Here is a 55,131-nt window from a genome sequence, read left to right on the forward strand (position 1 = left end):
TGTGCCTGCTGACGTTGTGCGGGAGAAAGAAATCGTCGTCGATGATCGTCCACTGGAACTGTCCCTCGCGGACAAGCATCTCGGCGAGGCTGGAGCCAAGCGATCCGGCTCCGATCATGGCGACGCGGCGGGTAACCGTCACCTCTCGCCCCGACATGATCGTGGCTCTCGCCGCATTCAGCTGAAGGTGAACGGGAGCCACCGAGACTCCGATCGTCTCCAGTCCCGCCGCCTGCGGTTTCGCCGTGAAGAGACGCACATACTGCACTTCGCCCGCTTGATCGCTGTCATTGGCCGCCAGAATTCCAAGCGCCTGGCCAATTTCACCACCACTGCTGCCACACAAGAAGGCCGAGAGGTTTGTGCTGCCAACCTCCCCCGTACGGGGGTGGATCTGGGGCATATGCAGAAGAATACAGAAGCTCCAGGCCTTGTCCCTGTCTTCTCGAGCAAGGGCCAACCAATCCTCCACGGCCGACTGGAGTGCGGGCAGGAGGTCCAGATCTCGTTCTTTGAGCATTTCGACGAGCCGGCGCAGGTTCTGCGGCGCTCGTCTGATCCTCGACATCTTGTCGGGCCTGACCTCGGCATAGACAACCTGCAGGCCGGCCGTAGACACCGATGCGTCGCGTTCCCGATCGAATGGCACCACGATCAGATATTTGCGGCTGTCATCGGTCGTCCAGACATCCAGTCGTCCCCCGTCAGCCATTGCTTGCTCGGCCTGCGATGTCACGATCACTTCGTGAGCGCTGTCATAGAGAAACACCGGATCGTAAGGCTGATCGGTGCCGTGCAGTTCTCCCTGACAAGCCTTGTCGAACCAGATGACAATACGTCCCATGAGTTCTGATGGGGTGTAATTGGCCCGGGCATCCTGCCACGGACGATCATCGATGCAGAGCGCGCTCGGCTCGCCTTCAGGCATCAGGTTCTGATGGGGCGTGTCGGGGAAATCCTCCCGGGCAACGAAGACCCATGGCGCGCCCTCGTTGTCAGGGAAAAAGGCGACCGATATCGTCTCGGTTGGAAGGATCGGGTAAACGGGACGCTGCGGGACGCCGATCTTCAAATCGAGAGAGACAATCTCGCGACCTGACTTCGCATAGCGCCGACATTCCCGCAGCTGAGCGAAGTCGGCGCAACTTTCCTCGACGTACTTTGCGAACGCGATCGCCAATGGTGCCTTAAGCGACGTGCGGTCGACCTCTTCACTGCTCTTTGGGCGCCACATATTCAGCCCGCCCGAGACGATTCAGAAGTGGCGGCCCCTGAGGACGTCGGAGCGCCAGCCAAGACAACAGCGACGCCCGTCGACGTCACCTTCAGCTTGGTCGGCTTCGGCTTCGCGGTGGTGGGCGATTCCATCGTCACGATGAATTGGCCATCGGAGTCCTTGATGATCCGCTTGTAGTAATTCGCGGCCTGGCGATGCGGGGGCTGCTTGTCATCGTCCTCGGCGCTGCCCTTTGCGGGAATCGGCCAGCTCGGTGAAATGATGATCTCCTTCTGCCGAGCAAGCTCTTCGAAGAGCCACTTCACGTCCTCGACCGGCTCGGTGACATCGTCGCCCTTCTCGCTGGACAGTGCGAGATAAGAGCAGTGATGGAACAGCTTGAGGACGTCCCATTCCAGGCGATCAGAGTTCCCGTACTTCCGTGACGTCCTGACGATCTCCGACAGGGTTTCGTGCTCGATGTCGGCACCGAGGAGGATGTGGCTGTCTTCCCCTCCATCCCGGAGAGTCATCTGCATGACGATTGCGTTCTGGTTCCGGTCTACGAGACCGTCGTCCTGGCGCCAGGCGAAAGGACTGTGAACGAAAAACTCGGCTTGCTCGTCGCCATCGAGATCGAAGCCCGGCACCGTCTGGCCGGCATCGACGAAACAGTCCTCCCGGTCCTCGACCGTGAGTCCCCACTCAGCGAGAAGACCGGCGAGTGCCTGAGGACGTGAGAAGACCTTGATGCCCCTACCATTCTTCAGGCGGTATCGCGCCTCCTTCCAGATGCTACGCGCATCGTCCTGGAGCTTCTTCTCCGTCAGTGCAGCTGCCGGAACCCACAGCTCGTCCATCTTGACCCGGTCCGATGACTGTTTGGCGCTGGTATGCTCGAACCAGAAGAAGTCGCCGGCTCCGTCGACGTGATCCTCATCCAGATGGGTGAAAACGGCGACGCGGAAACTATCGCGATCCGCGTCCTCGAGTTCACCCTTGAGGGCTTCGGCCAGATCAATCCGCTTATCGTAGCGATCGTTCGGATCTCGCCGGTCGGCGTAGTCAACGACCATGAGGTCGTTGTTCGCAAAACGGGTCAGGTTCGTATCGGCGTTCCCGAGGGGATAGACGGTGAAGTAGGCTGGCATCGATCTCTTCCCTGCATCTCGTCGTGACTGGTTTTCCGGTGCTCTTGAATGAGGTGCCCTCAGAACGATCAGAGTCGGTTAACCATAAAATAAAATTCGGCGTACCGAACGTGATATGGGCTATCAACTATCGCTATGCAACCCCATAATTTCCGATATACCGAACTTAATGCAATGGACGGTCAATGTCCGATTCTGGAGGTGTGCGATGCCGGAAGCTCTGAACGAACGTGTTCGGCGGTTACGGAAGGCGAAGAAGATGACCTTGGAAGCGCTGGCGGAAGCGAGTGGGTCGAGCCGGAGCTATATCTGGGAAATCGAGAATCGCCCGGAGACGAAGCCATCGGCCGAGAAGCTGGCGCGGATAGCGGAAGCGCTGGACACGACTGTCGAGTTCCTGATGGCGGTGGACGAATCGTCGGTCTCGGAGGAAGATGCCACTGATCGTGCTTTCTTCAGGAAGTACCGGTCACTGGACAACGACGCGAAGTCCAAAATCAGGAAGATGATCGACCTCTGGGACGACTGACGAGATGCCATGACGCCGGAACGATGGGCTTTCGACCTGACCAAAGTTCTCAGGGCATTCAACGCTGACTGCTATCCTATAGACGTCGCGAAACTGGCTCGGGAATATTCGGCGCAACGGTTTCCGGGCGACGCAGTCACTGCCATCAGGGGCGGAGACATCGAAGGTTTCGAGGGGATGTTGAAGCCCGCGCCCCGGGGGCGATCGGGGTGGGGAATTTTCTACAACGACACGACAACCGAGGGCAGGCAGCGCTTCACGATCGCCCATGAATTCGGACATTACCTCCTGCATCGCCTTGATTTCCCCGATGGGATCGAGTGCTCCACCGAAGACATGTTTGGCCAAGGTGCGGAGTACCGGGAAGTCGAGCGGCAAGCCAATGTGTTTGCCGCGACACTCCTTATGCCACTCGATCATTTTCGGGAGCGGATCGATGCGAACAGCCAGCCAGACTGGAACGATCTGGCGAAGGTCGCGCAGCTGTACGGGGTATCGCTGCTCGCATGTTGCCACCGGTGGATGGAATACACTTCTTCAAGGTCATGCCTGGTGACGTCTCGTGACGGCTACATTTTAACGTCCAGGTCCACCGACGCGGCATTCCGGTCAGGCCTCTACTTCAAAACGAAAAATGTCGTACCCGTGGCGGTCCCGTCCGGGACACTGACGGCTATGGACTTGGCGCCTGGGGTGAAGCATTCCGTGAGCCATCGGGCCGGCGTGTGGCTCTCTGAATCTTGCGTGGAGTGCACGGTCAGTGCCAGCGCATACGACACGACGTATACGCTGCTCCATTACCCACAACGGTCAAACGTTTCGCTCGCCGTCGATGCGGTAGAGGACATGGTCGATCGTTTCCGATCGTCCTAGTCGCACGCTCTCAACCGGATCTCCAGCATGTCGGCTAATCGCACGCTACATACCGTATGCAATCACGCGAAGTTCTCACGCTTATACATTTCAAGATTGCCGCTATTTTGGTTTGACTGAAACCATTTCCCCGCATCGGCAACGTAGTTCCAGACATTCATCGTTTTGTAGTAATCTACGATTTCCGCGCTGAAGTCGTTTATCATGAGATGCGCGTATAAATTATGTGCGTTTAATTGCTCAATATACCTGTTACCGCGATTTTCTAATATATCAGCTATCATTATCCTCATTGCCAGCGGCTCATCCTTTTCAACTACAATTCCGTTGTAGATAAAAAACGATATCTTGGCGTTGGCGTACAGATTCCCCTGATCGCTAGCCACTTTGAATGACCGGAGACTCATCTCCAAATCGTATACCGGTGTTTGCTTATTCTGGAAAAGGTCTCCAAGCAGATAAGATGCTTCGCCGCTACCTCTTTCCGATGCCGTGAGGAGGCGGTCTAATCCTTTATGGAAAACGGATTCGTCAGCGGCTCCAGTGGCATATTGATAGGTCTGAGCCTTCCCCGCCAGATAAAAGGCTTCTGGGTCCCCAGAGAACAGAGCGGCCTCGGCTGCCTTCAGGCACCGCTGAGCGCTCTTGAAGGGAGGCGGACAATCTACGTAAAGCCTAGCCAGTGCGATAGCGGCGCGATGATTCCCTGTGGTCACATACAGCCACCAAGCTCGGTAGATTCGCCATGCGTCTTTGAACATCGCTACGCACCCCATGATAAATGCGTGCGAAAGGTAACAAATTTTTTGATTCGCTCGATGTTGCGATCCGTTTCTTAGCCCAGGGATGGATGCGGGCGGCGCAGAGTCCACTGAATGGGCTTATCTGGCTGACTTGGCGTCCGCTGCAGCCTTCGGCTAGGCCGGATGCTCTGTCACGCTGGCGGCGATCGTCTGATTTCACGATGCCTACAGGATCGCTTAAGCTTTTCAGGTCGCAGTTCCTAAAAGCGATCAAATCCAATTTCTGAGACAGAAAGACGCGACCACGCTTCGAATTTCAACCGAAGGCGCCGGGTTCGTGTGCGCCGATGAGATCGCCCGGCGCTCTCTTTCGAGAACCCCAGGCACGTATCCCTGAACCGAAGCCCACTCGCTCAGAGGTAGGGCCAGCTGACGGTCCCAAAAAAATGCACCCTGTTGTGTCGCGAGAACCGATCTATGTGTCGCAAGCCTCCGCAGAAGCCCGGTTCTCCTGCCCTTCTGGATCGGGTCGAATGCAAACTATGTGTCGCGCTACACCACTTCTTTCTCAAGGAGTTGGTGCCTGTTTCAGGACTTCTGGGGGCCTTGTCCCACAGTCCTTTCCCACACAGCAAGTCCGAAGGCGGTCTCAAGCGTTGACGTCTCATGAGAGGCGAGGAATGCTGTGCGTACCGATTCTGCGGAGGCGGTCGTACTACGTGCCATTTCCTTCAATTGCGTCGCCTTCTGCTCTGCGTGCCAAGTTGCGCATTGTGAGCCGTGAGGCGTCTCTTCTCGCAACGCTGTCATCTTGAGAAACTTACTTCATGAAATTGATGACGGCGCGAAGGAAGGCTTGGCATCTGCACCGGGCTCGCTCTGAGTCGGCAAAGCGGAAAGACCCGACGAGGAAGCGGTCAAATCGCGGCGGGTGGATATACGGGTCGAACGGACGGCAGTCAGTGCTGCTGCCTTCGCCGATTATGGCTACGCCGGCACAATTTTGTATCCGCGAAAATGCTGACGCCGTGGTCAGCTTTCTCAACTCGCTGCGGCGACGACTTTTGCGGATATCGCCCTCGGCGTTGCGAGCCTTACGTCGCCGAGTGAACCCATACGGTCAGTCGACGGGGGCCCCGCGGTGGATCAATAGGTTCATCGATTTTCGTCCAATGACAGAGGTTACACCAGCAGCCGCTCTGGTGCTTGCGGCGGAGTACGATAGGGCTCGACGCTTGGTGACGGAAGATGCTGATCGGCTGGGAACCCTCTTCCTCGTCGCGCTAGAGCAGTGGCGGCCGGAAGTCGTAGGCGTTTTGCGCGATAACGGGTTTTTTCACCTTCTCGGAATCGAGGCCGAGCCTGAATTTGATTCCAACGCAGATCGAATAATTCTTCCGTTCATCAGTGATACCACCGACGTCCAGCAGGAGAAGGTAGGTCTGCAGCTTCAGAAACTCATACGCATCGCTCAGGAGCGTGGGGTCGAAACATCGGACTCGATGTTCGATTTCGCGGGGCCTATTGGTGAAGCGATGGAGAACGTCGTTCACGCTGCGTATACGGACAAGGTCCAGTTCCAGTACCCCCACGTCGGTCGATGGTGGATGTCATCCTCGATCGATTTCGCCAAGCGGCAAATGCAGGCTGCGGTCTACGATCAAGGCGCAACGATTGCGGGCACTTTGAAAGACTGGCGCTTCTTTCCAACTTTTTCATCGCACTTCTGGCGCGTTTTCGGCGTTGAGTTCGACGAAAGGAATCCCAGTTATGACTCCCAAGTGATCGCGCACGCAATCGAGCACTCCGCCTCGATGACCGGCCTCAGTCATCGCGGAAAAGGCCTCGGGATGATGAAAAGGTTCGTGGATGAAAGTGGCGACGGGAGATTGACTATTTTAAGCCGACGAGGCTTTTACGAATTTAGACCCAACGAGGACCCTAGAATTCGGCAACTTCCCGAAAGCGTCGGCGGTACGCTTGTCGAGTGGATAATTCGGTTCTGAAGGTTCGGAAATGACCGACAAATTTATGATCGATATCGGCAAGGACTTCTCTCCTTTCCCGGGCCCTCGGCACCGGAGACACGGCCGTTTCAGTGGCGAGGAGTTCCGCCAGGAATTCCTAGTTGAACGCTTGCGTTCGGCTCTGGCGGCGGGCGAGCCGCTTGTTGTCGTCTTGGACACGGTGGCCTTAGCCTACCTTAATAGCTTCCTTGAAGAGGCTTTTGGTGGGCTGGTTCGTGACGAAGGATTTTCGGCTGAGACAGTGCTCCGGACCATCGAATTCCGTGTAACGAAGCCCCGGTTCAATAAATATAAATTGATGGCGGAAAGAGCCATCAAGGAGGAGGGGCAGCGATCTCCGACAATGCAGCCTGCTCCGAGGCAGCTAGCTGTCTAGCTATCTGCCTCTCTGCATCAAAGGGCTTCAAGTGCCGATGGGTTCAGGGATGAGCGCCCCGTGGTGGTTTGCACTTTTCGGTGGGCTCGCCGGTGCTATCCTGAACCAAATCGTCAGTTGGCTTCTCACGCGAGCAAAACAGCGGTCCGACGAACGCGATCGCAACATAAACGAACTCATCTCGCAAATCCGGTCTGTCGCCAAACTCTCCGCTGAAACGTGGGCGCTAGACGGCAACACCCTTCCGACTTGGCTCGGCGCAGATGCTGGTACGGGTGAACGGCAAAAAGTCCGCAACCGGATCAGGTCGAACGAAGCCGAAATTTACGGGATGCAGATTCAGATCGAACGGCGTCTCGAGACCATTGCAAAGCGTGGTGCCAAGGACGTTGCGCCTGATGAGCTCTGGGCTGAGCTACTGGAAAGCGTGACGGGTGGAGAGTTCAGCAATCCGGAGCGAGATGCCGATCCCAACCGGGTAAGGGATGTCCACGCTAATGCGGCGATCCTCATCGGAGACATTGAAGCACGGCGGTAATGACTTGCCCGTATCGGTGACGCAGGCGATTTCAGCAGGCCCTTGTTCGCGTCAGATTAGTGAGCGTCGTCACTTATCCCCCATGATCGTATCGAGAAGTAGCGTGTAGGGTAGGGCGGTATTCAGCGGCACGTCGGCCGTACCCCGCCGGAAGTCGCCGCGGCTCATCAGGCTGTCAGCCGTCGCGAGGTTTCGCCCAGCACGCTGCCGATTGATCGCCCCGCCGAAGATGGCGTCGATCAGTTCGGCGCTGGCATCCCCTAGTCTCAGGTTCGCCGCCGATCGGACGACGCCCGGCCGCTTCGCCGGCCCGTCGATCTCCTTCTGCGCGGCCTGGAGCGAGGCAGTCTTCGATCCGGTAAGTGCCCGATTTTCCGTGTCCGCCATCGCCCGCTCGTTCTCCAGGATCCTATAGAGCCGATCGGTGCGCTCGGCGCCAAACAGCGTCGTCAGCCGCTGGCGGTTCCAATCGCTGTTGCCCTTCAGCAGGCTGTTCAGCGCCGCACGGTCGTTCAGGTTCGTCCCTACGATGCGGTCGATCTCGGCCCGGGCTCCCTGGCGCAGACGGAAGGCAACTCCGGACGGCCCGATGATCTCGCCGGACGGGACCGCGCCGGCCGCTGCCTCGTCGGCCAATTCGGCCGGCCGTGGATCGTTGCGGCCGCTGCCGAGCACGGTCTGTCCACGGTCGACCGCATCGCCTTGCCTCGCCAGTTCCGAATAGCGGGCGTCGACCTGCTTGATGCCGGGCGCCGCGTCGGCCAGCAGTCCGTCCACCTGCGCCCGAACGTCGCCGAGCACTCGCCTCACATTGCTGTCGGCCTCGTCCTTGAGCATTCCGTCGATCGCCCGGCGGACCTGGAACAGCGTTGCAGGCGAGGGATCAAGGTCGCCCGTCCCGGTGGCATTCAACATGCCCCGCACGCTCTGGAGCGCCGTCTGGGCCTTGCCGCGGAGGTTCGGCACCATCGCGTCGATGCCGCCGGCCAGCGCCGACGTATCGACCGCCTGGGCACCGGCGAGGGCATCTTCGTAAGCGGGGCCGAGCGCCCGCTGATCGTCGCGAATGCTGCGCTGGACGTAGGACGGGATCGGCGCGGCGCCGAGCGTCTCGTCAAGCGCGCCCGTCAGCCGGTCGGGCGCGGCAAGCTGGCGCTCGCGGAGCCGATCGGTAATGACGCGTTGGCCCTTGCCGGGCGCCGTGGCGATCGCGGCCGTCTTGTCGCGCAGATTGGCGCCGAGATCGGCGACCACGCCGTCAGGGCCAAGTTCCCGGATGCGCCGGCCGGCGTCGGCGGCCGGGATGCCATCGTCGCGAAGACCACGCACCACAGCCTTCGGCACGGCGCGACCGGCCTCATCGATCAGCTTTCGAGTGGGCGTGGTCAGGGCGCCACCGGTGGCGATGCCAGCGAGATTCAGCGTCCGCGACATCCCTTCATCCGACAGGGGATCGACGTTGCCCTGGTAGACATCGCCCGGCAGCATGATCGCGTCCACGATGTCGAGCGCGACTTGCGGCGCGGCCCATTCGACGCCGCCCGTCTGGGTGTTCTTCGCGAGCGGCAGAAGAGTGCTGCGGCGCAGGTGGTGACCCTCGGCGGCCTGTGGCGTTGCCGTGGGCGGCGTCTGGAGTTGGAAGCCGGCCGGCAGACGCGGGGTCTTGTCCGGTGCTGTCTTGGCTGCCCGGCGTTCAATCTCAAATCCTTGGGGGAGTGCTGGCGTATTACTCACGTGAGGGGGCTCCACTGTCCGTTCTGAAGGATAAGCCGCTCGCCGGTGGAAGGATTAACGGCGATGTCGCCCTCCCTCGGCGCCCCCGGCTCGCCGACATTGTCCTCAGGCTCGGCGGGTTCTGCGGTGCCGCCCATGATGGCCCGCAACTCGGGCGAGACGATCGACTGCGAATTGATTTCCGACAGACGCTGCCGAGCCTCGGCGGCGTCGATCTCGCCCGTCTGGTAGGCGTTCACGATCTCGCCGCGGCGGATGTTGATGTCGGCCTTGGCTTGCATCATCCCGACAATCAGCCGGTTTGCTTCCGGCCGGTTGCGGAGGCGCGGCAGCGATTTCATCATGCCGGCATATTCGATGTCGGAGGTGGAACCGGAGCCTTCCACGCGAAGCCCGGGCGCCGCCCGGCTCACGACAGACTGGAACGCCGCGCCGGCCGTCGTCGCCTCCGGGAAATACTCCGACAAGCGCCCGGTGATCGGACCCTGCGGCGCTTGGTCGATCAGTTCCGACAACAGCGTCATGTCCTGTTGCAGGCCCGAAGCCGTGACGGCGGCGGCCTGGAGATCGGACCACCGCTTGCCCTCACTCTCGTCCAGCTTCTTGCGGAGATCGCCGTCAGCGGGCTCGGCAGTGTTCACCTGAACCAACGGCTTGGAGGGCGTCGGTTCGGCGCCCGTCCGAATGGCGGCGCCCGGCGACAGGTAGATCGGTCGGCCGTCCGGCCCGATCGCCTCCACCGGCGACCGCTCGCCGAGGATCGTGTCGAGCAACGCCTGATCGTCCAGGGTGCCGTCGGCGGCGAGGCGGCGGCGCTCCTGACCTTGTACCTGCGTCTCGCTGGGCGCGAACCTGTCAGTGACGAACTGATCCTGTGTCCCTGCGTCCTGCCGCATGATGATCTCGGCCAGCGCCTCGCTTTCCGACAGCGGCTTCGGCGTCCCGGCAAGCGTCGGCGCAAGCCCGGTCGCGCCTGCGGTCTGCTCCGGAAGGAAAGCCGTCTCGCCCTGGCCGAGCTTGACCGGCTCGGCGAACTGGCGCTCCAGCAGGCCGGCTTCCTGCATCTGGCGCTCGGCAAGGGCGCGGGCATTGTCGGCCGCGTTGTTCGTCCGCGAAGTCGTGGCGCCGACATCGACGCCATAGCGGGCGTCGGAACTGTCGAGATCCTGCCCGCGCATGGTGACGCCCACTCCCTGATTGGGCGTCCAAAGTCCCAGGGCAGGGCCGGCGCGGTCATATGCCGCCGCGTCCATGTTCGGCGCCCCGGCGTAAAAATCGGCGAGGCGCTTGGCTTCGGCGTTCTTCGCATTGGCGTTGGCCCAGCCGGCGGCCTCGGCACCAGACGGCGGCGCGAAGAGGTTTGCTATGCTCTCTGCGGCACGTCCGAGCGCGGGGTTGTTGTAGATGGCCACGGTGGTTCTCCTCAGTGCAGGGCGGTGCCGACCGGCTCGGCGTTCAGGGCGCGGCGGATGGCGAGCGATCGGCGCAGTACGTCACCGCGGGCCTCGATCCGCTGACGGCGGAAATAGGCGTCCAACTCGTCGGCCAGGATCGCCGCATGGTCGATGCGGTCGGCGGCGAGCGGCAGGTCGGCCGTTGCTGCAACTTCGGCGGGGGTTTGGCCGAACAGCCGCGCAAAGCTGCTGGCGGCCGACATGCCGAGATAAACTGCTTCAGGCGCGATCCGTCGCTCTGCCGCGTCAGCGATAGCCGGTGCAGCGGCCGCGATGGCTGCGGCCAATTCTGAAACGAGGCGCTCAGGCATGGCGTCCCGGTTTGGCATCTCGGCGGCAGCGAGCATCGATCGGAGCGCCAGTATTCCGGTCGGCAGGGCGTCCGGGCCTCCTTCCGACGCCAGGCGGAAGCCGTCGGCGATGACTTCAAGGACTTCGATCAAGGAACGCGTGCCGCTCAATTTTCGCGCTCCCTCAGTCGAACACTGTGTGCGCGGAGGGCGCCCGCGCTTCGGGGTAAAAGGGCTCGCCGAACTCGGCGAGACCGTCGACCACCGCCTGCCGCCGGGCCGCAAGGCGGTGACTGATCGTCTCCGACAGGACGACGTTGTGCAGGCAGTTCCTCAAGATGCGCGCCTGGTCTCGGCGGTCGGCCAGAATGTCGGACCACGTCGACCGCTGTGCCGCCGTCTGGTTCCAAGCTCGTAAAAGGGCACCGATGGCGCGAAAGCCGAGGAGAATTTCGCCCCGCGTGAATGTCACGGGAAGCTCCTCCATTGCGACGGCCTGAGCCGCGCGAAGCGCCGTCATAAGGTCGGCGAGGTCTGCGTCGTCAAGGTGCGGCTCGTGGCGCGCCGCGCCTTCCTCTGCGTTCCCTGCGGCCGCCATAAGCATCTCGGCGAGGTGCTCGCCAGTCGCCAGTCGCAGGTGCGCCCGGACGTCGCCGACCAGGTCGTTGTGCTCTGAGGTGGGCGCCTGAATTTCCGACACGGTTTGACCTTCAAGGTTTCGCTGTAAGTATACCTCAGCGAAAGCTTCAGAACAAGCACATAGAACGGCGCGAGCGTTGTGGTTTAACGCTGGGATAGCGTGCGGTTCCGCCGTTTTCTTCTGTCGAAATAAGAGGTGTGGCGGACATATTGTCCGAAGTTATTTGGGGCAGAATTTTGGTGTGGGCGCCGGACAACGCCGGGAGATCGCCGTTCCGACTGCCCCGGGGGGCGGTGGCGCGGTCCCGGCAGGCCGGGGATGTGTCTGCGGCGTCCGCACTCACGGCTGATAGCAAGTGGATTGACCGACGCTTGCGCCCCGCCGCAGGCTGCAACTCTTACTCTGGCAAGGAGCCTTCTATGATCGATCACCAGCCAAGCCGCGAAACTGACGCCCGATGCTACTGGTGCATCGCGAAGGCGCTGAGCACAGCCAAAAGACGAGGGCGTCGTGGGGAGATCGAAACGTGCCTCACTGACGCCGAGGATATCTGGATCCATTCTGACGCAGCCATGCGGGAACGCTACGCCCGTCTGCTGGACGCGAACCGGCCCGGGTGGCGCGGCGCTCTCCTGGCGGACTTGCGGGAGGCAGGGTGGCAGGAATTCAACCTTGCGGGGCTTCACCACGATTGATCGGTCCTCGACTGCGGAATTGAGCCCGGCCCTCGCGCGGGGCTTTCCTTTTGGGTGGAGAGGCAGTTGACCACGGCACCGGACAGTGTATCAATGTGTGCAACGGACGTAGCATAGAACGGTACAGGCGGATGACATGGCAAACGGGCGCTTCGTTTCATACCTTCGGGTCTCGACACAGCGGCAGGGTAAGTCCGGCCTCGGCATCGAAGCCCAGCGCGCCGCGGTCGCCTCCTACCTGAACGGCGGCGACTGGAAGCTGATCAGCGAGTTTGTGGAAACCGAGAGCGGGCGCCGGGACGATCGGCCGGCGCTCGCCGAGGCGCTGGCCCTCTGCAAGGCGCACCGCGCCACGCTCGTGGTCGCGAAGGTCGATCGGCTCGCCCGGTCGCAAGGCTTTCTGTCTCGGCTCCTCGACGCAGGCGTTGACGTTCGGTTCTGCGATCTGCCGCAGCTAGAAGGTCCGACCGGCCGTTTCATGCTTCAACAGATGATGGCGGTTGCCGAGCTTGAGGCCGGGCTGATCTCGGCGCGGACCAAAGCAGCATTGCAGGCGGCGAAGGAGCGGGGCCAGAAGCTTGGCGGTTTCCGTGGGCGCGCTGGCACTGCCGACGATACGGCGCGAGCACGGGCGGTCCGTTCGGCGAAGGCGCAGGACCATGCGGCGGCGTTGGCGCCGATCGTGGCCCGGCTGGACCCGGAAGGAAGCGCCTCGCTCCGCACCGTCGCGGCGGCGCTCGAAGCCGAGGGCGTTCCGACGCCATCGGGGCGCGGCCGGTGGACGGCTGCGGCCGTCTCCCGTGTCCGCGATGGCATTCGGAAGGAACGGGAACTTCAGGAACGTCGTTCGGCGGCTATGGCGGGCGTCTTCGCGTAGAGGATTACGCCGGCGTCGGCAGCGTTCGACGGGGATCGTCGCCGCGGCGGAACCACTTCCGGTTTGGAAGCGGTTCACTTGGTCGATGCGGGAAATCCCATATCGAGTTCGTGCAGAATTTGCACAGACTGGCCGAAGCCGGAATTCCGGCAACGATCGATCCGTCTTGGCGTAGGCGATCAAGTCGGCCGTGCAGGCGGGAATATGGCTGCAGGCGAATGCGCCGCGCCTTCCATCTCAATCGAAAACGCCAGCCCCTGCCGCGGGCTTCGGACTGTCCGGCACATGCTCGATCACGACGCGGGTCCGTTCCGCTGCCTCCTGGCGCAGCCGGTGCAATGCGCGTTGAAGCTCGTCACCGGTCATCTCGTGCAATTCTTTCCCTTCGGCGCCGTCGGGAGACGCCAGCCCGTATTTGTAGGCGAGTTCGATGCCGCGAATGAGAACCTGCCCGGTCACCGTGTCGTCGTTCAGCAATGCGAGGTGCCGGCGCGATGCGGCCGGCAACGTTTGCGTTGCGAGTTGGTCCGCGACGAGGCGGCGGCACTCGGCGGCGATCGCTGGGTTGCTCGCATTGGTCGTGTCCCCATAGGTGGTGTAGCTCGGCGATAGCGTCGCCAATCTCGTCCGCGCCTTTCATCGCGCTGTAGGACGAGATTGGCGGCGCGGTGGTCACCAGCGGTTTCCGGTTAGGCTTGGGTTGCGAGACCTAACTGCAACCGGAGATCCCCTGATGACCAATGACATGATGGGCCTGCGCAGCCTTCTGGAGAAGACCCCTGATGCCGATCTGCTGCGCGAGATGATCGGCTTTGCCGCCGAGCGGCTGATGGAACTGGAGGTCGGTGCCGCGACTGGCGCCGGCTATGGCGAGAAGAGTGCCGAGCGCCTCGCCCAGCGCAATGGCTACCGCGACAGGGACTGGCAGACGAGAGCCGGCACAGTCGAGTTGCGCATCCCAAAGCTGCGCAGGGGCAGCTACTTTCCCGGCTTTCTGGAGCCGCGGCGCATGGCCGAGAAGGCCCTGACGGCCGTCATTCAAGAGGCCTATGTCCAGGGCATCTCGACGCGCTCGGTCGACGACCTGGTCAAGGCGATGGGCATGACCGGCATCTCCAAGAGCCAGGTGTCGAGGCTGTGTGAAGAGATCGACGGCAAGGTAAAAGCCTTTCTGGAGCGGCCGATCGAAGGCGACTGGCCCTATCTCTGGATCGACGCCACCTACCTCAAGGTCCGCCGCGGCGGCCGCATCGTCTCGGTTGCCGTGATCATCGCCGTCGGCGTCAACGCCGATGGCCGGCGTGAGGTTCTCGGCATGGAGATCGGCACCTCGGAAGCCGAGCCGATCTGGACCGAGTTCCTGAGAAAGCTGACCCGACGCGGCCTTCGCGGCGTGAAGCTCGTCGTGTCCGACGCTCACGAGGGCATCAAAGCCGCGGTCACCAAGGTGCTAACGGCGACATGGCAGCGCTGCCGCGTGCACTTCATGCGCAACGTCCTGGCCCATGCTGGCAAGAGCGGCCGTCGTGTCGTCTCCGCCTTCATCGCCACCGCCTTTGCCCAAGAGACGCCAGAGGCCGCCAGCCAGCAATGGCGCTCCGTCGCCGACCAGATCCGGCCAAAGGTGCCGAAGCTCGCTGCCATCCTCGACGAGGCCGAGCCCGACGTGCTGGCCTACATGACCTTCCCTAGGGAGCATCGGGCCAAATTGCACAGCACGAATCCGATCGAGCGGCTGAACGGCGAGATCAAGCGGCGCACCGACGTCGTCGGCATCTTTCCCAACGATGAGGCCATCCAGCGCCTCGTCGGCGCGCTGCTGCTCGAGCAAAATGATGAGTGGGCGGTTCAGCGGGCCAGGTACATGACACTGGAATCCGTCGCTCCCCTGAGCGATGATCCGTTCGTTAGCCTGCCAGCCGTGGCACGCTGATCAATCCGGCTTGGCCGGAACCGCACGGCCATCGCCGTCAGCTACACCACATGGTGGGACACTATCCTCGCATTCTGTGATGCGGCCTGCCGCGGAGAGGAGTAGCCGGCCTTTTCTGCCGCGTAGACAGCATCGCCAGTCGCCGCGAACCGCTCGGCGAACATCGTTTCGCGGGGTGTGAAACGGCCCGTCTTCGACGGCATCGGTGCAATCCTCACAAGTTGATACGTTATAACGGTATCCTGATACCCGTTGTCCGCGCAACTTGCCCGGCCGGCGTCAGTCGAAAACGGTCAGATAGCCCGCATTGAAGAACCGGCCGGCGACCTTCACGTTCGCCAGCACCCATGCGTCATGCGCGGCTTGCTCTGTCGGGAAGGTGCCGAGATGGCGATGCTTGCCACCAACCCATACACGCGAATGCCATTTGCCGTTCTTGGTGCGGTAGGCACCCTTCAAGCCGGGCTTCCGTCGTTTGCTGTCGCGTGCCGTCTGCGACCGTGTCGACTGCCTGAGATTGTCAGGGGTGCTTGATCCCGTCCGCGGATCCCACCGCGTGATGTCGCCGATCGGCGATCTATCGTGAACGAGCGCCCAAGCGAGCCGGTTGGTGAGGATCCTGTAAGTCGTTCGGCGAACCGTGAACGTAACCTGCCGGTGACCATAGCGGCTGCAAAGCGAACCTTGCGCCTCTCTGCCCGCCCACCGGCGGTTCCACCACTCAGCGCGGGCCTGCGATTGAAAGTGCGCCACCGGTCGGACGCGCCAGGTCAGCGCGCCGGTGAACGGATCGTAATCGAAGCATTCGCGCAGGATCGCGGCTGGCGGCATGGTCGCGCTCCTACGCATAGTCGCGCCTCCCGGCGTTTTGCTGCGCTCTCGATCCAGCTTTTCCGGCAGTCCAAATAGTCCAAACAGTCCAAATCCGGTCCAAGGTGCGTGGACGTTCTATCCCTTTGAAAAACATCGGGAAATGTCCTTCGTCCAAACAGTCTAAGGAAATCGAGCCGATTTTCTTTTCAGGCCCTATCCCTTGCGTTAGGGGACGATCCCTTTCTCTTCCGGTATCTCGTATCTCCAGCTTTTTAGAACCTTGGACTGTTTGGACTGTTTGGACGGCCCCTGTGTTACAAGGCTTCCAGCATCCCGCGGGCGTCCACACAGTCCACGCAAGCGCCCCGCTCATGCGTCCCACCGGACGTTTTGTCCGATCCAGTTGTCAAAGCTGGCCCGGCAAGTTTCTAGATCCGGGACCTCGTACACCCACGGGCGGGGGCCGGTGCTGTGCGGCCGCTTCTTCGAAAGGGAAGGAAAAATCTGGTGCAGCGCTTTCCCGAACTGCTCCGCGCCCAACTGTCGCGCGTAGCGGTCGCTGGCGGTGGCTTGTCGGTAAAGGTCGTACAGTCTCCTACAACTGATCTCTGCAGGCCAGTCCGCGGAGGCGTCGAAGGCACCCTCCCGCAGGCAAGCGTGCAGCCATTTCGGCATCGATGGAAGCGAGTTCAGCTTTTGCTCGAGCAACGCCGTCGTGACAGGGGGTGATCGCGCGTCCACCGAAGAAAGGTCGAAACTCAGGAGGACGGCGAGCAAACCGGCCAATCCCCCGTTCGCCATCTCGGCCGCCAGCGCACCGAAATAATCGTGGTCCTGCTTGTTGCCGTCTCCGACATCGAAAACCGCCCAGCGGCGCTCGTCCTGCCCCGCCGGCACTACCCAGTCTTCATTGGAGGTAACCAGGAGCCTCGCGCAATCCTTCACGGGGAAGGGATCCACCCCTTTGGGTTCGACCATGCGTGTATCGCTGGTCACCAGGTTCTTCAGGGCGCCCTCGGAAGCCTTGTCGCCGGCCCAGAATGCTTCTTCGACCTGGATCAGCAGCGCGCGGCTGAGGTGCGCATTGAAATTGCCCACCAGTTGCCGGGGCTGTGCGACGGTGACGTAGTTGGCGGGAAACAGGGCGCCCACGTATTGCCCGACGATCGTTTTTCCCACGCCCCGCCCGCCGCCAAGTACGACAGCTACCCCGGGCTTCACGCCAGGCTGCTGAACCAACTGCGCGAACCAGCCCAGCAACCAGCGGAAGTTGTCCTCGTCGCCTCGGCAGACGTTGTCTCGTAAGTGAGCGAGGAAGCGGTCACAGCGGGCGGTCGGGTCGGGCTGCACCGAAAAGCCCTGCCAAAGATTGTAACTATCTGCGGGACAGCCGCCGGGTTCGAAGGCGACATTGGTGAACTGGCGCCGCTCAGGGCTACTCAGCCATAGGTCGAAGACGGGGGCGGATTTTTCGTTGATCACAACGCGGTCATTCGCGTGCCAGTCTCGGCGATCGCGCACACGGGCAAAATTGACGATCATGCGCCCGTCGCGCCCGCGCTCTTCTGTGAGCACCAGCGTTTTTCCCCCCACGGTGACGACCGCCTGCGACTGGTTCAGACGCTCCACGGCGGAGAGGGCTGCATCCGGTTCTGGCAGCAGATAGACCGGGTCCGTAAGATCCGCTATTTCGAGCCAACCATCCGCGAGCATTTGCCGGACGAACGCCGCCCGGTCCCGGCCGTCGCAGTGCGCGTGCCGACAGTGGATCGTGAAGCCTTCGGCCTTCCCTTGACCTGCGTTGGTCACGAAGGTCGCACCGTCCATGCCCGGTTCAGTGTGTTCGTGCTCGAAGGGGCACAAAATGTGGTGGCGTACCTCCGAGACCCTGTTTGCGAACACGTCGGGGCGGCGCGCGTGGAGGGCTTCCACGACAAGAAAACGCCGGCCGTAGCATCGGGACCATTCGATGATGTCCAGGACTTCCCCTGTCCGCGGATCGACATATTCAATGGCGGCAACGCGATCTGGACGCGGTCTGCGAAGAAGCCGTGGAGCGTGACACGGCCTCGCCCGGCGGCAGGGTGCCCGCAAGAGCGTGTGCGTCACACGGCGCGCCGTGAAGGACGCGAGAGACCGGCTTCCGGCTCACGGGGAACCGGGGCAGGAGGAAGAGCCGTCCGGTGTTCGAGCAACTGACGTCGAACGGGATCCCAATAGCGTTCCCGACAGCGTGGTAGAGCCGGGTCCATTCCAACTCGGCTTCAGAGTGGCTGGGGTATTCAGCGGCCTTCCAAGGACGTGCAAGGCGAATGAAGACACGGAACTTCGGCAACGGTTGGTGCCGAAGAATGACTTCTGATCCCTCCGCACGATCGAACGCGGCGCCCTCGCAAGCGGCCGGCGCGCGAGCCTTCTTGCTGATGAGAAACTCTTCGGCACCGACGTTCGGGTGTTCCGCGCACCAACTTTCCCACGCGCTCTTCTTAACGCGTGTCTCGGTCGTGAGGTGCGAATGGGTCGACGCGATGGCTGCCGTCCAGCCCTGGCGCGTAATAGCGTCTACGATGGCTTCGAGATTGGCGCCGCTATCAAAGTCCAAGGCCAGCACGTCGATGCTTTCGGCGTCCGCGTCGTCCCGTCTCGAGCCGGCGAAGATCGCGGGCGTGATGTACGCCCCGTCTTTTTCGCCGTGCTGGTGTCGCGTGACCATCCGGCAGAACTGCGCCCACGTCATTGTCTGCGGCGAGGCTGTGTTGTCGCGTAGGTGCCCACCGAATGAAACGCTCACTGACGCATCGCCACCCGCTGGGGCGTCAGGGACGACGTCAAACAACGTGACTTGCGCGAGCCAGGTGGCAAGCTTTCCAGTTGGTGCCGCCTGCCTCGAAAAGACGGCGTTGCTCTCGGAGTGCCCTGCGCCGAGCGCCCACAGAATATCGGCATCGGCCCTATCCTTCGACAGGCCGGCATTCACCAGGCGCTCTTTTTCGCGGCGAATGGCTTCCAGCGCTACTTTGGTCACAGCTCCCGGTGCCGCGCCTGGAACCACGGCCGTCAGCGGCTTCGAGCACGCGGCCGCGCCCGTAGAGGAATTGGCGTCTGCTTGCGCAGGACGAATTTCTGTCGCAGAAAGACCCATCACAAAAGCCTATTTTTGCGGCGCCGTCGGATTGCCCCCGATGGCGTCGTTTTTGTTTCGGTTGACGACGGCTGCCCGGTTCCAGGCTGTGCGCGTCGTCGCTATGCTCGTGAGGGTCGGGTCGGGTGTTTGAAGTGGTCAGGCGCCGGTGCCGGGAAGTCAGGAGACGTTGGCCCAGCTAGAACGGGCTTCCTCGACGCGCTTGGCAACAGCCTGCCGGGTTCGGCCAGAAGGCGTCCAGGCTTCGGCATCCTGCATGAAGGAAATGAGGCTCGCGGTTTCGATCAGTGTCCGACCGCGCAAACGCTTCAAGGCGAGACGACCTTCAGCCGCTGCACCGTAAAGGGCCGCAATCGACACGCCGGTCAGCTTGGATCCATTCTGCATTGTCTGAAATGGCCGGTCGGACCAGGGAATGTCGGTAGTGCCGACGGTGGCCGCCAGCCACTTCGCTTTCGCCTCGGTGTTCTGCGCCTTCGCTGCGGTGCTCATGTTCTTCCGTCCTCGCTGACGTTCTTGCGAGGCCGATCATGCCCGTGATGCCGCTGACTGTCTGTCGTTGTTCAGAACGGATTTCGTGACCATTATCTCCGTTTGAGGCGCCGGGCCTTCCGCCGAAATGCGGCGAGCGCATTGGCTGCGGCCCGACGTTTCCGTGCGGCTTCCTTCTGCTTCTCTATAGCCGCGGCGAATTCGTCTCCGCTTAGACACTCGCGTATGCGCTGCCGCCGACTCTCGAACGCTTCGGTCGTTTCCTCAGGATCTGGCCAGCGACCGGGCATCCGCGACCGGCTTGGATCGCGAAGCCAAGCGCGAACGCGGTTCGCATCGTGTTCCTCAACCTTCCTCTGCGTGTAGCGAAACAGCTCGACGGCGAGGTCATATGCGAGGGTATAGGTGACGCCGGTCCACACAATTTTCGGCGAGTGCCCCGCCTCGCGATCAGTCGGTATTGCTGGTCCGCCGTTCTGAGCCAAAAGCTCCGGAGCGTGGCGCCTTGCAAGTTCATCGCGGCGAAGCAGGTTCATTACAATGTCGACTGCGGACGTACCGGCCTTCGTTCGCTGCGGCGGAGACGGTATATCTTCAATGCCGTCGTCATCGCGAGTTGGCTCTGTATCGACTGGTCCAGTCATTCGGCCGCCTCGGCAAACGCCGGCCCGCTCCCCATCGTCAGCATTGCCCGGCGCGCCAGTTCCTCGCTGGCATCGACAATGTAGGCGCTGTAGTGCGCCTCGATCATTGCCACGCTGGTATCGTGGAGGCTGGCGACAAGCCGCACAGGCAGTCCGGCACGCAGTCCTCTCAGGATGGATGTGTGGCGAAGGGAGTAGGGGACGACGCTGGCCGACAAGCCGGCAGCCTTTCTCGTTGCGGCCCAGGGCCGGGCCATCTCGCTATCTTTCCACGAGCGCCGGCCGACGCGCTCCCATTCCGCGCCCGCGACTTGCTTCATATGCCGGCGGGTAAGAAGCGCCTCATCGAGGGGCCTACCGTCCAAGGCGGGGCGGAGCCGTGCGATCGTCTCCGAGGATAGCGGAACCGCAATCCTGCCGACCGTCGCGGCCTTCTTTCCCTTCTTCGATCGCGGGACCATTACGCGGCCGTTCGTGACCTGGAGATCGGCGACACGAATATCGGCAACCTGAGAGTATCGGGCGCCGGTTGCCGCCAGCATGAGAACGAGCCGGCCGAAGTCGCCATCTTCGTCCACGGCGAACGCCGCATCGATCAGTGCGGCAACTTCGTCGTCGGTGAGGAATTGCTTTCGGGCATTCGACTGCGCCGGCATCGCCTTCGTTCCGACCCGGATCTCGCCGGGCAAATGGGCGGGCAGTTCGCGCCGGTGCTTTTCGGCTGCAGCGTTCAGGGCCGCACGGAAGTCGTTCAGGAGCCGGTTGACCGTCGAAGGGCTGATAGACGGCCGGCTGTCGCTGCTGATTTTCTCGGCGTCCGGCTCGGCGATGGGAAGACGGTCGCGCCAGGCTTCGATCGTTGAAGCGCGCAGCTTCTGCAAGGGCAAGTCGGCGAGCCTCTTGTCTGAAAGAACATGCCGCGCCAGCCTGCGCTGTGCGCCGGTGCCATCCTTCGCGTTGCGTCGGATCCGCGCCGCTGTATACGCCGCGATCGCCGATCTGACCGTCGGTGCCGTGTGTGAACCGCCGGCATCTGTGGCGGCGGCGATGGCTTCGTATTGCTGGCGGCTCCAGGCTAGGGTCTCGGCGACAGCGGCGCGGAACGTCATTCCCGCATCGGCGCCTTTGTCGTCGCCCGGGCCAATACGGCCTTCAACGCGCCGGCCGTCGATCACAACCTTTCCGATCCAAACGCCGGGACCGGATGCCGATTTGCGATAGCCCAGGCTGACGCCGCCGCGTCCGCCACCGACGCCGGTCCAGTATGGGTTCTTGCGGGGTGCGAGGCGCGCCCGCTTGGCGGGTGTGTCAGTTTCTGCAGAAGGCATCGCTTGTCCCTATCATCCCACAGACCGTCCCACAGAGACGCGGGTGAGGTGTCTGACGATGATAGCACCGGCGGCGGCCTGAAGCCATGCATAACAGGGTGTTATGCACGTCACCTGCGTCAGCCGGGGAAGGCCTGCGCCGCAGGGTTTGCCCTCTCACGGCGCAAACAGGGGTTCGATTCCCCTTGGGCGTACCACTCCCCCTGTCGGGTGGTTGCAGTGTTTGCCGGTTTCCAATCTACAAACATTTTCCTTGCAGCATTATCGGTGGCCGAGCGGCGTTTGACGTTTCCGGGTGCTGACCGGCGCCTTGCTTGTTCAGGGCTTGATCGATCTGGCCGGCGCTTCCCGCTCTCGTGTCCGGGCGCGCCAGTTCGTCGCTCGCTGACGTGGGCGGCGGCGTGGTAGGACGCTGTCTGTATCGTCATCGCAACGGGGAAAACCGATTGTCCGCAGCCATGGGCCGGAAGATTCTCACACTGGCACTCGCCCTGTGCCTCACCACGACGGTCGCCTCGGCCCAGAAGCCGGTCGCCAGCATCGAGGCGCAGGTGAAGCGGTGCTGGACCTCGCCGTCGGCACAGAAGGCCACCTCGGTCCGGCCCATCACCTTCGTCCTGCAACTCGCGCCCGACGCAGATCTCGTGAAGGCCAGCACCGACTACGTGCCGGCGAATGCCGTCGAACGGACGCTGCGGGACGCGGCGGTCAGGGCGATGAAGCGCTGCCTGCCGTTGCGTGCCCCGGACGCGCCCTATGAGGAGTGGAAGGAAACGCGGGTGACCTTTGAGATGGAGAAGGCCTCGGGCACATCGCAGTTCGAACTGCCGGACTGATGCCGGCGATGCGGCCTGCCGGTTTGCCCGATGCGGCGAACGGCGATACGCCATCCGCCCCGGGCGCTGTTGCGCTCCTTTCCGACTGGTCAGACGCCTCCCATGCCGGTTTCGCTTTCCACCATCGCCATCGACGACCCGTCCGATCCGCGGGTCGAGCCGTTTCGCAATGTGCGCGACCGCGATCTCGTCGGCCGTGAGGGCTTCATCGCCGAGGGCACGGTGGTGCTCGACCAGCTTCTGGTGTCGCGGCGCTTCCGGCCGACATCGCTGCTGATCCTGCGCAACAGGCTGGCCGGACTGGCCGAGCGGCTGGCGCGGTTTCCGGGCGATGCGCCCATCCATGTGGCGGACCAGGCGGTGTTCGACGGCATTGCCGGCTTTGCCGTGCATCGCGGCGTGCTGGCCCATGGGGCGGAGCGCGGAGCACGGCCGTCGGCGGCGGACACCATCGCCGCGGCCGGGGGGCGGCCGATCATCATCGCCGTCGGCCTCTCCAACCACGACAATCTCGGTGCGATCTTCCGCAATGCGGCGGCGTTCGGCGCCGGTGCGGTGCTCTGCGACACGACCAGTTGCCATCCGCTCTACCGCAAGGCGCTGCGGGTGTCGGTGGGCACGGCCCTGACGGTGCCCTGGTGCCGGGAGGGGACGGGCGAAAGCCTCGTCGCGGCGTGCCGGGCGGCGGGCTACCGCGTCCTCGCGCTGTCGCCGGCCGGCGAGACGCCGCTGGCCGGGCTGGTGACGGCGGGGCGCACGGCGCTGTGCCTCGGCGCCGAAGGGCAGGGGCTGTCGCCGGACCTGATGCGCGCGGTCGAGACCGTGCGGATCGAGATGGCGCCGGGGCTCGACAGCCTGAATGTCGCGACCTCGGCGGCGATCGTCCTGCACCGGTTGTTTGCCGGAGAGGGCACGGCGGCTTAGCGGGGCGCCAAGGGCCAAGGGCCGAGATGCCGGATGGTGGATCGGCGGCGCGCGGGGCGGCTGGTCTTTCAGGCGGTGATGCGCTTGCAGGCGCGAGCTACTCGGCGGCCTGTCCGCTGGTCTTCGATTCCTCGGCGCGCAGGCGCCGGACCCGACCGGCCAGCGTCGGGCGCCCGCTCTCGGCGGTGCCGGTCTGGCCGGAATCGTCGGCAGCCAGAATGCGCTCGATGACGGAATCGGGGCCTTCGGCCTTGCCGGTCAGGTGGATCACCCGTGCGGCGATGTCGCTGATGCGTTCGCGCAGGGCTTCCTCGTCGTCGTCCTCGCCCAGCGGATGGGCCGGCAGGTCGAGATGTTCTTCCAGCTGGCGGCGCACGGCCTCGGCGCTGACCGGGGCAGCGGCAGCCACGACCGAAGCCCGGTCGATGTCGTCCGGGGATGTGTCGTGCGACCGGGTCGCCTGCGGCAGAACGGTGTCAGCCGCGTCGTCGAGACTGTCCGGCCGCCGGCGTGCAGCGACAGGCGCTCGTCCTGGTCGGCAAGGCGCGCGGTGAGGCGGATGATCTTTTCCTCGAGCTTGCGGGCGGTCGCCTTTTCTTCTGCAGCTGCGTCGAGGACCGACCTGGCTGCGCAGGCGGTCGATCGCATTGTCGCGCTCGCGGCCGATGCGCTCCTGCGAGCGGACCTCGTCCTGGGCTTCTTCCAGCCGGGTCTCCAGCGACACGATGCTCAGCTTGCGGTCCTCGGCGATGCCGGTCAGGTCGCGGAAGCGATCGGAAAGGGCGTTCATCTCCTCGGTGCGCAGGTCGAGGTCGTGAATTGTCTCGCGCAGCTCTTCCTCGAGCTTGCGATAGTCCTGCTCGCGGGCCTCCAGGGCCGCGGAGAGCTCCTTCAGATCGGCGACGTTCTGGGCGACTGTCTCGGTGAGGACGCGGTTGCGACCGCGCAGATCGGCGTTCTCGACCGCGACGCGGCCGGCCTCGGCGCGCTCCAGCGCGGCCTTCTCGCGGACGGCATGCGCCTCCATCTCGCGGCGCCGGGATTCCATGGCGGCCTGGGCGCGGACATGGTCGTAGCTGGCGCGAATCTCGTTGGCGCTGACGGGAATCGTCGCCTCGAACTCGCGACGGGCCAGTCGCTTGGCGCGGCGCCAGACGATCGGCGACACGAGCAGGGCGATCAGGGCAGCGGCCAAAAAGCCGAACAGGAATATCAGGCCGGAGGCGATCATGGGGACCTACGCTGGGGGCTTTCGGATACCCTTATAACGCACGAAGCGACAATAGGGGCCGAGGCCCGGGCTTTTCGGTGCGCGATTCACGGTCCGGTATGGTCATCGGGCAACGCTTGCGGCGGCCGGGCTGACCGGCCGCCGCGCGGTGATGGGCTCAGAAGGGATTCCAGGTCGGCATCGGGGTCAGCTTGAGATAGCCGAGATTGACGCCGAGACGGGCGCCGACGCCGGTCTTGATCGGCACCAGCACGATGTTGTCGCGGGTCAGCACCGTCATGCCGAGGCCGCCGACCAGATAGGCACTGCCCGACACGCCGCCGAAGCGGCCATAGACGGCTTCCACCGAGGGCAGGTCGTAGACCAGCATCATGGTGCGGGCGCCATCGCCGCCGACATCGAAGCCGAGCGAGGGGCCCTGCCAGAAGATGCGGTGCTCGCCGGCATTCTTGGTGAAGAGCGTGCCCTCGCCGAAGCGCAGGCCGCCGAAGAAGGCGCCGGCGGCTTCCTCGCCGAGGATGTAGCCGTTCGGCAGGCCGAACTTCTTGAAGGCCTGCTCGACGACCTGGGCGAGGCTGCCGGAGGTGGTGCCGAAGAATTTATGGCCGGTGGCGATGACCTCGTCGGTGTTGTAGCCGCTGGTGCCGGCCTGGGCGTGAGCGGGAGATGCAGCGCCGAAGCCTGCGACGAGGAATGCGGTGGCGGCAGCGAAGAGGAGACTGCGGACCGCCCCTGTAATGGCATTCATGTTCGGTTCCTTTCGACAGGGCGGGCACGGGCGATCGGCGACCGACCCGGTACCCGCTTGCGACGCGATATCCGGCATTTGACCAAAACATGCTTTCCAATCGCCTAACGCCCGCAAAGTGCGTGTCGCGGCGGCACGATCACGCGGCTCGGTTGACGGATTCCGGGCAGGAACCCATGCTTTGTGCCAAAGCGAGACGGCTGATTCGCCGTCGGCTCCCCATGGCTCGATCGAACGGAACCTCCTGCATGACAACCCTTCCCGAACTGTCGGCTGCGGATCTCGCCGCGCTGTTGTCCAGCAAGCTGTGCCACGACATCATCTCGCCGGTGTTCGGAATCCAGAGTGGCCTGGAACTGCTGGACGACATGCCGAACGATCCCGAATCGATGGAACTGGTCCGCCATTCGCTGAAATCGGCCGTCGCCAAGCTGCAGTTCGCCCGCATCGCCTTCGGCGCCGCCGGCTCGCAGACCGCGACGATCGACCTGAACGACGCCAAGACTGTGGCCAACGGCTACATGAACCACGAGAAGGCGGCGATCGTCTGGGAGGGCGAGCCGGGCTACGTGGCCAAGAATTTCGTCAAGATCATCCTCAACCTCATCGTCCTGGCCAACGCCTCGATCAGCCGGGGCGGGGAGATCAAGGTGGTGATCGAATCGATCGATCCGCCGCGCGCCACGGTGCGCGCCACCGGCGACCGCATTCGCATCCAGCCGCGGCTGATGGCCCTGCTCAACGGCGACGTGGCCCAGGAGGCGATGGATGCCCAGACGATCCAGCCCTATTACACGCTGTTCCTGGCGCAGGAATCCGGCCTGACCGTCGCGCATGAGAAGACCGAGGGCTCGGTTCTGTTCACGGTGGCCTGACAGACGCGCCGTTTAGGTAATGTTACCCCTGTTCCTGAACGAAACAGCAAAGATGCTGCGCTAGGACTGATCCACCACGAAGGTGTTCCGGACGGATTGTCCGGGCCCCGTCAGGAAAGGTGAGCACCCATGCAGAGCTGTCTGATCGTCGATCCGGCTCCGGTGATCCGGAAGGTGGCGTCGCGCATCCTGTTCCAGATGGGACTGACGGTGGAAGGGGTCGCCTCGGGCGACGAGGCCAAGGCGTGGGTCGCCGCCAACGGCCTGCCGGAGATCGTGATCGTCGCGGCGTCGGCGGAAGATCCGGCCGGCGTCGAGCTGGTCCGCCATCTGCGCGCCGAGGCGGAGGGCCGGCCGACCGTGATCCTCGCCTCGATCGTGGAATCCAATCTCGGCCTGATGACGCGCCTGCGCCGGGCCGGCGTCACCGACTATATCTACAAGCCATTCGATCGCAGCGCGCTGGAAGGCTGGCTGACGCCCTTCGTCCAGTCCGCCGGCACCAGCGCGGAAGGCGCCTCGGCCTCCGCCGCGTGAGCTGCGGCTGCGGGGGGTGGCCGCGCATGGCGTCGGCCATCCTCGACAACCAGCTCGAAAACAGCCAGGCCCGAATGCCAAACGGCCCGCCGCGGGGAACCGGGCAGGCCGTTTGGAAGACAGGTCCCGAAAGATCGGGGACGCGATCAGAAAGCCGGGCGCGCGATCAGGCGGCGCCGCGGGCGACTTCCGGCTCGCGCAGCACGTAGCCGCGGCCCCAGACCGTCTCGATGTAGTTCTTGCCCTCGGTGGCCGTCGCCAGCTTCTTGCGCAGCTTGCAGATGAAGACGTCGATGATCTTCAGCTCGGGCTCGTCCATGCCGCCATAGAGGTGGTTGAGGAACATTTCCTTGGTGAGGGTGGTGCCCTTGCGCAGCGAGAGCAGCTCCAGCATGGCGTATTCCTTGCCGGTCAGATGCACGCGCTGGCCGTTCACTTCGACCGTCTTGGCATCCAGATTGACCGTCAGGTCGCCGGTGTTGATGACCGACTGGGCATGGCCCTTGGAGCGGCGGACGATGGCGTGGATGCGGGCGACCAGCTCGTCCTTGTGGAACGGCTTGGTCATGTAGTCGTCGGCGCCGAAGCCGAGGCCGCGCACCTTGTCCTCGATACCCGCCATGCCGGAGAGGATCAGGATCGGCGTCTTCACCTTGGACAGGCGCAGGGTGCGCAGGACTTCATAGCCCGACATGTCCGGCAGGTTCAGATCGAGAAGGATGAGGTCGTAGTCGTAGAGCTTGCCGAGGTCGACGCCTTCTTCGCCAAGATCGGTCGTATAGACGTTGAAGCTCTCTGACTTGAGCATGAGCTCGATGCTCTGCGCGACCGCGCTGTCATCTTCGATCAAAAGAACGCGCATCAGAAAATCCTCTTAGCCCAGCCCTGCCGATTCGGGTAAACGGCATGGCCCCGGTTTGTCTAAAGTTCGGCCCAAAAGTGGCACGAAGTGGTTAACAAATGCTCACAATCCGATCGGTCGGTCGGGTCGCGGGCATCCGTCGTTCGATGAAAGACCTGGTTTGCCTTGGTCTGACCCCGGTGTTCCGCCTGTTCGGGCGATCTGCCAAAGTCGGTGCGTTCGGTTTACCCAGCCTTAAATCCTCACCCCTATGATTAATGGTGCGCGTAAACAGACGGTTAAACGCATAGCCCACGAGGCTTGCCCAAAACCGTCCGCCGCATCTTTTCCGGGCCGTCAGACGGAGCCCGTCATCTGGAGTTTGAGTGATGAAGCGTGACAACCTGGTGCGACTGACGCGTTTCAAGGTCAGCGAGAAGCGTCGTCAGCTCGAGCAGCTCGAACTGATGATGGGGGAGTTCGCCCGGATGGCGGCCGAACTCGATCATCAGATTTCGAACGAGGAAAAGAAGGCGGGGATTACCGATATCACCCATTTCGCCTATCCGACCTTCGCCAAGGCGGCGCGCTCGCGCCGCGACAACCTGACCAATTCGGTCCAGGACCTGCGGACCCAGATCAACGCCGCGAAGCTGGCGCTGGAAGAGGCCGAGGCCGAATTGCTGCATGCGGAGAAGCTGGAGATGCGCGACGGACAGCGCGACGGCGACGACGATCGCCGCGAAGCCGTCGGCTGACAAGCGACCGGTCGGCGCGAACCGCGCCGGCAATCTTTCACTCAGCCCCTGGCGCCGCGCGGCGACGGGGGCGGTGATCGGCCGGCCCGGTTTTCGACAGGCCGCGTGATCTCAGTGCCAGGACGCCAGATCGGCGGGCCTGGCATTTTCCGTATCGGGGATCGGCCACGCGCCGGCGCCGCGACAGGCGGGCGCACTCAGGCGAACGGCCGGCAAACAGGCGGGCGGAAAGCGCAAGGGGAGGGGAGCGGGAATCGGACCGGCGGATTCGTGCGCACGGGATTTCCGGCGATTCGATCGGCGACGGCACGGGCCCGTGAGCCGGCCGCGGATGAATCGATTGCGGCCGGCTGGAGCCGGGCGCTGAGAGCCCCGCACGAGGCGGGGCCCGATCCGACCGTCAGTGAAGGTCGGATTTCTTGCGGTATTCCTGGATCTGCGTGGTGCGCAGTCCGGCAAGCCCGTGCTGGTCGATGGACATCTGCCAGGAGACGAACTCCTCGACGGTCAACGTGTACCGCGAGCAGGCTTCATCGAGACTGAGGAGGCCACCGCGCACGGCGGCAACGACCTCGGCCTTGCGGCGGATGACCCAACGTCTGGTGTTGGATGGCGGCAGGTCGGCAATCGTCAACGGGCTGCCGTCGGGGCCAATGACGTACTTAACGCGTGGTCTAACCTGATCGGTCATTGTACTCTCTACAACACTCAAGACCTAATCGAGCCCCAACCTAGAACGCCGCTCCTAAAAAATCCGTCAAGCGTCGCGTAAGGTTTCGATAACAGTTTGAAGCAATTGGCCAACTGTCTGCGAATCCCGGCTTTTTCGCCCTGAGCGCGCGAAAAGTCGCCTCGGAAAACCCGTATTGTCCCGCCGCAAGCCCTGATCCACGCCCCGCGCAGGCGGAAAACGACGGCCGCGGCGAAGTTTTTCAGGCGCGGCGAGTCAGGCGCGCCGTCATGCTGCCGCCACAGGGATTTTGCATTCGGTCCCCGCCTGCGGGTAGAAGCGGGCATTCCCGTACCCCGCATCCCGTCCATTCGAACACGCTGCCGGAGTGGCCGATGTCGAACAGTCTCGATCTGCCGAAGCCACCCGCCGACACGCGCGTCGTCGTCGCCATGTCGGGCGGTGTCGATTCCTCCGTCGTGGCCGCGATCCTCAAGGAGCAGGGCTACGACGTCGTCGGCATCACGCTGCAGCTCTACGATGCGGGCGAGGGGGCCCGGCGCGCCGGCTCGTGCTGCGCCGGCCAGGACATCCACGATGCCCGCCGCGTCGCCGAGACGCTGGGCATCCACCATTACGTGCTCGACTACGAGGACCGGTTCCGCAAGGCGGTGATCAATCCGTTCGCCGCCAGCTATCTGGCCGGCGAGACGCCGATCCCGTGCGTGGCCTGCAACCAGACCGTCAAGTTCCGCGATCTCCTGGCGACGGCGCAGGATCTGGGCGCCGACGCGCTGGCGACCGGCCATTATATCGAGAGCCGCCAGAACGGCGCCCATCGCAGCCTCTACCGGCCGGCCGATCTCGACCGCGACCAGAGCTATTTTCTCTATGGCACCACCCAGGAGCAGCTCGACTTCCTGCGTTTCCCGCTGGGCGGGCTGACCAAGCCGCAGACGCGTGAGCTGGCCGAGCGGCACGGGCTCGTCGTCGCGGCCAAGCCCGACAGCCAGGACATCTGCTTCGTGGCCAAGGGCCGCTACAGCGACGTCATCCGCAAGCTGCGGCCGGAAGCCAGCGAGCCCGGCGACATCGTCCATCTGGACGGCCGGCATCTGGGCCGCCACGCCGGCATCGTGCATTACACGATCGGCCAGCGCCGGGGGCTCGGCATCGCCGCGGCCGACCCGCTCTATGTGGTGGCGCTGGACCCGGCGACGGCGCAGGTCGTCGTCGGCCCGCGCGAGGCGCTGGCGACGCGCCGCCTGACCCTGCGCGACGTCAACTGGCTGGGCCGCACCGATCCGGCGGACATGGCAGCGGCTGACGAGGAAATCTTCGTGCGGGTGCGCTCGACCCGGCCGCCGGCACCGGCGCGCATCCAAGTCGAGAACGGCGTCTGGACGGTGGAACTGGCCTCGGGCGAGGACGGCGTCGCGCCGGGGCAGGCCTGCGTCTTTTATCGCGGCGAGGGCGTCGGCGCCGAAGTGCTGGGCGGCGGCGTGATCAGCGTGACCGACCGGCCGCAGAGGGCGCAGCGCGCCGCACCGGTGCTGGCCGCCGAATAGGCGCGATCACGCAGGCAGGCGCTCAGGCGGGCGAAGGACCGACAGGTTTCCCCGCCGGCCATCATCTTCCCAGTCAGCCGGGCGTGCGCGCCAGCGGCGAGGCGAGGGACAGAATCCTCACCGTCTCGACGGCTTCGTCGGCGCCGGTCTCGGGCTCGGCCCGCGTGCCGATGCACTCGATGAAATGCCGCAACTCGCGATCGAGCGGCATGCCCGGCTCGGTCTCCAGATATTGCGCCGGGGCGTTCTCGAAGGCGAAGGCATTGTCCGTGCGCCACACCGTGTGGGCGTAGAAGGCGAGCTTCTGCCCTTCCGGCGCCAGATCGTCGAAGGTCAGCATGCCCCTGGTGCCGATCACCGAGAAGCGCCGGTCGCGATAGGGCGAGACACGCGACACGTGGATCTCGGCGCCGATGCCGCCGGGAAAGTCCATGACGATGTCGGCAATGTCGGTCTCGTCGCTGAGCACCGTGCGGCGGCGGCAGGAGACATCCACCGGATGGGCGCCGGCCAGATGCAGCACCATCGACAGATCGTGCGGGGCGAGGTCCCAGACCACGTCCATGCCGAGGAATCGGCCGAGGCCCATGCGGGTGGAGATCATGTGGCGCAGCGTGCCGATGCGGCCGGCGGCGACCTCGTCGCAGAGCGCGCGGAACACCGGGTTGAAGCGCAGGACATGGCCGACCATCAAGAGCCGTCCGGCCTCGCGCGCCGCGGCAGCTGTGCGTTCGGCATCGGCCGGGTCGAGGGCGATCGGCTTTTCGATCAGGACGTCCTTGCCGGCGGCAAAGGCGGCGCGGGCGGTGACGCCATGCACCGAGGCGGGCAGGGCCAGGACGAGGGCGTCGATGTCCGGGGAGGCGATGGCGGCGTCGGGCGCGAGCGCGGGAACGCCGTATTGCTCGCCGAAGGCTGCGGCGCGGTCCGGGGTGCGGTCGGCGACGGCGGCCAGCACGCCGATCTCGGCCAGGGTGCGGATATGGTTCTGGCCCCATTGCCCGCATCCGACGACGGCGATTCTTGGCGACATGGCATGGACCTCAGCTGACATGGCTTCGACCTAGCGAAGCGGCGGACGCCTCGCAAGTCGGGCACGGCCAAGCGCGCCGCAGGGCGTGGAAACCTGCGGCCCGAGGGGCCCGGCGCCACCGCATCGCGGCTTCCTGGGCGAAAGCTCAGCGAAGGCATTGACAGGCGTCCGCGCCCTCTCCTATATCCGCCCTCGTTCCGAGCGGTCGTTGCGACGATCCGCTCCGTGGCGGGGTAGCTCAGCTGGTTAGAGCAGCGGAATCATAATCCGCGTGTCGGGGGTTCAAGTCCCTCTCCCGCTACCATTCTTCCCGCGTAACTTTCCCAAGTGAATTCGACTGGTGGCGGCGTTTTGAGTCGCGGCCGTCCAAACGCTATGCCGTCTGGCGGTCCGCCCAGCGGGTCGCACTGACGGCAGACAGTCCGAGCGCCGACAGGTGGGGGTGCGCGTGGCACTCCCACCTGTCTTAGCAGCCGGACGATGACGTCCCGCGACCTTCGCCCATCACTCCGCTGGCACGGCGGAGGATGGCGGCGGGGCGTCGGGTTCGCCGGCGGAGGGGAGCTCGGCATAGGCGTCGTGGGCTTCGGTGCCCATGTTGTGCTCGGCCTCGGCATCGCTGCGGAAGCGCTGGCGGTGGCGGTGGACCATGAGGTCGTCCCAGCGCAGGGCACGCATCAGGCCCCAGGCGATCAGGCACAGCACCACAGCGAAGGGGAAGCCGGCGATGACGGCCGCCGCCTGCAGGGCGCCCAGGCCGCCGGCGAGGAGCAGCACGGAGGCGACCGCGCCCTCCGAGACCGCCCAGAAGATGCGCTGGATCTTCGGCGGATTGGGATCGCCGCCGGCAGTCAGCATGTCGATCACGAAGCTGCCCGAATCGGACGAGGTCACGAACCACATGACGATCAGCACCGTCGCGAAGAGCGACGTGACGCCGGAATAGGGGAAGTAGTCGAGGAGCACGAACATGGTGTTCGCGTAATTCTCCCTGGTCGCCTCGATCAGCGCCGGATCGCCGGTCAGCGAGATCGAGATGGCGGTGCCGCCGAAGGCGGTGAACCAGAAGAACATGATCGTGCAGGGCAGGAACATCACGCCGACGATGAACTCGCGCACCGTGCGGCCGCGGCTGATGCGCGCGACGAAGACGCCGACGAAGGGCGCCCAGCTGATCCACCAAGCCCAGTAGAAGATGGTCCAGCTGTTCTGCCAGTCGCCGGCCGCGTTGCCGCCGCGCCAGCTCTCGGTCCAGGTGCCCAGCGGGATCAGCCGGCTGATGTAATAGCCGTAATTGCCGACGAAACTGTCGAGGATGAACAGGGTCGGCCCGACGATCACCATGAAGGCGAGGAAGAGCAGCGTCAGGACGATGTTGATGTTGGACAGGCGCTTGATGCCGCCGTCGAGGCCGGCGACCACCGAAATGGTGGCCATGGCGGTGATGGCTGCGATGATGGCGATCTGGACGCCGACATGCTCGGGCACGCCGAAGAGCTGGGTGAGGCCGGTATTGACCTGGATGGCGCCGAGGCCAAGCGAGGTGACGATGCCGAACATCGTTCCGAAGACGGCGATGATGTCGACGAGGTCGCCCCAGCGGCCGTAGATCCGGTCGCCGATCAGCGGGAACAGGGCCGAGCGGATCGCCAGCGGCAGGCCCTTGCGGAAGTGGAAATAGGCCAGAGCGAGCGCGACGACCGCATAGATCGCCCAGGCGTGGAAGCCCCAGTGCATGAAGCTGATGGCCATCGCCTCCTGGGCGGCGGCGACGGTTTCCGGTTCGGCGTTCGGCGGGGCGAAGAAATGGTACATCGGCTCGGCGACGCCCCAGTAGATGAGGCCGATGCCGATGCCGGCGCTGAACAGCATGGAGGTCCAGGAGAACAGCGAATATTCCGGGCTTTCGTCCGAACGGCCGAGGCGGACGTCGCCGAAGGGTCCGAGCGCCAGGAAGACGACGAAGACCAGCAGCACATTGACGAGGACGATCATCGCCCAGCCGAGATAGCCGGTCAGCCAGCCCTGGACGCCGGTGAAGATCGTGTTGGCGAAATCGCTGAAGATGGCGCCGAAGACGATGAAGGCGACGATCAGCAGGGCGGAGACGAGGAAGACCGGGCGATTGACCTTCGGGAAAATCCAGAGGCGTTCCTGCGGTCGCATGCCTGACATGGTCGATCGAGCTCCGTTTCGCGTCATTGGTCAGTTACTTATGGAGCGGCCCTTCGGAAAGTCCACGAGATGGGCGCTCCGACAGGTGGTGGCGCCCCTGCCGGCAGGGGCGGGACCTGGCGTGACGCGGGGGCGCCCGCGCGGCGGCTCATGTACGGCCGATCGCCCGTGGCGGCGGCGGCGAGCGCAAGGGGGAAATCGGGCAGGCGGCCTGCCGGTCAGGCGCGCGACGGGACGCGATCTTTTGCGGCGCCTGCAAGGCCGGTGTCCGCATAGGGGGCCCAGTGGGCGACGGATTCGGCGAGGGCGGCCACGACCTGGCGGTCAGTGGGTTCGCGCTCGCGGAAGGCGAGTTCGAGGCAGAGTTCGTTGTCCTGCCCGCCGCCGGCGCGCAGGCTGGCCAGAAGCCGCTCCGGCGTGATGCGGCCATTGGCGTTGTGGGCTGCGGTGAAGGGCCAGTGGCCGCCCTTGTCCATGGAGCTCTGCTTGACGTGGACGATGGGCGAGGCGGCGGCGAAGCGTTCGGCCCAGGCATAGGGATCGGTGTCGGCCGGGTCGGGGGAGGTCACGTCGCCATGGTCGATGTCGATCATCGGTCTGAGCGGGATCGGCAGGCCGGCCGCCGCGATGCGGCTTTGAAGCGCGGCGCAGGCGTCGAGCGTGTGGCCGAATTCGCGGCCGACGGACATCGGCTCCCAGAACATCCAGGTCAGGCCGCGTCCGGCGGCATGGGCGGCGACATCGGCCCAGCCGTCGAGGGCGGCCCGCATGAGGGCCTCGCGGCGGTCGGGATCGTCGAAATCCCGGTAGGTCATGATGGCGAATTGTGTGCCGATGGCCGGGCAACCGAGATCGGCGGCGATGTCGGCGAGGGTCTTGAACCAGGCGATGGTATAGGCGCGCACGCCCGGGTCGGGATGGCCGAAATGGTTGAGGCGCCCATAGGGGCCGGTCATCAGGGAGGTGACGGAGACGCCATTGGCGGCCGCCGCAGTGGCCATGCGGGCGACGAGCGGCCGGAGCGTGCCGGCAGGCCAGGACGGGTTGAGGAATTCATGGGTGAGTTGAAGATGGCCGATGCCGATCTCGTCGGCGACGACCGTCATCAGATCCTCGGGCTCGGCATAGCGATTGACCAGCGGATTGGTGCTGATCGAGAGGGTGAAGGCCATGAGCGTCTCGTATGCCCGCAGCCGCCAGCGGTTTTCGCAGCGGCATGAAAATCTATGCACGTGACGCAATATTTTGCAATTCTGCGGGCGCGCCTCTAGGATTCTGTGCAGTCGGCGGCAGGCGCCGGAGGCCGAGGGTTGCCGGGCGTGCGGCGGCGGTGGATAGCTCCAGCGACGCTGCGTGATCCGTGGAATGGCGTGCGGCGATGTCCGCGGAACCGGGAGACTGCCGTGCCGAACGACGCGCCACACCGCCATGACGAATACGGGGAGGCCGGTCTCGCGGCGCGGGCCGCCTGGCTGTATTTTTCCGGCGGGATGACCCAGGGCCAGATCGCCAAGCGGCTCGGCGTCACCAGCATCAAGGCGCATCGGCTGATCGCCCGCGCCAATCGCGACGGGCTGGTTCGGGTCTTCGTCGATGCGGAAGTGGCCGAATGCCTCGAGCTGGAGGAGACGATCCGGCAGCGCTTCGGGCTCGAATTCTGCAGCGTGGCGCCGGATCTCGGCGAGGAGACGGCGCTGCCGCTGCGGGTGCTGGGGATCGCCGGCGCGAATTTCCTGAAGAACGAGATCGAGCGCGGCGAACACGCGCTGATCGGCGTCGGCCATGGCCGCACCCTGGCGGCGGCGGTCGACGCCATGCCGGCGGTGGCGACCGGGCGCACGCGCTTCGTCTCGGTGCTCGGCGGTTTCACCCGGCGCTTTGCCGCCAATCCCTACGACGTGATCCACCGGCTGGCGGAAAAGACCGGCGCGGAGGCCTTCCAGATTCCGCTGCCGACCTTCGCCAACACGGCCGAGGACAAGGCGGTGCTGCTGAGCCAGCCGGGCGTCGGGGAAGTCTTCGACCTCGCCTGTTCGGCGCCGCTGGTCTTCGCCGGCATCGGCGACGTGACCGAGGACGCGTTCCTGTTCACCGCCAGCCTGGTGGGCTCGGACGAGATCGGCGAGATTCGCGCGGGCAAGGCGGTCGGCGAATTGCTCGGCCACTATTTCAACGCCGAAGGGCAGCCGGTGGCGGAGGCCGTCAGCGCCCGGGCGCTGTCGCCGACTCTGGACCATCTGCGGGCCTCGCGGGTCGTGGCGCTGGCCGGCGGGGCGGACAAGGTGTCGCCGATCCTGGCGCTGCTGCGCAGCGGATTCCTGGACGGGCTGGTGACCGACGAGGTGACGGCGCGGGCGATCCTGGCGGAGAACGCCGCCGGGTGAGGGCGGTTAGCCCGGCTCTGGTGCCGGGTAGCGGGCGACAATCGAGAGGGAGGGGGCAATGCGCGACAGCGAACGGGCGGTGCGGCAGCAGATCATCGATCTGTGCCTGGAGATGAACCGCAACGGGATTAATCAGGGCACGTCGGGCAACATCTCGGCGCGCCATAGCGATGCGATGCTGCTGACGCCGAGCGCGACGCCCTATGAGGCGCTGACGCCGGAGATGATCGTCTCGGTGCCGCTGGAGGGGGACGGGTCGGACTGGTCGGGGCCGCTGAAGCCGTCGACCGAATGGCGCTTTCACCGCGACATCCTGCGCGCGCGGCCGGATGCCGGCGCCGTCGTCCATGCCCATCCGATCTTCGCCACGACGCTGGCGATGACCCGCCGCGCGATCCCTGCCTGCCACTACATGGTCGCCGTGTTCGGCGGCACCGACGTGAAATGCTCGGGCTATGCGCGCTACGGCACGGAAGAGCTGTCCCGCGAAGCGCTGGCGGCGCTGGACGGGCGGACGGGGTGCCTGCTCGCCAATCACGGCGCCATCACCATCGGCAGCGATCTCGACAAGGCGATGTGGCGGATGGTCGAGCTGGAGACGCTGGCCCAGCAATATCATCACAGCCTGCTGCTGCCGGGCGGTCCGGTGATCCTCAGCGATGCCGAGATCGCCGAGGTGCTGGAGGGGTTCGGCAGCTACGGCCTGCAATCGCGCGATGCCATCGCCGGCTGAGATGCGTCTTTCGCCGCGATGCGAGGGGCGCGGCGCTATCGCCGGCTCACCATTGCAGGCTGGCGAGATGGTGGTCGACGGTGACGCCTTCCGCGGCGATCCGGGCGGCGACCGTCTCGTCGTCGGCGCTGGCGAGGATGCCGGTGCGCACCAGCGCCTTGGCTGCCCCGAAGGACGCGGCGCCGGCCATGTCGTGGTCGACGCTGTCGCCGACGCAGAGGATGCGTGACGGCGGGATGTCGGCGATCAGCGCATGGGCCGCGGCGTAGATCTCGCCATAGGGCTTGCCGACGAAGGTCACTTCGCCGCCGAGCGCTGCATAGAGGTCGGCGATCGCGCCGGCGGCCGGCACCAGGCCCTGCGGCGTCAGCATCTGGCGGTCGGGATTGGTGCAGATGCAGGGCACGCCGCGGCTGGCGGCGGGGCGCATGCGGTCCTTGTAATCGGCCATGGCGATGCGGTCGGCCTGGCTGCCGGCGATGACCACCAGATCGGCGTCCTCGGCCGCCTCGACGGCGCGGCAGCCGAGCCGGTCGGACAGATTGGTGTCGCCGGGGCTCGACAGGGTCAGGCAGCGGATCTCGCGGTCCTGAGGCAGCGCGATGGTGCCGTCTTCGCACAGACCGATGGCGACGTCGCCGGAGGTGACGCAGGCGAGATAGAGGCTGCGCGCGATGCCGAGACGGGCAAGGCGGTCCTCGTTGAAGGCCGCCGGCCGGCCGGAATTGGTGACGAACAGCACCGGTTTGCCGAGGCCGGCCAGTGCTGCAACCGCCTCGGGCGCGCCGGGATAGGCCGCGGTGCCGTCATGGACGACGCCGAACTGGTCGAGGAAGAAGGCGTCGTAGCTTTCGGCGATGTCGCGAAGTCTGTCGAACTGCATGGCGTGACCGGTCATGGGAGGGCGTTCCTGCCGAGGGCGAGACGGGCCGTGCCCGCCGCCGCATCCGATGCCCGCGCCGGCAGGAAGGGCACGCCCAGCATGGCCCGGCGGATCTGAGTCCAGGCCATGTTGACGGCGCCGCCGCCCACCGAGCGGACACTGCGAAGCGGCGGAGCGCCGAGTGCGTCGAGCTTGCGATAACCCATCGTCTCGATCCGCGCGATGCCTTCGAGGAGCCCCTGCAGGAAAATCGTATCGTCCTGCGGGCGCGGTGTCAGGCGCGGGGCGAAGGCCGGGTCGTTGACGGGGAAGCGCTCGCCGGGCGTCAGCAGCGGATAATAGTCGAGCCCGGTCGGCCGGTCCGGGGCAAGCTGCGCCGTCAGCCGGGCCAGATCGGCATCGGCGAAGAAGTGCCGCAGCACGGCGCCGCCCGAGTTGGAGGCGCCGCCGACGAGCCAGAGATCGCCGAGGCGGTGGCTGTAGATGCCGTATTGCGGCGCGCTGATCGGCCGGTCGCAGAAGAGTTTCAGGACGAGGGTCGAGCCGAGCGCGGTGACGGCGTCGCCGGGCGCGCTTGCGCCGGTCGCCAGGAAGGAGGCGCAGCCGTCGGTGGTGCCGGCATGGAGGAACGCGTCAGGCGGCAGGCCGAAGCGTTCGGAGGCGGCCCTGCCGAGCCGGCGCACCGGGGTGCCGGGTGCGACCACCGGGGGCAGCGCCGCAACGGGCATGCCGGCAGCTTCGATCCAGTCGGGCCATGTTTCGGCGACCGGGTCGTAGCCGGTCTTCAGGGCGTTGTTGGTGTCGCTGACGCCAGTGAAGCCGGCGATCCTTGCGGCGATCCAGTCGGCCTGGTGCAGCACGCGGACGACGCCCGGCCGGCGCATCAGCGCGATGGCGCGGGCGAGCGCCGAATTGGCGCCGCGGGCCGGGCTGTCGGACGGTGCGGCGGTGTCGATGGCGGCGACGATCGCCGCATCCGGGCAGGGGACATTGTACATGATCGCCCGGCCGACCGGCGCACCATCGGCGTCGAGCCCCAGCATCGTGCCGGAGGTGCCGTCGACCGCAAGGCCGGTGATGGCCTCGAAGGAGATCGCGGAGCGCAGGCGGTCGAGGCAGGTGGCGGTGGCCTGCCACCAGATGTCGGGTGCGGCGCGGTCGGCCTCCGGCGCGAAGGGCTGGGCTTCGCCGGCGACCATGTCGCCCGCCGCATCGAGGGCGGCGACGCGGACGCCGGACGTGCCGACATCGATGCCGAGGGCAACGGGCGGCTCGCTCATGCGGCGCCGGGACCCGGTGCGGCAGCGCCCGGCCGGTCGAGGGTCTGCCGGTAGGTTTCGGCTTCCCAGTGGGTGAGATGGTGGATGTCGTCGGTGGTGAGCGGGTTCAGGGCGGCATCGGCGGGGATGCGGGCGGCGACGTCGACGAGGCAGCCGACCAGCGCTTCGCCGCCGGCGGTGAGCCGTTCGTGCACGAGAACGCCGGCACCTTGCACCAGCAGCAGGCTCGGCGCGTCGCCGGGGGCGGCCTGCCAGGAGGCCAGGAACTCCGCCATGGCAGCTTTCTTGGGGGTGACGGTTGCGACCATCTCGCCGAGAAAGATGACGTGGTCGGGATAGAGCGGCCCGGCGCGAGCGACGCGAAAGGAATCCGGGTCGCGGGCCAGATGATGGGCTGTCGCGTCGCCCGGCAGGCGATAGGGCGTCCCCGCAGCCAGCTCGGACAGGGCGGCCGTCTCGGACAACTCGGACGTCGGGCGTGGCGGGATCGCCAGGGCGGCGACGACAACATCGAGGCGGCGGGCGGCATCGGCGATGTCGGTACCGGCGACGATGAGCCCGTGATTGCCGAGGACGACGATGTCGATCCGCTCGGAGGCGATGCGGGCGATCTGCCGGGCCAGGGGAACGCCCGGCCGGCAATAGGGGATATAGGCGAAGCGCCCGGCCAGTCCGGCCTCGGTGAGCCGCCGGGTGATGCGGGCCTCGCCATCGTCGAGGGCGGCCCGGGCGATGGTGTTGACGCAATGGACGTGCAGGACGACCGGCTGGGGCATGGCGGCGTGAACCGCCGTCTCGATGGACGGCCGCAGGGCGCTGTCCGACAGCTCCGAGGCGACGAAGTCGGTGGCCTTCTCGGCGCGGGCATCGCCGGTGCGCAGGGCCTCCAGAAGCGGGGCGATCCGCACCGGTACGAAGATGTCGCGGGTTTCCGCCTCGGCGAGCCACGTGCCGGACGCCTTCACCCAGAGGATGCCGTCTTGCTTCAGCGAGGTGTTGCCGCCGGCGGCCTGGGTCAGGGTGCGGTCGCGCCCGATGTCGCGCGAGAGGCGCCGAAGGGCGGCGATAGCGTCCACGGTCGCGCCGCCGGGCTCGGGGGGTGGGCGATCAGTCAATGGCTTTTCCCATCGTCTCGTCGCGAAGCAGCAGTCCGGCCGTGTCCGGAGCCGCGTCCCCGTGCTCGGCAGCAAGATGGTCGCGCACAGCCCGGCGTTCGTCCTTCGTGAGGTCGAGGCCGTGCTTGGTCCGCCGGTCGAGAATGTCCTCCGCCGTCTTCGCCCATTCGGTTCTGACCAGATAGTCGATCTCGCGGGCGTAGAGATGGCCGCCGAAATGTCGGCCGAGATCGGACAGGCGCGTCGCGGAGGCCAGCAGCACGCTCGTCCGGGTTCCGTAGAGCCGGGCATAATGATGGGCGAGGGCGGCGGGCAGCCACGGATAGCGGGCGCGCAGCCCGGCCTCGAAGACCGCGAAATCGGCATCGGCCATGTCGCCGCCCGGCAGCGGCGCGTCGTGGGTCCAGGCGGGACCCATGGCGGGGAAGAACGGCTTCAGCCGGTCGAGCCCGCGCTCGGCGAGCTCGCGGTAGGTGGTGATCTTGCCGCCGAAGATGGACAGCATCGGTGTCGCGCCGTCCGCCGTGTCGATGTCGAAGACATAGTCGCGGGTCACCGCCGAGGGATTGTCGGCGTCGTCCTCCAGGAGCGGGCGCACACCGGAGAAGGCGTGGAGGACGTCGGCGCGGGTCAGGGGCGTCTTCACATAGCGGTTCACCGCGTCGAGAAGGTAGGCGATCTCGCTCTCCTCCACCGCGACGTCGCCGGCATCGCCCCGATAGGCGAGGTCGGTGGTGCCGATCAGCGCCTTGTCGCCCTGATAGGGATTGACGAAGATCACCCGCTTGTCGGTGTTCTGGAAGAGATAGGCTTGGGGTCCGTCCCAGAATTTCGGGGTGACGATGTGGCTGCCCTTGACCAGCCGTACCCGCCGGGTGGCGTTGGCGCGGATGACATTGGCGAGCACCGCGTCGACCCAGGGACCGGCGGCGTTGACGAGGCCGCGTGCGGCGACGCTGCAGTCCGCGCCGTCCTCGCCGCGCAAAGTCGCCCGCCAGAGATCGCCGTCGCGCGTCGCCGAGACCGCGGCGGTGCGGGTGAGGATCGTTGCGCCGCGCTCGGCGGCGTCGAGGGCGTTGAGGACGACCAGCCGGGCGTCGTCCACCCAGCAGTCGGAATATTCGAAGCCCCTGGGATAGCGGTCCTGGATCGGCGCCCCTTCGGGCGCCGTGCGCAGGTCGAGGCTGCGGGTGCCCGGCAGCTTCCGGCGGCCGCCGAGATGATCGTAGAGGAACAGCCCGAGCCGGATCAGCCAGGCCGGCCGCTGCTCGGGCGAATGGGGCAGGACGAAGCGCATCGGCCAGATGATGTGGGGCGCGGCGCGCAGCAGCACCTCGCGCTCCCGCAAGGCTTCGCGGACCAGGCGGAACTCGTAATATTCCAGATAACGCAGGCCGCCATGGACCAGCTTGCCCGAGCGCGAACTGGTGCCCTCCGCCAGATCGTCCTTTTCGCACAGGACGACGGACAGGCCCCGGCCCACGGCATCGCGGGCGATGCCGGCGCCGTTGACGCCGCCGCCGATGACCAGAATGTCCACGGTGCCCAGATCGCGCATGGTGCCGGTCTCAGGCCGCCCCGTTGCGGGTGTTCGCGTCGCGCATCATCGTCTCTCCTGTTGCAGCCTGTGGGCCCGCCGCGCGGGGATCAGCAGGGGTTGACCGGCGGCTCGCCGGCCAGATAGCGGCGCACCTCCTCGGCCGCCTGATCGGCGGCGATCTTGACGGTCTTCAGCGAGGCGCCGGCGATATGCGGCGTCAGCGTGACATTGGGAAGCCTGAGCAGCGGCCAGTCGTCCGGGACCGGCTCGACGGCGAAGGTCTCCAGCATGGCGCCGCGCAGATGGCCGCGGCCGAGCGCGTCGGTCAGGGCGTCGTAGTCGAGCAGCGGTCCGCGGGCGGTGTTGATCAAGGTCGCGTCCGGCTTCATGCGGGCGAGCGCCGCGGCGTCGATGAAGCCGGTGGTCTCCTCGGTGACGCGGGCATGCAGGGTGACGACGTCGGATTCGGAAAGCAGGCGTTCCAGCGCGACCAGTTCGACGCCGTCGCGGGCGTCCTGCGACGACAGCTGCACATAGGGATCGGCGACCAGAATCCTGCAGCCGAAGGCCTTGAGAAGCCGGACGACCCGCGTGCCGATGGCGCCGTAGCCGACCACGCCGACAGTCATCTCCGACAATTCGCGGCCGGTCGTGTCGGCACGGTAGAGGTCGCCGCGCCAGTCGCCGCCGCGCAGCGCGTCGTGGCCGCGGGAGATGTTGCGGGTCTCGGCGAGGATCGCGCCGAGGGTGAATTCGGCGACGGCGCTGGCGTTGCGGCCGGGGGTGTTGACCACGAGGATGCCGCGCTGGCGGGCCGCGGCCATGTCGATATTGACCGGGCCGCCGCGCGAGACGGCGACGAATTTCAGCCGAGGCAATTGCCCGAACATGTCGCGCGACAGGGGGGCGAGATGGGTGACCAGCAGGTCGGCCTCGCCGATCATCGCCAGGGTCGCCTCGGCGCTGCCCTGATATTCCTTGAGGCCATCCATGCCTTGCACGGCGTAGCCGTGCTCCATCGGCTCGTCCGGCCAGGGCAGCCGGTGCAGGGCCATGTCCGGCGTCGCCGGGCTGGCCGCGGCGATGGCCTCGGCGAAGATTTCCGGCAGCATGAAATTGTCGCCGATGATCGCGATGCGCGGCGCCATCAGTCGGCCCTCCCTGCGCGGTTGGCCAGATCGTGGAGCGCGGCGAGGCGGGTCCAGATCGGCGGCAGTTGTTCGCGGATGTCGCGGTAGAGCCCGAAGGCCTCGTCGTAGAGCGGCGCGAGCGCGGCGTCGGGCAGGGTCGGCTCCGAAAGACGGTCCCGCGTCCACACGGCGGTGCATTCCTCGATCGAGCCATAGATGCCGCAACTGACGGCGGCGATCATCGCCGCGCCGGCCGCGCCCGCTTCCTCGCGCTCGACATTGCGCACCGGACAGCCCAGCGCGCTGGCCAGGAACAGCCGCATGGCGCGGGAGCGGGCGGCGCCGCCGGTGAGAGTGATCGCTGGCGGTACGCCGCCGGCGCCCTCGAAACAGTCGCGCGCGGCAAAGGCGAGGCCTTCGAAGACGGCGCGCATCAGATCGTCGAAGCTGGCGGCCTGATGCAGGCCGGTGAACTGGGCCCGGGCCAGCGGCTCCATGAAGGGGCCGCGCTCGCCGGCTTCGGAGATGTAGGGGTGATAGATGGCCGAGACCGCCCTAGCCGCCAGCACCCGGTCGTCGAGATGCGCCATCAACTGGCCGCGGTCGCGCTCGACGCCCTCGCTCTGCAGGAATTTCCACGCCAGCCCGACGATCCAGTCGATGTTGAGCGTCGCCGCCATGTTGGACTGGAACTGCACGAGGCCGTCGCCGGTGGGAAGGGGCATGACGTATCCGCTGCGCATGGAGTTGAGGACAACGTCGTCGGCGCTGCGGACATGGCGCATGTGGACGCCGGTGGAGCCAAGGATGGAGCAGCCGGTGCCGGGCGTTTCGCCGACGAGGCCGCTGCCGACGCCGGTCGCGACGATGTCGACATAGCCGAGAACGACCGGCACGCCGTCCGGAAGCCCGGTCAGGTCCGCGATTTCGCGGGTCAGCGGATGGGACTGCGTGCGGCCATCGACGATCGGCGGCAGGAGGCGCGCCTCGTCGCAAAGGCCGAGATTGGCGATGACGGCGTCGCTGTACCGGCGGGTGCGGAAATCGCCGAAGGTGAAGGAGGCTTCCGACGGGTCGGTGGCCCGCACGCCGGTCATGTTGAAATAGAGCCAATCCTTGCAGTGGAAGGCGGTGGTGGCCCGGGTTAGCTGCTCGGGATGGCGCTGCTTCATCACCAGCATCTGGACGCTTTGCTGGCAGGTGTTGATGCCGGTCCCGGTGTGTTTGTAATGGGCGTGGTGGCGCTCGCTGGCGGCGAAGTCCCGGGCGATGCAGCCGCCGCGAGCATCGAGCCAGAGCCAGGCCGGGCCGACGGGCTTTCCGCCCGCATCGATCAGCCAGGTGCCGTCGCCCTGGCCGGTGATGGCGACGGCGACGATGGCGGCGGCGCGGTGGCCGAGCTGCGCCGTCAGGTCCTGCAGCGTTGCCACCGCGTCGGCCCAGGTCGCCGTCATGTCCTGTTCGACGCCGCCATCCTCGACGCAGACATAGCTGTTCTTGCGCGCGGCGACCGCGATCTGCTCGCCATCGGTGGTGAAGGCGACGGATTTCATCACCGAGGTGCCGGCGTCGATGCCGATGAGGATGGGCGCCCTGGCCATCAGGCAGCCTCTCCCGCCGCGAGGCGATGGCCGTGGGCCAGGGCCTCGCCGCTCGCGGCAAAGACGTGCAGACGGTCGGCCGGCACGTCGACGGTCAGGGCATCGCCGCCCGTGCCGGCGAAGCGGCTGTCGAGGGTGGCGACGATGACGCCGCCGCCGAAGGCCGATTCCAGATGGGTCTGGTCGCCGATCCACTGGTTGGTGACGATCTTCGCCGGGGCCCCGCCGGAGCCGATGGCGACATCGGCCGGCCGCACGCCGACGACCACCTCGCGGCGCGCCGACAGGAGGCCGACGAGCCCGTCGCCGAGCTCGGACGCGGCATAGCCGAACAGTTCCTCACCGTTTTCGCGCAGGGAGACGCGACCGTCTTCGACAATTGGGGTGACGCGGTAGACGTTCATCGGCGGCTCGCCGATGAACGTGCCGACATAGAGGTTGGCCGGCTCGTTCTTCAGGGTGGCGGGGGAGGCGAATTGCTGCAGCACGCCGCCTTCCATCACCGCGATGCGGTCGGCCAGCGCATTGGCCTCCGTTTGGTCGTGGGTGACCAGGATCGCGGTCAGGCCGTGCTCGCGCAGATAGCGCTTCAGCCGGCCGCGCAGCACCGCGCGCAATTGCGGCTCGAGCTGGCCCATCGGCTCGTCGAGAAGATAGAGATCGGCCTTGCGCACCAGGGCCCGGCCGAGACTGGCGCGCTGCTGCTGACCGGCCGAGACGGTGGAGGGGTAGCGGTCGAGATGGGGCCCGAGTTCGAGCAGCCTGGCGATCTCGTCGACCCGGCGGCTGGTCTCGGCGGCGCCGAGCTTCTCCGACTTCAGGGCGAAGGCGATGTTCTCGCGCAGGGTCAGCGGCGGGTAGAGCGAATAGCCCTCGAAGGCCATGGCGACGCCGCGCCGGGCCGGCGGCAAGCTGTGGACGGGCCGGTCGCCGATCAGGATCTCGCCCTGTGTCACCGCCTCGAAGCCGGCGATCATCCGCAGGGTCGAGGTCTTGCCGCAGCCCGACGAGCCGAGCAGGGCGACGATCTCGCCGGATTCGATCTCGAGCGAGACATCGCGCACCGCGTAGATCGGGTTCTTCGCCCTGGCGGCGTAGACCTTGCTGACGGAGCGGAGGGACACGGCTGCATTCATGTCGATCTCGTTCCCTCCAGGCCTTCCGGTGCGATGCGCCGGCCGGTGGCGCGGTCGAAGAGCAGGATCGCGTCCGGGTCGGCGGACACGACGCAGGGCCGGCCCTCGCCGAGATCCTGCCGGCCGGCGTCGCGCGAGGTGTAGAATTCGTGGCCGTCCTCGGTGACGAGCAGGCGCACCAGCCGGTCGTTGAGCGGCAGCATGGCGGCGACTCGCGCCGACAGGGTGCCGGAATCCCCTTCGCTGCCGGCAAAGCGCAGATGCTCGGGGCGGATTCCGACGGTGACCGGCCGGCCGGCGATGCCCGCATAGCCGGGAGGCAGCAGCAGCCGGGCCTTGCCGATGGCCACGCTGGCATCGGGCAGGCCGGACTCGACGCGGCTTTCGAACAGATTGATCACCGGGTCGCCGAACAGCTCGGCTACCGCGATCGTCGCCGGGCGCAGATAGATCTCCTCGGGCGTGCCGATCTGAACGAAGCGGCCATCCATCAGCACCGCGATGCGGTGGCCGAGCGCCATCGCCTCGCGGTAGTCCTGGGTCACGTAGAGAACCGTCGAGCCGAAGCGTTCGAGGAGCCGCGGCAGCTCCAGCCGCATCTCGAAGCGCAGCTTGGCGTCGACATTGCGCAGCGGGTCGTCGAGCAGCAGCAGCCGGGGCGCGGCGACGAGGGCGCGGGCCAGGGCGGTGCGCTGCTTCTGGCCGTTGGACAGGGCTCGCGGCGCATGGTCGAGCACATGCTCGATCTTCAGGAGCCGGGCGATCGCATCGACGCTTTCGGCGACCTCGGCATTCGTCGTGCGGTGAGCGCGCAGCGGGCTGGCGATGTTCTCGAAGGCGGTCATGTGCGGGAACAGCGCGAAGTTCTGGAACGCCATGCCGACCGCCCGGCGCTCGGGAGCGACGCCGATCATGTCCTCGCCATTGATCAGGAGATCGCCTTCCTCCGGCTCGCTCATTCCGGCGATCATGCGCAGAAGGACGGTCTTGCCGGCGCCGGACGGGCCGAAGATCGCCACGGTCTCGCCGTCGGCGACGGCGAGCGAGATGTCGTCGAGGACAATGTCCTTGCCGAAGCGCTTGGTGACGTGGTCGAGGGTCAGCGTGGCCACGCGATCACCCCTTCACCGCGCCGAGCGACAGGCCTTCGACGAGGTAGCGCTGGGCGAACAGGGCAAGGGCGAGGGTCGGCGTGATCGACAGGACGATGGCGGCGGCGATCTGGCCGTACTGGATCCCCGAGGCGGTCACGAAGGCCAGTGCCCCGACCGTGACCGGCTGCTTGTCGGCGGAGGCCAGCACCAGCGCGAAGACGAAGTTGTTCCAGGCGAAGATGAAGGAGAGGAGGGCGGCCGCCGCGATGCCCGGCATGGCGAGGGGGATCGCGATCTTCCTGAAGGTGCGGGCCCAGGAATGGCCGGCGATGCGGTAGGCGCCCTCGATGTCCGGGCTGATGTCCTCGAAATAGCCCCGCACGATCCACAGGATCAGCGGCAGGGTGATCAGCTGGTAGACCCAGATCAGGCCGATATAGGTGTTGGCGAGGCCGATCGCCTGGAAATAGAGGGTCAGGGGCAACAGGACGAGCAGCGGCGGCGCGAACTTGAAGGACAGGAGCGTGAAGGCGATGTCCTCGGAAAAGCGGAACTTGTAGCGGGCGAAGGCGTAGGCCGCCGGCACGCCCAGCACCAGCGACAGGGCGACCGAGGAGACCGACAGGATCACCGAGTTCCAGAGATTGCTCATGAAGGCGATGTCGAGCGAGCCGGCGGCGGTGCGCAGCTTGCCGGTGATCAGCGCCGTGTAGTTGACGAGGGTGGGCTCGAAGAACGGGCTCGGGGGAATGCGCAGTACCTGCTCGTTGGTCTGGAACGACATCAGCACGATCCAGACGATCGGGAACATGAAGAAGATCAGGACGAGGGTGATCAGGACGTTCCTGACGGTGCGCTCGATGGGGCCGACGTGATCCATGCTCGGTGACCTCTAAACGTTGCCGTGCGCGCGTTCGCGCAGCCGGAGCCAGTTCTTCACGAAGACGTTGGACAGGGCGAAGGTGATCGCCCAGAGCACCATGAGCAGGGCCGCCGAGCGGCCGACATTGGTGAACTGGAAGAACTGCAGGTAGGATTCGACCTGGAAGACGGTCAGCGTGTTGCCGGGGCCGCCCTGGGTCATGGCGTAGATGATGTCGAACTGCTGGATCGACTCCAGCATGCGGAACAGCGACGCGGTCAGGATGTAGGGCATCAGCATCGGCAGGGTGATGCGGAAGAAGACGAAGCTCTTGGGCACGCCGTCCAGCGCCGCCGCCTCGAAAGGCTGCTTGGGCAGCGAGCGCAGCCCGGCCAGAAGCAGCACCATGATGAACGGCGTGTAGACCCAGACGTCGACGAGGACCACGGTGAACAACGCCGAGGAGGGGCTCGAAGCCCAGCGGAAATCGGTGAAGCCGACGAGGCTGACGAGATAGTTCAGCACGCCGAAATTCGGGTTTGTCATCAGCTTCCACATCAGCGCCGCCAGCGCCGGCGCGACCATCAGCGGCAGCAGCAGCAGCATCGAGACAAGATTGTTGAAGCGGGTCGGGCGCTGCAGCAGGAGCGCGATGCCGAGACCGAGCAGCAGCTCGATGACGACGGTGAGGACGGTGTAGGTCAGCGAGACCTGCACCGTGCCCCAGAAGCGGGCGTCGGTGAGGAACTGCAGATAATTGTCGAACCAGATGAAGCCGCGCAATTGCGGCAGGCTGAGCCGGTAGCGCAGCAGCGAATAATAGATGGCGGTCAGGAAGGGGATGAGAATCCAGACCGTCACGAGGAGCGCCGGCATGCTGAGGAGATAGGGGAGCCAGTTCGTGCGCCGCCGGCGCCGGGTGGCGCCGCCGCCACGCTTGGCTGCTGTCTCCTGTGCTGGCGTCATTCCATGCCTCCCCGTTGGCCGACAGACGGGCCGCCGGATCATGTTCGGTTCGCTGCGGAAGAACGGGCCGCGCCGCCATGACCGGCGGCGCGGCCCGCGGGGGCTATTGCAGGCCGGCCTGCTGGAGCTGCTCGTCGATACTGGCGGCGAGCTGGTCGAGGCCTTCGTCCACCTGCACCTCGTTGGCGACCATGCGCTGGAGCATCGCGGCCCAGGCGGTGGTCACGTCGAAGAACAGCGGCTGCGGGGTGAAGTAGATCTTGGCGCCGGGCGACGAGACCTCGAACTGGTCGACATAGCCCGGATATTTCGACTGGATGCGCTCGAGGAACTCGGCGTCCTTCCAGACGCTGGCGCGCACCGGATTGACGAAGTCCATCTTGCGGGCGCCGAACAAATCGTGCTCCTTCGAGGACGCCCACTGCATGAAGTACCAGGTGGCGTCCTTGTTCTGCGAGAAGTTGGACATGGCCAGCGACCAGATCCAGACATTCGGCGTGGGGGCGTCGGCCTCCGGATTGGGCGCGATCGGCGCATAGGCGATGTTGCCGGCTTCCTTGTTGTCGCCGCCATTCATGAAATAGCCGAGGATGTCGGCGTCGTAGATCATCGCCGAGGCGCCGGCGCCGAGATCGGTGCCGACCTGGTACCAGGTGTAGGTCGACCAGTTCTTCGGCCCGTAATCCTGGATCATCTTCACCCAGTCGCGGTGATAGGCCTTGGAGCCGTCGGTGTTCATGGCCGCGTTGAGGACGCCGCCATTGTTGATCAGGTCCTTCTCGCCGAAATTGCTGTAGCCGGAGAGAAAGCCGGGATGGATGGTGGCCCAGGACCGCGAGCCGCGCACCCCGATGGGATAGACATTGGCGTCGACGCTCTTGAGCTTCTCGCAGGCGGCGAGCAGCGCCGGCATGTCCTTCGGCGGCTCCAGGCCGGCCTTCTCGAACATGGTCTTGTTGTAGGACAGGTTGTTCTGCTCGAAGCCCCAGGGGATGCACCATTGCTTGGCGTCGCCGGAGCCGAGTTCGGAGCCCGGCGTGCCGTCCCAGGCGGTCGAGGCGCGCAGGCCCGGCAGGAAGTCCTCCCAGTCCCAGGCGGCTGCGGTCTTTTCCGGATCCTTGATGTATTCGTTGAGGTCGGTGATCCAGCCGGCCGGACCGTAGGTCCAGGTCATGTAGGCGCCGGTCATCAGCGCATCGTACTCGGACGAGCCCGAGGACAGCGCCGCCGTGACCTTGTCGAAATAGACGTCCTCCGGGAAGACGTCATAGGTCACATCCATCCCGGTCAGCGACTTGAAAGCCTCGATGTCGGCGATCATCGCGTCGGCATAGGGATGCTTGTTGAGCAACAGCTTGAGCGACGTGCCCTTGTGCTTCATCCAGTCGAAGTCCGAGGCCTGCGCGAAGGCGCGGGTGGCGGCCGAGGCCATCAGGCTCGACGCGGCGAACGTCCCGATGCCGAGATAGCCCATCCGCTTCAGGAATTCGCGCCGGCCGAGCCGGCCCCTGACGAATGAGTCGATCAGGTCCTTTTCCCTGTCATACATGGCTGTGTCTCCTCCTCTTTGGCCGTGTCGTTATCTGCATGCCGGCCTCATGCTGACGTTAGCTGCGGAGCGCCCCCGTCGGTGTCGCCCTGCTGGCTGCGGCGGCGATCGCGGAACCTGCCGCGGTCGCGCGAACACGGCGCCGGGCGATGGATGGCGCGCGGTTGCGAGATGGCGTCGGGGCTGTGCGGTCGATGCAATGGTGGATCGGCAGGGCGACACCCGGCGTCCGGCGAGACGGAGCGGTGCTCAAACGAGGCGGCGCAGCCGTGGCGATCATGTTTCGCTCCCCCCATGTGGCTGTCCGGCCTGTGCGGCTCTTTTCAGCACGCGTAAAATTTTTCACCTTCTGACGCGCCTGTCAAGCGACGTTGCGGCAGCTTTCAGTATGCGAGGCGCAAGATCCCAAGGGCCTCGCTGCCCGAGGCTGGTTCTGCCGACCCGCATGCGGGCCAACGCAGCCGATATGTGGGCCGCATACCTCAAACGGGGGATGCGGAGACGGCCGGCCGGCGGGACCATGGGGCCAATGCGGACAAGCGTCTGCGCGACTGGAGGGGCAAGATCATGCATCAGGCGGAAGCGGGCGCCCCGGTTCTGAGCCGGTGGTCCTCAGGGAGACATCGCCGCATCCGCAGCCTGCGTCGGTCACCGATCGCTGAGACGATCGCGGGCGCCAGAAGATGATGGACGGGGCCGGCAGTTTCGGCGGCAGGATGTCCGGCCTGGAGGCGCTGGTGGTCGTCGACGACCCGCTGGTGGCGGCGTTCATCGAGGACGTTCTCCTCGGGCGGGATATCCTGGCGGATTGCATCAGTCTGCCGGCGAAGCTGAGCTACCTTCTGCGCCGGCACTATGACGTGGCCGTGGTCGGCGTCGATGCTGGTTGCCGGTATCTGCCGATGGTGGTCGCCGTGCTCCGACGCCGGCGGATCCCGACGCTGCTCTTCTCGGCGGGAGGCGATCTCAGGACGTTCGCCGACGAGTACCCTTATATCGCGACCGTCTGCTTCGATCCGGAAACGCCGGATTTCCTCGGCGACCATGTCCTGCGGGTCGTCGCACGCGAGGGGGAGGCGTAAGGCACGAGAAGGCCTCGACGGACTTTCTATTGCACGTTCAGGATGCAGTCCGTAGCCTCTGATTGCCTTTCGGTGATCGGACGGAGCGGAGCATGCCACGCGATGACACGGATCTCGTCGACCGGATCTACGAGGCTGCCTTCGTCGGCGAGTTCTGGCCCGACATTCTCCATGACATCGCCGAAGAGGTGGGAAGCTGCGGAGGTGCGCTGCTCGACCTGCATCCGGACGGCATGCGCTGGGTCGGCTCGCAGATGATGTCCGACCTGCTCGCTGACTTCGCCGCACTCGGCCGTCCCGAACTGGATACACGAACGCCGCACGGGCTGGCGTCCACCCATCCGGGGTTCATCACCGAGTTCGACGTGATGACGCGGGCCGAACTCGCGACCCAGCCGATGTACACCGAATTCCTGTGGCCCCGCGGCTATGGCTGGTGTGCGGGAAGCGCCGTGAAGGTGCCAACCGGCGACAAGCTGCTTTACACCTTCGAACGCCGCTATGACGACGGCCCGTTCGACAGCGCCGCGGTGGACAAGCTCGATGCGCTGCGGCCGCATCTGGCGCGGGCCGCCGTCCTGTCCGGCCGGCTGGAACTGGAGCGGGCGCGCGCAGCGACGGAAATGCTCGGTCTCGTCGGCCTGCCGGGCGCGGTGCTGTCGCTGTCACACCGCATCGCCGCGGCGAACGGGCTGTTCGAGGCGCTGATCCCCGACGTGATCCGCGACGGCAGCAAGCGCGTCGCCTTCAGCGATCCGGGCGCCGATGCGCTGCTGGAAGCCGTTCTTTCGGAAGGCAGGGCGCGGTCGATGCGCTCGATCCCGCTGGCGGCGCGCGAAGGGCATCCGCCGATGATCGCCCATCTGGTGCCGGTGCGGCTGGCGGCGCGGGACATCTTCTTCTCGGCCTCGGCGGTTTTGCTGATCACGCCGGTGACGCGCCGCGAGGTGCCCTCGGCGGACATCATCGAAGGACTGTTCGACCTGACGCCGGCCGAATCCCGCGTCGCGCGCGGCATCGCCCGGGGCGGCACCATCCAGACGCTGGCCGGGATTTCCGGCAATTCGCCGGAGACCGTTCGCTCGCAGCTGAAAGCGGTGTTCATGAAAACCGGCCTGTCGCGGCAGGCCGAGCTCGTCAGCCTGCTGGCCGGGCTGCATGTTCCGGGACCGGACCCGACTGCGGCCGGCGAGACCGACGGGGATTGATGCCTGTCGCCGCTGCGGAGGCGGGGGCTCGGGAAGCCCGCACAGCTGCGTGCGGCAGGGTCAGCCGGCAGAGCGCCGGTCAGCCGGCGAAATCGTGCCACTCCTTCGCCTGGGCAAGGGCGGCATCGCGCAGCCAGGCGATGTCGCTGCCGGAGGCGACGGCGGCGTAGCCCTCGCCGAGGAGTTGCTGCCAGCTACGGCCCTGGCGCGGGACGGTGGCCAGCGGCTTGCCGGCGCGGCGCACGGCGGCTTCGGCCTCGGCGATCAGGCGCTCGACCTCGGGGGCGCCGGTCTGGTCGGGCATGCCGGCGCTGCCCGACAGGTCGGCGGGGCCGATGAACACCATGTCGACGCCCGGCACCGAGGCGATCGCCTCGGCATTGGCGACGGCCTCGACGGTCTCGATTTGCGGGATGACCAGCAGCCGCTCATGGGCGGTGGCGACATAGTCCGGCACCAGACCGTAGCGCGAGCCGCGCACCACGGCGGCTGCGTTGCCCCGCTGGCCGAAGGGTGTGTAGAGGCAGGCGTCGACGACGCTCTTGGCCTCGGCGGCGGAATTGACCATGGGCACCAGCACGGCCTCGGCGCCGGCATCGACGATGCGCTTCAGATATGCGGGATCGGCGGCCGGCACGCGGATGATGGCGGTGGTCGGCGTGCCATTGAGCGCCCGCATCATGTCGATCGCCGACTGGATGTCGCCGGTGCCGTGCTCCTGATCGATGATGACGAAGTCGAAGCCGACGAGCCCGACGATCTCGGCCGTGGTCGCATTGGCGCTTTGCAGCCAGACGCCGAAGGATTTCTCGCCCGCCGCCACGCGGGTCTTCAGCCGGTTCTCGCGAGCGGTCACGGGATGCGCCATCTGTCTTCCAATCCGTCAGGTTGCCTGATGAAGTGATAGGCGGGAAAGTTGCGAGACGAAAGCGTCTCGCCGGTTCTTTTCTTGCGGGCGGAGGACCATAAGGGGTGACGAGGCGGGAGCGCGAGGAGGCGGTGTCGCTTGCGGGATAGTGGCGCGCCCGCGAGTTTCGGCACGTCGCCACATCGGCGCAATTGAGGGGAGACAAGCCATGCAGGCCTGGCAGATCGATCAATTCGGACCGGCGGACAGCCTCATGCTGCGCGAGGTTCCCGATCCGGCACCGGGGCCGGGCGAGGTGGTGGTCACGGTCGCGGCGGCGAGCGTCAATCCGGCCGATGCCAAGCTGCGGGCCGGCCGCTCGCCGGGGGCCGACACCATCGGCTTTCCGCTGACGCTCGGCCGGGATTTTTCCGGCACGGTCGCCCAGCTGGGTGAGGGCGTCACCGATTTCGCGGTGGGCGAAGCGGTTTTCGGGGTGCTCGACCGCGGGCACGAGGGCGCCTGCGCCGGCAAGATCGCGCTCCCGGCGGGGCTCGTTGCCCGCAAGCCGGAGGCGCTGTCGCATGTCGAGGCCGCCGCGCTGGCGCTGACCGGGCTGACGGCGCTGGTGGCGCTGGAGGACGTGGCGCGGCTCGCCCGCGGCCAGCGGATCCTGATCCATGGCGGGGCCGGCGGCGTCGGCAGCTTCGCCGTGCAATATGCCCGGCATGTCGGGGCAGAGGTGTTCGTGACGGCCAGCGCGCGCAATCACGACTATCTGCGCGATCTCGGCGCCGACAGCGTCATCGACTACACTGCCACGTCCTTCGAGGAAGCGGTGGCCGACTGCGACGTGGTGTTCGACACGATCGGCGGCGAGGTGCATCGTCGCTCGCTGACGGTGCTGAAGCCCGGCGGCCTGCTGGTGCATATCGCGCCGGGGCCGGCCGACATGGCGACGCCCGAGGACATCCGGATCGTGCGGCCGCATGTCGGGCGCGACCGGGCACATCTGACGCGGATCCTTGAACTCGTCGCCTCGGGCGCCGTGCGGCCGCCGGAGATCGCGACCATGGCGTTCGCCGACCTGCCGGCGGCGCATGAGCGGATCGAGACCGGCCATGTGCGCGGCAAGATCGTGCTCAGTCCGGTGTCGTAAGCGGCGGCAGCGGAGCGGCGACAAGGCAAGGAACGTGCTGCGCCAGGGCGACCGCAAACCAGGGAGAGAGCCGATGAGCGAGGAACTGCGCCGCCGGATGGTGGAGGACCAGCTCGTGCGCCACGGCATCTCGGACCGCCGCGTGCTCGACGCCATGGGAAGGGTGCCGCGCGAGGCCTTCGTGCCGGAGGCGCTGGCGTCGTCCGCCTATATGGATGGCCCGCTGTCCATCGGCGGCGGGCAGACGATCTCGCAGCCCTACATCGTCGCGCGGATGCTGGAGGCGGCGGCGATCGCACCGGGGGACCGGGTGCTCGATGTCGGCACCGGCTCGGGCTATGCCGCCGCCGTCGCGGCCGAGATGGGCGCGACAATCTGCTCGATCGAGCGCGATGCGGCGCTGGGCGAGGCGGCGCGCGCGCGGCTGCAGGCGCTCGGCTACGATGTGGCGGTGACCGTCGGCGACGGCACCCGCGGGCTGGAAAGCCCCGCTCCCTTCGACGCGATCCTGGTGGCCGCGGCCGCGCCGACGGTTCCAGAGGCGCTGCGCGCGCAACTGGCGATCGGCGGGCGGCTGGTGATCCCGGTCGGCCGGACTCGGCAGGGCCAGGAATTGCGCCGGATCGCCCGGCGCTCGGCGACGGAATTCGACGACATCCTGCTCGAGATGGTCGCCTTCGTGCCGCTGATCGGCCACGAGGGCTGGCCGGACGCTTCGGGCGGCATCGGCGGCTGACGGGCGCAGTGAGGCGCGGTCGGCAGGTGTGGCTCCGGTGTCGGCGGGACGGGGCGCCTAGTCGGCGAGGAAGCGGGCGTAGCTCGCCACGTCGACATTGCCGCCGCTGACGATGACACCGACGCGCTGGCCTTC

General features: G+C 65.9%; 53 protein-coding genes and 1 tRNA gene (2 of these 54 only partly in view). 21 read left to right on the forward strand and 33 right to left on the reverse strand.

The window, feature by feature from the left end:
- Positions 1–1,180: the 5' portion of an anti-phage 6A-MBL system cap2_3 protein gene (locus SI859A1_RS05140; RefSeq protein ID WP_244400909.1), read on the reverse strand. Its footprint begins 1,007 nt before the window's first position; only the first 1,180 of its 2,187 coding nucleotides appear in the window; its start codon is at positions 1,178–1,180; its stop codon lies off the left edge, out of view.
- A gap of 56 nt (positions 1,181–1,236) precedes the next feature.
- Positions 1,237–2,367, reverse strand: a complete 1,131-nt coding sequence (locus tag SI859A1_RS05145; protein ID WP_009208787.1) for an anti-phage 6A-MBL system MBL-fold protein — start codon at positions 2,365–2,367, stop codon at positions 1,237–1,239.
- A gap of 208 nt (positions 2,368–2,575) precedes the next feature.
- On the opposite strand from SI859A1_RS05145, the gene SI859A1_RS05150 reads away from it, so the two are divergent.
- Together SI859A1_RS05150 and SI859A1_RS05155 are read left to right on the forward strand one after the other, a co-directional pair.
- Positions 2,576–2,896 carry a helix-turn-helix domain-containing protein gene (locus tag SI859A1_RS05150; RefSeq protein WP_040325318.1) on the forward strand — a complete coding sequence of 107 codons (321 nt, stop codon included), beginning with the start codon at positions 2,576–2,578 and terminating at the stop codon, positions 2,894–2,896.
- Positions 2,897–2,905: 9 nt separating this feature from the next.
- Entirely contained in the window at positions 2,906–3,769 is an 864-nt protein-coding gene (locus SI859A1_RS05155; protein ID WP_009208789.1) for an ImmA/IrrE family metallo-endopeptidase, read from the forward strand.
- 62 nt (positions 3,770–3,831) lie between these two features.
- On the opposite strand, the gene SI859A1_RS21325 is transcribed toward SI859A1_RS05155, so the two are convergent.
- On the reverse strand, positions 3,832–4,530 hold the full coding sequence (locus tag SI859A1_RS21325) for an SEL1-like repeat protein (RefSeq protein ID WP_148233740.1): 699 nt from the start codon (positions 4,528–4,530) through the stop codon (positions 3,832–3,834).
- Positions 4,531–5,474: 944 nt separating this feature from the next.
- Between SI859A1_RS21325 and SI859A1_RS05165 the strand changes: the two genes are divergently transcribed.
- From SI859A1_RS05165 to SI859A1_RS05175, 3 genes are read left to right on the forward strand one after another with little or no spacing between them, the layout of a single operon-like run.
- Positions 5,475–6,518: a hypothetical protein gene (locus SI859A1_RS05165; RefSeq protein ID WP_148233741.1), complete on the forward strand. Its 1,044-nt coding sequence runs from the start codon at positions 5,475–5,477 to the stop codon at positions 6,516–6,518.
- A gap of 10 nt (positions 6,519–6,528) precedes the next feature.
- Positions 6,529–6,915: a DUF4325 domain-containing protein gene (locus SI859A1_RS20180; protein WP_050767439.1), complete on the forward strand. Its 387-nt coding sequence runs from the start codon at positions 6,529–6,531 to the stop codon at positions 6,913–6,915.
- A gap of 49 nt (positions 6,916–6,964) precedes the next feature.
- Positions 6,965–7,453 carry a hypothetical protein gene (locus SI859A1_RS05175; RefSeq protein WP_040325323.1) on the forward strand — a complete coding sequence of 163 codons (489 nt, stop codon included), beginning with the start codon at positions 6,965–6,967 and terminating at the stop codon, positions 7,451–7,453.
- Positions 7,454–7,522: 69 nt separating this feature from the next.
- Here the strand turns inward: SI859A1_RS05175 and SI859A1_RS20185 are convergent, their stop codons facing one another.
- Genes SI859A1_RS20185 through SI859A1_RS05195 form a run of 4 tightly spaced genes read right to left on the reverse strand, consistent with a single transcriptional unit; the run spans position 7,523 to position 11,631 of the window.
- Positions 7,523–9,187 carry a hypothetical protein gene (locus SI859A1_RS20185; protein WP_050767440.1) on the reverse strand — a complete coding sequence of 555 codons (1,665 nt, stop codon included), beginning with the start codon at positions 9,185–9,187 and terminating at the stop codon, positions 7,523–7,525.
- Positions 9,184–10,599: a hypothetical protein gene (locus tag SI859A1_RS05185; protein WP_040325325.1), complete on the reverse strand. Its 1,416-nt coding sequence runs from the start codon at positions 10,597–10,599 to the stop codon at positions 9,184–9,186. Before SI859A1_RS05185 ends, SI859A1_RS20185 begins: the two co-directional genes overlap by 4 nt.
- 11 nt (positions 10,600–10,610) lie before the next feature.
- Positions 10,611–11,102: a hypothetical protein gene (locus SI859A1_RS05190; RefSeq protein WP_148233742.1), complete on the reverse strand. Its 492-nt coding sequence runs from the start codon at positions 11,100–11,102 to the stop codon at positions 10,611–10,613.
- Positions 11,103–11,115: 13 nt separating this feature from the next.
- Complete coding sequence (locus SI859A1_RS05195; RefSeq protein ID WP_009208795.1) at positions 11,116–11,631, reverse strand: hypothetical protein; 516 nt, start codon at positions 11,629–11,631, stop codon at positions 11,116–11,118.
- Positions 11,632–11,990: 359 nt separating this feature from the next.
- On the opposite strand from SI859A1_RS05195, the gene SI859A1_RS05200 reads away from it, so the two are divergent.
- Positions 11,991–12,266 carry a hypothetical protein gene (locus SI859A1_RS05200; protein ID WP_040325329.1) on the forward strand — a complete coding sequence of 92 codons (276 nt, stop codon included), beginning with the start codon at positions 11,991–11,993 and terminating at the stop codon, positions 12,264–12,266.
- Positions 12,267–12,402: 136 nt separating this feature from the next.
- On the forward strand, positions 12,403–13,143 hold the full coding sequence (locus tag SI859A1_RS05205) for a recombinase family protein (protein WP_009208797.1): 741 nt from the start codon (positions 12,403–12,405) through the stop codon (positions 13,141–13,143).
- 237 nt (positions 13,144–13,380) lie between these two features.
- Here the strand turns inward: SI859A1_RS05205 and SI859A1_RS05210 are convergent, their stop codons facing one another.
- A complete protein-coding gene (locus SI859A1_RS05210; protein WP_009208798.1) occupies positions 13,381–13,764 on the reverse strand; it encodes a hypothetical protein in 384 nt (127 codons plus the stop codon).
- 112 nt (positions 13,765–13,876) lie between these two features.
- On the opposite strand from SI859A1_RS05210, the gene SI859A1_RS05215 reads away from it, so the two are divergent.
- Positions 13,877–15,076, forward strand: a complete 1,200-nt coding sequence (locus tag SI859A1_RS05215) for an IS256 family transposase (protein WP_009207891.1) — start codon at positions 13,877–13,879, stop codon at positions 15,074–15,076.
- 279 nt (positions 15,077–15,355) lie between these two features.
- Here SI859A1_RS05215 and SI859A1_RS21330 read toward each other — a convergent pair whose 3' ends face one another.
- The 5 genes from SI859A1_RS21330 to SI859A1_RS05240 form a co-directional block, all read right to left on the reverse strand.
- On the reverse strand, positions 15,356–15,907 hold the full coding sequence (locus SI859A1_RS21330; protein ID WP_148233744.1) for a hypothetical protein: 552 nt from the start codon (positions 15,905–15,907) through the stop codon (positions 15,356–15,358).
- 351 nt (positions 15,908–16,258) lie between these two features.
- A complete protein-coding gene (locus SI859A1_RS05225; protein WP_050767442.1) occupies positions 16,259–17,716 on the reverse strand; it encodes a primase-helicase family protein in 1,458 nt (485 codons plus the stop codon).
- A 181-nt stretch (positions 17,717–17,897) separates the two neighbouring features.
- Entirely contained in the window at positions 17,898–19,031 is a 1,134-nt protein-coding gene (locus SI859A1_RS05230; RefSeq protein ID WP_148233745.1) for a hypothetical protein, read from the reverse strand.
- Positions 19,032–19,190: 159 nt separating this feature from the next.
- Positions 19,191–19,523, reverse strand: coding sequence for a hypothetical protein (locus SI859A1_RS05235; protein ID WP_040325333.1), 333 nt, complete (start codon positions 19,521–19,523; stop codon positions 19,191–19,193).
- Positions 19,524–20,163: 640 nt separating this feature from the next.
- Positions 20,164–21,495: a tyrosine-type recombinase/integrase gene (locus tag SI859A1_RS05240; protein ID WP_009208804.1), complete on the reverse strand. Its 1,332-nt coding sequence runs from the start codon at positions 21,493–21,495 to the stop codon at positions 20,164–20,166.
- A 446-nt stretch (positions 21,496–21,941) separates the two neighbouring features.
- On the opposite strand from SI859A1_RS05240, the gene SI859A1_RS05245 reads away from it, so the two are divergent.
- Together SI859A1_RS05245 and SI859A1_RS05250 are read left to right on the forward strand one after the other, a co-directional pair.
- Positions 21,942–22,331: a cell envelope integrity protein TolA gene (locus tag SI859A1_RS05245; protein ID WP_148233746.1), complete on the forward strand. Its 390-nt coding sequence runs from the start codon at positions 21,942–21,944 to the stop codon at positions 22,329–22,331.
- 102 nt (positions 22,332–22,433) lie between these two features.
- On the forward strand, positions 22,434–23,255 hold the full coding sequence (locus SI859A1_RS05250) for a TrmH family RNA methyltransferase (protein ID WP_040325338.1): 822 nt from the start codon (positions 22,434–22,436) through the stop codon (positions 23,253–23,255).
- 97 nt (positions 23,256–23,352) lie between these two features.
- Here the strand turns inward: SI859A1_RS05250 and SI859A1_RS05255 are convergent, their stop codons facing one another.
- Together SI859A1_RS05255 and SI859A1_RS05260 are read right to left on the reverse strand one after the other, a co-directional pair.
- Complete coding sequence (locus tag SI859A1_RS05255; RefSeq protein WP_009208806.1) at positions 23,353–24,486, reverse strand: hypothetical protein; 1,134 nt, start codon at positions 24,484–24,486, stop codon at positions 23,353–23,355.
- A gap of 157 nt (positions 24,487–24,643) precedes the next feature.
- Positions 24,644–25,234: a DUF1134 domain-containing protein gene (locus SI859A1_RS05260; RefSeq protein WP_009208807.1), complete on the reverse strand. Its 591-nt coding sequence runs from the start codon at positions 25,232–25,234 to the stop codon at positions 24,644–24,646.
- Between the two features lie 248 nt (positions 25,235–25,482).
- On the opposite strand from SI859A1_RS05260, the gene chpT reads away from it, so the two are divergent.
- Both chpT and SI859A1_RS05270 read left to right on the forward strand, forming a co-directional pair.
- Entirely contained in the window at positions 25,483–26,109 is a 627-nt protein-coding gene (chpT, locus tag SI859A1_RS05265) for a histidine phosphotransferase ChpT (protein WP_009208808.1), read from the forward strand.
- Positions 26,110–26,238: 129 nt separating this feature from the next.
- Positions 26,239–26,646: a response regulator gene (locus SI859A1_RS05270; protein WP_050767443.1), complete on the forward strand. Its 408-nt coding sequence runs from the start codon at positions 26,239–26,241 to the stop codon at positions 26,644–26,646.
- Positions 26,647–26,812: 166 nt separating this feature from the next.
- Here the strand turns inward: SI859A1_RS05270 and ctrA are convergent, their stop codons facing one another.
- Positions 26,813–27,508, reverse strand: a complete 696-nt coding sequence (gene ctrA / locus SI859A1_RS05275) for a response regulator transcription factor CtrA (protein ID WP_009208810.1) — start codon at positions 27,506–27,508, stop codon at positions 26,813–26,815.
- Between the two features lie 368 nt (positions 27,509–27,876).
- On the opposite strand from ctrA, the gene SI859A1_RS05280 reads away from it, so the two are divergent.
- Positions 27,877–28,245, forward strand: a complete 369-nt coding sequence (locus SI859A1_RS05280; RefSeq protein ID WP_040325340.1) for a flagellar export protein FliJ — start codon at positions 27,877–27,879, stop codon at positions 28,243–28,245.
- Between the two features lie 400 nt (positions 28,246–28,645).
- Here SI859A1_RS05280 and sciP read toward each other — a convergent pair whose 3' ends face one another.
- Positions 28,646–28,936, reverse strand: coding sequence for a CtrA inhibitor SciP (gene sciP / locus SI859A1_RS05285; RefSeq protein WP_024348827.1), 291 nt, complete (start codon positions 28,934–28,936; stop codon positions 28,646–28,648).
- Positions 28,937–29,310: 374 nt separating this feature from the next.
- Here sciP and mnmA point away from each other — a divergent pair, with 374 nt between their 5' ends.
- The gene (gene mnmA / locus SI859A1_RS05290; RefSeq protein WP_040325342.1) at positions 29,311–30,483 is read left to right on the forward strand and encodes a tRNA 2-thiouridine(34) synthase MnmA; all 1,173 of its coding nucleotides are present in this window, start codon (positions 29,311–29,313) and stop codon (positions 30,481–30,483) included.
- Positions 30,484–30,556: 73 nt separating this feature from the next.
- Here mnmA and SI859A1_RS05295 read toward each other — a convergent pair whose 3' ends face one another.
- Positions 30,557–31,516, reverse strand: coding sequence for a Gfo/Idh/MocA family protein (locus tag SI859A1_RS05295; RefSeq protein WP_040325344.1), 960 nt, complete (start codon positions 31,514–31,516; stop codon positions 30,557–30,559).
- A gap of 227 nt (positions 31,517–31,743) precedes the next feature.
- On the opposite strand from SI859A1_RS05295, the gene SI859A1_RS05300 reads away from it, so the two are divergent.
- Positions 31,744–31,820, forward strand: a tRNA-Met gene (locus tag SI859A1_RS05300).
- 200 nt (positions 31,821–32,020) lie between these two features.
- Here SI859A1_RS05300 and SI859A1_RS05305 read toward each other — a convergent pair.
- Positions 32,021–33,691, reverse strand: a complete 1,671-nt coding sequence (locus tag SI859A1_RS05305) for a BCCT family transporter (RefSeq protein ID WP_040325346.1) — start codon at positions 33,689–33,691, stop codon at positions 32,021–32,023.
- A 218-nt stretch (positions 33,692–33,909) separates the two neighbouring features.
- A complete protein-coding gene (locus SI859A1_RS05310) occupies positions 33,910–34,863 on the reverse strand; it encodes a sugar phosphate isomerase/epimerase family protein (protein WP_009208817.1) in 954 nt (317 codons plus the stop codon).
- A 318-nt stretch (positions 34,864–35,181) separates the two neighbouring features.
- Between SI859A1_RS05310 and SI859A1_RS05315 the strand changes: the two genes are divergently transcribed.
- The gene (locus tag SI859A1_RS05315; protein WP_009208818.1) at positions 35,182–36,075 is read left to right on the forward strand and encodes a sugar-binding transcriptional regulator; all 894 of its coding nucleotides are present in this window, start codon (positions 35,182–35,184) and stop codon (positions 36,073–36,075) included.
- A 58-nt stretch (positions 36,076–36,133) separates the two neighbouring features.
- Positions 36,134–36,808, forward strand: coding sequence for a class II aldolase/adducin family protein (locus SI859A1_RS05320; protein WP_009208819.1), 675 nt, complete (start codon positions 36,134–36,136; stop codon positions 36,806–36,808).
- A 46-nt stretch (positions 36,809–36,854) separates the two neighbouring features.
- On the opposite strand, the gene SI859A1_RS05325 is transcribed toward SI859A1_RS05320, so the two are convergent.
- The 11 genes from SI859A1_RS05325 to SI859A1_RS05375 form a co-directional block, all read right to left on the reverse strand.
- On the reverse strand, positions 36,855–37,706 hold the full coding sequence (locus SI859A1_RS05325; protein ID WP_009208820.1) for a TIGR01459 family HAD-type hydrolase: 852 nt from the start codon (positions 37,704–37,706) through the stop codon (positions 36,855–36,857).
- Positions 37,703–38,971 carry an FGGY-family carbohydrate kinase gene (locus SI859A1_RS05330; RefSeq protein ID WP_009208821.1) on the reverse strand — a complete coding sequence of 423 codons (1,269 nt, stop codon included), beginning with the start codon at positions 38,969–38,971 and terminating at the stop codon, positions 37,703–37,705. The genes SI859A1_RS05325 and SI859A1_RS05330 overlap by 4 nt, the downstream gene beginning before the upstream one ends.
- The gene (locus SI859A1_RS05335; RefSeq protein ID WP_244400912.1) at positions 38,968–40,086 is read right to left on the reverse strand and encodes a class II aldolase/adducin family protein; all 1,119 of its coding nucleotides are present in this window, start codon (positions 40,084–40,086) and stop codon (positions 38,968–38,970) included. The genes SI859A1_RS05330 and SI859A1_RS05335 overlap by 4 nt, the downstream gene beginning before the upstream one ends.
- Entirely contained in the window at positions 40,079–41,644 is a 1,566-nt protein-coding gene (locus SI859A1_RS05340) for a glycerol-3-phosphate dehydrogenase (protein ID WP_009208822.1), read from the reverse strand. The genes SI859A1_RS05335 and SI859A1_RS05340 overlap by 8 nt, the downstream gene beginning before the upstream one ends.
- Positions 41,645–41,733: 89 nt before the next feature.
- Positions 41,734–42,774, reverse strand: coding sequence for a 2-hydroxyacid dehydrogenase (locus SI859A1_RS05345; RefSeq protein WP_009208823.1), 1,041 nt, complete (start codon positions 42,772–42,774; stop codon positions 41,734–41,736).
- On the reverse strand, positions 42,774–44,357 hold the full coding sequence (locus SI859A1_RS05350; protein WP_009208824.1) for an FGGY-family carbohydrate kinase: 1,584 nt from the start codon (positions 44,355–44,357) through the stop codon (positions 42,774–42,776). Before SI859A1_RS05350 ends, SI859A1_RS05345 begins: the two co-directional genes overlap by 1 nt.
- Positions 44,357–45,493, reverse strand: coding sequence for an ABC transporter ATP-binding protein (locus SI859A1_RS05355; RefSeq protein WP_040325350.1), 1,137 nt, complete (start codon positions 45,491–45,493; stop codon positions 44,357–44,359). Before SI859A1_RS05355 ends, SI859A1_RS05350 begins: the two co-directional genes overlap by 1 nt.
- Entirely contained in the window at positions 45,490–46,605 is a 1,116-nt protein-coding gene (locus SI859A1_RS05360) for an ABC transporter ATP-binding protein (protein WP_009208826.1), read from the reverse strand. Before SI859A1_RS05360 ends, SI859A1_RS05355 begins: the two co-directional genes overlap by 4 nt.
- 4 nt (positions 46,606–46,609) lie before the next feature.
- Positions 46,610–47,467: a carbohydrate ABC transporter permease gene (locus SI859A1_RS05365; protein ID WP_009208827.1), complete on the reverse strand. Its 858-nt coding sequence runs from the start codon at positions 47,465–47,467 to the stop codon at positions 46,610–46,612.
- Positions 47,468–47,479: 12 nt separating this feature from the next.
- Complete coding sequence (locus SI859A1_RS05370; protein ID WP_244401127.1) at positions 47,480–48,325, reverse strand: carbohydrate ABC transporter permease; 846 nt, start codon at positions 48,323–48,325, stop codon at positions 47,480–47,482.
- Positions 48,326–48,518: 193 nt separating this feature from the next.
- Positions 48,519–49,964, reverse strand: a complete 1,446-nt coding sequence (locus tag SI859A1_RS05375) for an ABC transporter substrate-binding protein (RefSeq protein WP_009208829.1) — start codon at positions 49,962–49,964, stop codon at positions 48,519–48,521.
- 683 nt (positions 49,965–50,647) lie between these two features.
- Here SI859A1_RS05375 and SI859A1_RS05380 point away from each other — a divergent pair.
- Both SI859A1_RS05380 and SI859A1_RS05385 read left to right on the forward strand, forming a co-directional pair.
- Positions 50,648–51,046 carry an ANTAR domain-containing protein gene (locus tag SI859A1_RS05380; RefSeq protein ID WP_040325354.1) on the forward strand — a complete coding sequence of 133 codons (399 nt, stop codon included), beginning with the start codon at positions 50,648–50,650 and terminating at the stop codon, positions 51,044–51,046.
- Positions 51,047–51,138: 92 nt separating this feature from the next.
- Positions 51,139–52,254: a helix-turn-helix transcriptional regulator gene (locus tag SI859A1_RS05385; protein ID WP_050767445.1), complete on the forward strand. Its 1,116-nt coding sequence runs from the start codon at positions 51,139–51,141 to the stop codon at positions 52,252–52,254.
- A gap of 79 nt (positions 52,255–52,333) precedes the next feature.
- Here SI859A1_RS05385 and SI859A1_RS05390 read toward each other — a convergent pair whose 3' ends face one another.
- Entirely contained in the window at positions 52,334–53,122 is a 789-nt protein-coding gene (locus SI859A1_RS05390; protein WP_009208832.1) for an HpcH/HpaI aldolase family protein, read from the reverse strand.
- Between the two features lie 208 nt (positions 53,123–53,330).
- On the opposite strand from SI859A1_RS05390, the gene SI859A1_RS05395 reads away from it, so the two are divergent.
- Both SI859A1_RS05395 and SI859A1_RS05400 read left to right on the forward strand, forming a co-directional pair.
- Positions 53,331–54,260, forward strand: coding sequence for an NADP-dependent oxidoreductase (locus SI859A1_RS05395; RefSeq protein WP_009208833.1), 930 nt, complete (start codon positions 53,331–53,333; stop codon positions 54,258–54,260).
- A 73-nt stretch (positions 54,261–54,333) separates the two neighbouring features.
- Positions 54,334–54,996, forward strand: coding sequence for a protein-L-isoaspartate(D-aspartate) O-methyltransferase (locus SI859A1_RS05400; protein ID WP_009208834.1), 663 nt, complete (start codon positions 54,334–54,336; stop codon positions 54,994–54,996).
- Positions 54,997–55,053: 57 nt separating this feature from the next.
- Here the strand turns inward: SI859A1_RS05400 and SI859A1_RS05405 are convergent, their stop codons facing one another.
- On the reverse strand, positions 55,054–55,131 hold the final stretch of the coding sequence (locus tag SI859A1_RS05405; protein ID WP_040325357.1) for a threo-3-hydroxy-L-aspartate ammonia-lyase. It continues 918 nt past the right edge of the window; 78 of the gene's 996 nt are visible here — the last part of the coding sequence; the start codon falls outside the window, past its right edge; the stop codon is at positions 55,054–55,056.

Source organism: Aurantimonas manganoxydans SI85-9A1 (assembly GCF_000153465.1).
GTDB classification, from domain to species: domain Bacteria; phylum Pseudomonadota; class Alphaproteobacteria; order Rhizobiales; family Rhizobiaceae; genus Aurantimonas; species Aurantimonas manganoxydans.

What these genes read in the sequence shown, in the direction of transcription:
- SI859A1_RS05370 (WP_244401127.1), bottom strand. Translation starts at nt 48,325, where the DNA reads ATGCCGGCGCTCCTCGTGACGGTCTGGATTCTCATCCCCTTCCTGACC.
- SI859A1_RS05390 (WP_009208832.1), bottom strand. Translation starts at nt 53,122, where the DNA reads ATGGCGCATCCCGTGACCGCTCGCGAGAACCGGCTGAAGACCCGCGTG.
- SI859A1_RS05215 (WP_009207891.1), top strand. Translation starts at nt 13,877, where the DNA reads ATGACCAATGACATGATGGGCCTGCGCAGCCTTCTGGAGAAGACCCCT.
- SI859A1_RS05175 (WP_040325323.1), top strand. Translation starts at nt 6,965, where the DNA reads ATGAGCGCCCCGTGGTGGTTTGCACTTTTCGGTGGGCTCGCCGGTGCT.
- SI859A1_RS05330 (WP_009208821.1), bottom strand. Translation starts at nt 38,971, where the DNA reads ATGAGCGAGCCGCCCGTTGCCCTCGGCATCGATGTCGGCACGTCCGGC.
- SI859A1_RS05280 (WP_040325340.1), top strand. Translation starts at nt 27,877, where the DNA reads ATGAAGCGTGACAACCTGGTGCGACTGACGCGTTTCAAGGTCAGCGAG.
- SI859A1_RS05310 (WP_009208817.1), bottom strand. Translation starts at nt 34,863, where the DNA reads ATGGCCTTCACCCTCTCGATCAGCACCAATCCGCTGGTCAATCGCTAT.
- SI859A1_RS05295 (WP_040325344.1), bottom strand. Translation starts at nt 31,516, where the DNA reads ATGTCGCCAAGAATCGCCGTCGTCGGATGCGGGCAATGGGGCCAGAAC.
- SI859A1_RS05240 (WP_009208804.1), bottom strand. Translation starts at nt 21,495, where the DNA reads ATGCCTTCTGCAGAAACTGACACACCCGCCAAGCGGGCGCGCCTCGCA.
- SI859A1_RS05395 (WP_009208833.1), top strand. Translation starts at nt 53,331, where the DNA reads ATGCAGGCCTGGCAGATCGATCAATTCGGACCGGCGGACAGCCTCATG.
- chpT (WP_009208808.1), top strand. Translation starts at nt 25,483, where the DNA reads ATGACAACCCTTCCCGAACTGTCGGCTGCGGATCTCGCCGCGCTGTTG.
- SI859A1_RS05235 (WP_040325333.1), bottom strand. Translation starts at nt 19,523, where the DNA reads ATGAGCACCGCAGCGAAGGCGCAGAACACCGAGGCGAAAGCGAAGTGG.
- SI859A1_RS05255 (WP_009208806.1), bottom strand. Translation starts at nt 24,486, where the DNA reads ATGATCGCCTCCGGCCTGATATTCCTGTTCGGCTTTTTGGCCGCTGCC.
- mnmA (WP_040325342.1), top strand. Translation starts at nt 29,311, where the DNA reads ATGTCGAACAGTCTCGATCTGCCGAAGCCACCCGCCGACACGCGCGTC.
- SI859A1_RS05155 (WP_009208789.1), top strand. Translation starts at nt 2,906, where the DNA reads ATGACGCCGGAACGATGGGCTTTCGACCTGACCAAAGTTCTCAGGGCA.
- SI859A1_RS05260 (WP_009208807.1), bottom strand. Translation starts at nt 25,234, where the DNA reads ATGAATGCCATTACAGGGGCGGTCCGCAGTCTCCTCTTCGCTGCCGCC.
- SI859A1_RS05355 (WP_040325350.1), bottom strand. Translation starts at nt 45,493, where the DNA reads ATGAATGCAGCCGTGTCCCTCCGCTCCGTCAGCAAGGTCTACGCCGCC.
- SI859A1_RS05305 (WP_040325346.1), bottom strand. Translation starts at nt 33,691, where the DNA reads ATGTCAGGCATGCGACCGCAGGAACGCCTCTGGATTTTCCCGAAGGTC.
- SI859A1_RS05320 (WP_009208819.1), top strand. Translation starts at nt 36,134, where the DNA reads ATGCGCGACAGCGAACGGGCGGTGCGGCAGCAGATCATCGATCTGTGC.
- SI859A1_RS05325 (WP_009208820.1), bottom strand. Translation starts at nt 37,706, where the DNA reads ATGACCGGTCACGCCATGCAGTTCGACAGACTTCGCGACATCGCCGAA.
- SI859A1_RS05225 (WP_050767442.1), bottom strand. Translation starts at nt 17,716, where the DNA reads ATGGACGGTGCGACCTTCGTGACCAACGCAGGTCAAGGGAAGGCCGAA.
- SI859A1_RS05340 (WP_009208822.1), bottom strand. Translation starts at nt 41,644, where the DNA reads ATGCGCGATCTGGGCACCGTGGACATTCTGGTCATCGGCGGCGGCGTC.
- SI859A1_RS05200 (WP_040325329.1), top strand. Translation starts at nt 11,991, where the DNA reads ATGATCGATCACCAGCCAAGCCGCGAAACTGACGCCCGATGCTACTGG.
- SI859A1_RS05345 (WP_009208823.1), bottom strand. Translation starts at nt 42,774, where the DNA reads ATGGCGCCGCGCATCGCGATCATCGGCGACAATTTCATGCTGCCGGAA.
- SI859A1_RS05385 (WP_050767445.1), top strand. Translation starts at nt 51,139, where the DNA reads ATGCCACGCGATGACACGGATCTCGTCGACCGGATCTACGAGGCTGCC.
- SI859A1_RS05365 (WP_009208827.1), bottom strand. Translation starts at nt 47,467, where the DNA reads ATGGATCACGTCGGCCCCATCGAGCGCACCGTCAGGAACGTCCTGATC.
- SI859A1_RS05400 (WP_009208834.1), top strand. Translation starts at nt 54,334, where the DNA reads ATGAGCGAGGAACTGCGCCGCCGGATGGTGGAGGACCAGCTCGTGCGC.
- SI859A1_RS21325 (WP_148233740.1), bottom strand. Translation starts at nt 4,530, where the DNA reads ATGTTCAAAGACGCATGGCGAATCTACCGAGCTTGGTGGCTGTATGTG.
- SI859A1_RS05350 (WP_009208824.1), bottom strand. Translation starts at nt 44,357, where the DNA reads ATGGCCAGGGCGCCCATCCTCATCGGCATCGACGCCGGCACCTCGGTG.
- SI859A1_RS05375 (WP_009208829.1), bottom strand. Translation starts at nt 49,964, where the DNA reads ATGTATGACAGGGAAAAGGACCTGATCGACTCATTCGTCAGGGGCCGG.
- SI859A1_RS05270 (WP_050767443.1), top strand. Translation starts at nt 26,239, where the DNA reads ATGCAGAGCTGTCTGATCGTCGATCCGGCTCCGGTGATCCGGAAGGTG.
- SI859A1_RS05150 (WP_040325318.1), top strand. Translation starts at nt 2,576, where the DNA reads ATGCCGGAAGCTCTGAACGAACGTGTTCGGCGGTTACGGAAGGCGAAG.
- SI859A1_RS05205 (WP_009208797.1), top strand. Translation starts at nt 12,403, where the DNA reads ATGGCAAACGGGCGCTTCGTTTCATACCTTCGGGTCTCGACACAGCGG.
- SI859A1_RS05380 (WP_040325354.1), top strand. Translation starts at nt 50,648, where the DNA reads ATGATGGACGGGGCCGGCAGTTTCGGCGGCAGGATGTCCGGCCTGGAG.
- SI859A1_RS05250 (WP_040325338.1), top strand. Translation starts at nt 22,434, where the DNA reads ATGCCGGTTTCGCTTTCCACCATCGCCATCGACGACCCGTCCGATCCG.
- ctrA (WP_009208810.1), bottom strand. Translation starts at nt 27,508, where the DNA reads ATGCGCGTTCTTTTGATCGAAGATGACAGCGCGGTCGCGCAGAGCATC.
- SI859A1_RS20180 (WP_050767439.1), top strand. Translation starts at nt 6,529, where the DNA reads ATGACCGACAAATTTATGATCGATATCGGCAAGGACTTCTCTCCTTTC.
- SI859A1_RS05315 (WP_009208818.1), top strand. Translation starts at nt 35,182, where the DNA reads ATGACCCAGGGCCAGATCGCCAAGCGGCTCGGCGTCACCAGCATCAAG.
- SI859A1_RS05145 (WP_009208787.1), bottom strand. Translation starts at nt 2,367, where the DNA reads ATGCCAGCCTACTTCACCGTCTATCCCCTCGGGAACGCCGATACGAAC.
- sciP (WP_024348827.1), bottom strand. Translation starts at nt 28,936, where the DNA reads ATGACCGATCAGGTTAGACCACGCGTTAAGTACGTCATTGGCCCCGAC.
- SI859A1_RS21330 (WP_148233744.1), bottom strand. Translation starts at nt 15,907, where the DNA reads ATGCCGCCAGCCGCGATCCTGCGCGAATGCTTCGATTACGATCCGTTC.
- SI859A1_RS05230 (WP_148233745.1), bottom strand. Translation starts at nt 19,031, where the DNA reads ATGGGTCTTTCTGCGACAGAAATTCGTCCTGCGCAAGCAGACGCCAAT.